The 55357-nt window shown below is 40.9% G+C and carries 55 protein-coding genes, 1 other RNA gene, 1 pseudogene and 1 other annotated feature; of the genes and pseudogenes, 29 read left to right on the forward strand and 28 right to left on the reverse strand.

The genetic code is table 11. The annotated features are described in order from the left end of the window. A partial coding sequence (locus tag EV693_RS09555) for a hypothetical protein (RefSeq protein WP_207906497.1) occupies positions 1–188 on the forward strand: 188 nt, incomplete at its 5' end. Between the two features lie 65 nt (positions 189–253). On the opposite strand, the gene murF is transcribed toward EV693_RS09555, so the two are convergent. The 6 genes from murF to EV693_RS07595 form a co-directional block, all read right to left on the reverse strand. Further along, entirely contained in the window at positions 254–1663 is a 1410-nt protein-coding gene (gene murF, locus EV693_RS07570) for a UDP-N-acetylmuramoyl-tripeptide--D-alanyl-D-alanine ligase (protein WP_132501762.1), read from the reverse strand. A gap of 65 nt (positions 1664–1728) precedes the next feature. Then, positions 1729–3225, reverse strand: a complete 1497-nt coding sequence (gene murE / locus EV693_RS07575) for a UDP-N-acetylmuramoyl-L-alanyl-D-glutamate--2,6-diaminopimelate ligase (protein ID WP_132501763.1) — start codon at positions 3223–3225, stop codon at positions 1729–1731. 77 nt (positions 3226–3302) lie between these two features. Then, entirely contained in the window at positions 3303–5357 is a 2055-nt protein-coding gene (locus EV693_RS07580) for a penicillin-binding transpeptidase domain-containing protein (RefSeq protein ID WP_132501764.1), read from the reverse strand. 3 nt (positions 5358–5360) lie between these two features. Continuing rightward, positions 5361–5669 carry a cell division protein FtsL gene (ftsL, locus tag EV693_RS07585; protein ID WP_132501765.1) on the reverse strand — a complete coding sequence of 103 codons (309 nt, stop codon included), beginning with the start codon at positions 5667–5669 and terminating at the stop codon, positions 5361–5363. Further along, the gene (gene rsmH / locus EV693_RS07590; protein ID WP_132501766.1) at positions 5669–6607 is read right to left on the reverse strand and encodes a 16S rRNA (cytosine(1402)-N(4))-methyltransferase RsmH; all 939 of its coding nucleotides are present in this window, start codon (positions 6605–6607) and stop codon (positions 5669–5671) included. The genes ftsL and rsmH overlap by 1 nt, the downstream gene beginning before the upstream one ends. Before the next feature lie 175 nt (positions 6608–6782). Beyond that, positions 6783–7361: a UPF0149 family protein gene (locus EV693_RS07595; RefSeq protein WP_132501767.1), complete on the reverse strand. Its 579-nt coding sequence runs from the start codon at positions 7359–7361 to the stop codon at positions 6783–6785. 89 nt (positions 7362–7450) lie between these two features. Between EV693_RS07595 and EV693_RS07600 the strand changes: the two are divergent. The 11 genes and pseudogenes from EV693_RS07600 to lpxB all read left to right on the forward strand — a co-directional run. Then, a pseudogene (locus tag EV693_RS07600) lies at positions 7451–7768 on the forward strand (cell division protein ZapA); the annotation flags it as partial. A gap of 142 nt (positions 7769–7910) precedes the next feature. Next, positions 7911–8090, forward strand: a non-coding RNA gene (gene ssrS, locus EV693_RS07605) — 6S RNA. Position 8091: 1 nt separating this feature from the next. Continuing rightward, positions 8092–8679 (forward strand): 5-formyltetrahydrofolate cyclo-ligase, encoded by a 588-nt coding sequence (locus EV693_RS07610; protein WP_132501769.1) that lies wholly within the window; start codon positions 8092–8094, stop codon positions 8677–8679. Positions 8680–8698: 19 nt separating this feature from the next. Then, the gene (locus tag EV693_RS07615; RefSeq protein WP_132501770.1) at positions 8699–9139 is read left to right on the forward strand and encodes a methyltransferase family protein; all 441 of its coding nucleotides are present in this window, start codon (positions 8699–8701) and stop codon (positions 9137–9139) included. 116 nt (positions 9140–9255) lie between these two features. Next, positions 9256–9621 (forward strand): purine nucleoside phosphoramidase, encoded by a 366-nt coding sequence (gene hinT, locus EV693_RS07620; RefSeq protein ID WP_132501771.1) that lies wholly within the window; start codon positions 9256–9258, stop codon positions 9619–9621. 26 nt (positions 9622–9647) lie between these two features. Next, a complete protein-coding gene (locus tag EV693_RS07625) occupies positions 9648–10037 on the forward strand; it encodes a DUF1425 domain-containing protein (RefSeq protein ID WP_165904886.1) in 390 nt (129 codons plus the stop codon). Beyond that, positions 10021–10806 carry a choline/ethanolamine kinase family protein gene (locus EV693_RS07630; protein WP_132501773.1) on the forward strand — a complete coding sequence of 262 codons (786 nt, stop codon included), beginning with the start codon at positions 10021–10023 and terminating at the stop codon, positions 10804–10806. The genes EV693_RS07625 and EV693_RS07630 overlap by 17 nt, the downstream gene beginning before the upstream one ends. 339 nt (positions 10807–11145) lie before the next feature. Further along, on the forward strand, positions 11146–12339 hold the full coding sequence (gene tyrS / locus EV693_RS07635) for a tyrosine--tRNA ligase (protein ID WP_132501774.1): 1194 nt from the start codon (positions 11146–11148) through the stop codon (positions 12337–12339). 57 nt (positions 12340–12396) lie between these two features. Next, positions 12397–13044 carry a ubiquinone biosynthesis accessory factor UbiJ gene (locus EV693_RS07640; RefSeq protein WP_132501814.1) on the forward strand — a complete coding sequence of 216 codons (648 nt, stop codon included), beginning with the start codon at positions 12397–12399 and terminating at the stop codon, positions 13042–13044. After that, positions 13041–14687: a ubiquinone biosynthesis regulatory protein kinase UbiB gene (gene ubiB, locus EV693_RS07645; protein ID WP_132501775.1), complete on the forward strand. Its 1647-nt coding sequence runs from the start codon at positions 13041–13043 to the stop codon at positions 14685–14687. The genes EV693_RS07640 and ubiB overlap by 4 nt, the downstream gene beginning before the upstream one ends. Positions 14688–14755: 68 nt before the next feature. Then, a complete protein-coding gene (gene lpxB / locus EV693_RS07650; protein ID WP_132501776.1) occupies positions 14756–15913 on the forward strand; it encodes a lipid-A-disaccharide synthase in 1158 nt (385 codons plus the stop codon). 29 nt (positions 15914–15942) lie between these two features. On the opposite strand, the gene carB is transcribed toward lpxB, so the two are convergent. The 3 genes from carB to EV693_RS07665 form a co-directional block, all read right to left on the reverse strand. After that, positions 15943–19149, reverse strand: coding sequence for a carbamoyl-phosphate synthase large subunit (gene carB / locus EV693_RS07655; protein WP_132501777.1), 3207 nt, complete (start codon positions 19147–19149; stop codon positions 15943–15945). 200 nt (positions 19150–19349) lie between these two features. Continuing rightward, on the reverse strand, positions 19350–20477 hold the full coding sequence (carA, locus tag EV693_RS07660; protein ID WP_132501778.1) for a glutamine-hydrolyzing carbamoyl-phosphate synthase small subunit: 1128 nt from the start codon (positions 20475–20477) through the stop codon (positions 19350–19352). A gap of 139 nt (positions 20478–20616) precedes the next feature. Continuing rightward, positions 20617–21633 carry a glycerophosphodiester phosphodiesterase family protein gene (locus tag EV693_RS07665; protein ID WP_132501779.1) on the reverse strand — a complete coding sequence of 339 codons (1017 nt, stop codon included), beginning with the start codon at positions 21631–21633 and terminating at the stop codon, positions 20617–20619. Between the two features lie 307 nt (positions 21634–21940). Here EV693_RS07665 and yidC point away from each other — a divergent pair, with 307 nt between their 5' ends. From yidC to EV693_RS07695, 6 genes are all read left to right on the forward strand, one after another. Further along, complete coding sequence (gene yidC, locus EV693_RS07670; RefSeq protein WP_132501780.1) at positions 21941–23578, forward strand: membrane protein insertase YidC; 1638 nt, start codon at positions 21941–21943, stop codon at positions 23576–23578. Between the two features lie 96 nt (positions 23579–23674). Beyond that, positions 23675–23938, forward strand: coding sequence for a GlsB/YeaQ/YmgE family stress response membrane protein (locus EV693_RS07675; RefSeq protein ID WP_132501781.1), 264 nt, complete (start codon positions 23675–23677; stop codon positions 23936–23938). Between the two features lie 110 nt (positions 23939–24048). Beyond that, on the forward strand, positions 24049–24510 hold the full coding sequence (locus EV693_RS07680) for a YchJ family protein (RefSeq protein WP_132501782.1): 462 nt from the start codon (positions 24049–24051) through the stop codon (positions 24508–24510). Positions 24511–24600: 90 nt separating this feature from the next. Further along, on the forward strand, positions 24601–25383 hold the full coding sequence (locus EV693_RS07685; RefSeq protein ID WP_132501783.1) for an amino acid ABC transporter substrate-binding protein: 783 nt from the start codon (positions 24601–24603) through the stop codon (positions 25381–25383). Between the two features lie 121 nt (positions 25384–25504). Then, positions 25505–26221, forward strand: a complete 717-nt coding sequence (locus EV693_RS07690) for an amino acid ABC transporter permease (RefSeq protein WP_132501784.1) — start codon at positions 25505–25507, stop codon at positions 26219–26221. Between the two features lie 10 nt (positions 26222–26231). Beyond that, complete coding sequence (locus EV693_RS07695; protein ID WP_132501785.1) at positions 26232–26984, forward strand: amino acid ABC transporter ATP-binding protein; 753 nt, start codon at positions 26232–26234, stop codon at positions 26982–26984. A gap of 132 nt (positions 26985–27116) precedes the next feature. Here EV693_RS07695 and ilvM read toward each other — a convergent pair whose 3' ends face one another. Both ilvM and ilvG read right to left on the reverse strand, forming a co-directional pair. Then, the gene (ilvM, locus tag EV693_RS07700) at positions 27117–27335 is read right to left on the reverse strand and encodes an acetolactate synthase 2 small subunit (protein WP_132501786.1); all 219 of its coding nucleotides are present in this window, start codon (positions 27333–27335) and stop codon (positions 27117–27119) included. A 12-nt stretch (positions 27336–27347) separates the two neighbouring features. Then, entirely contained in the window at positions 27348–29006 is a 1659-nt protein-coding gene (ilvG, locus tag EV693_RS07705) for an acetolactate synthase 2 catalytic subunit (protein ID WP_132501787.1), read from the reverse strand. A 318-nt stretch (positions 29007–29324) separates the two neighbouring features. Between ilvG and EV693_RS07710 the strand changes: the two genes are divergently transcribed. The 4 genes from EV693_RS07710 to fabG all read left to right on the forward strand — a co-directional run bounded on the left by EV693_RS07710 (position 29325) and on the right by fabG (position 32510). Continuing rightward, positions 29325–29786, forward strand: coding sequence for an FxsA family protein (locus EV693_RS07710; protein ID WP_132501788.1), 462 nt, complete (start codon positions 29325–29327; stop codon positions 29784–29786). Positions 29787–29901: 115 nt separating this feature from the next. Continuing rightward, positions 29902–30630: an epoxyqueuosine reductase QueH gene (locus EV693_RS07715; protein ID WP_132501789.1), complete on the forward strand. Its 729-nt coding sequence runs from the start codon at positions 29902–29904 to the stop codon at positions 30628–30630. A gap of 119 nt (positions 30631–30749) precedes the next feature. Then, a complete protein-coding gene (fabD, locus tag EV693_RS07720) occupies positions 30750–31688 on the forward strand; it encodes an ACP S-malonyltransferase (RefSeq protein WP_132501790.1) in 939 nt (312 codons plus the stop codon). Between the two features lie 96 nt (positions 31689–31784). Beyond that, positions 31785–32510 (forward strand): 3-oxoacyl-ACP reductase FabG, encoded by a 726-nt coding sequence (gene fabG / locus EV693_RS07725; RefSeq protein WP_132501791.1) that lies wholly within the window; start codon positions 31785–31787, stop codon positions 32508–32510. A gap of 264 nt (positions 32511–32774) precedes the next feature. Here fabG and EV693_RS07730 read toward each other — a convergent pair whose 3' ends face one another. Then, positions 32775–33665, reverse strand: coding sequence for an N-acetylmannosamine kinase (locus EV693_RS07730; protein WP_132501792.1), 891 nt, complete (start codon positions 33663–33665; stop codon positions 32775–32777). A 1-nt stretch (position 33666) separates the two neighbouring features. Further along, positions 33667–34374, reverse strand: a complete 708-nt coding sequence (locus EV693_RS07735; protein WP_132501793.1) for an N-acetylmannosamine-6-phosphate 2-epimerase — start codon at positions 34372–34374, stop codon at positions 33667–33669. 251 nt (positions 34375–34625) lie between these two features. On the opposite strand from EV693_RS07735, the gene EV693_RS07740 reads away from it, so the two are divergent. The 3 genes from EV693_RS07740 (at position 34626) to deoD (ending at position 37566) form a co-directional block, all read left to right on the forward strand. After that, a complete protein-coding gene (locus tag EV693_RS07740; RefSeq protein WP_132501794.1) occupies positions 34626–35894 on the forward strand; it encodes a NupC/NupG family nucleoside CNT transporter in 1269 nt (422 codons plus the stop codon). A gap of 147 nt (positions 35895–36041) precedes the next feature. Further along, on the forward strand, positions 36042–36815 hold the full coding sequence (gene deoC / locus EV693_RS07745) for a deoxyribose-phosphate aldolase (protein WP_132501795.1): 774 nt from the start codon (positions 36042–36044) through the stop codon (positions 36813–36815). A gap of 34 nt (positions 36816–36849) precedes the next feature. Next, the gene (gene deoD, locus EV693_RS07750) at positions 36850–37566 is read left to right on the forward strand and encodes a purine-nucleoside phosphorylase (RefSeq protein WP_132501796.1); all 717 of its coding nucleotides are present in this window, start codon (positions 36850–36852) and stop codon (positions 37564–37566) included. Positions 37567–37749: 183 nt separating this feature from the next. On the opposite strand, the gene hemL is transcribed toward deoD, so the two are convergent. Beyond that, positions 37750–39033 carry a glutamate-1-semialdehyde 2,1-aminomutase gene (gene hemL, locus EV693_RS07755; protein WP_132501797.1) on the reverse strand — a complete coding sequence of 428 codons (1284 nt, stop codon included), beginning with the start codon at positions 39031–39033 and terminating at the stop codon, positions 37750–37752. A 145-nt stretch (positions 39034–39178) separates the two neighbouring features. On the opposite strand from hemL, the gene wecA reads away from it, so the two are divergent. The 3 genes from wecA to wecC are packed head-to-tail and all read left to right on the forward strand — an operon-like array spanning position 39179 to position 42657. Further along, on the forward strand, positions 39179–40252 hold the full coding sequence (wecA, locus tag EV693_RS07760) for a UDP-N-acetylglucosamine--undecaprenyl-phosphate N-acetylglucosaminephosphotransferase (RefSeq protein ID WP_132501798.1): 1074 nt from the start codon (positions 39179–39181) through the stop codon (positions 40250–40252). Further along, on the forward strand, positions 40236–41417 hold the full coding sequence (gene wecB, locus EV693_RS07765) for a non-hydrolyzing UDP-N-acetylglucosamine 2-epimerase (RefSeq protein WP_132501799.1): 1182 nt from the start codon (positions 40236–40238) through the stop codon (positions 41415–41417). Before wecA ends, wecB begins: the two co-directional genes overlap by 17 nt. Continuing rightward, positions 41404–42657: a UDP-N-acetyl-D-mannosamine dehydrogenase gene (wecC, locus tag EV693_RS07770; protein WP_132501800.1), complete on the forward strand. Its 1254-nt coding sequence runs from the start codon at positions 41404–41406 to the stop codon at positions 42655–42657. Before wecB ends, wecC begins: the two co-directional genes overlap by 14 nt. 46 nt (positions 42658–42703) lie before the next feature. Here wecC and serA read toward each other — a convergent pair whose 3' ends face one another. Continuing rightward, entirely contained in the window at positions 42704–43936 is a 1233-nt protein-coding gene (gene serA / locus EV693_RS07775; RefSeq protein ID WP_132501801.1) for a phosphoglycerate dehydrogenase, read from the reverse strand. Between the two features lie 23 nt (positions 43937–43959). After that, entirely contained in the window at positions 43960–44619 is a 660-nt protein-coding gene (gene rpiA / locus EV693_RS07780) for a ribose-5-phosphate isomerase RpiA (protein ID WP_132501802.1), read from the reverse strand. A 284-nt stretch (positions 44620–44903) separates the two neighbouring features. On the opposite strand from rpiA, the gene EV693_RS07785 reads away from it, so the two are divergent. Next, positions 44904–45341 carry a DNA polymerase III subunit chi gene (locus EV693_RS07785; RefSeq protein WP_132501803.1) on the forward strand — a complete coding sequence of 146 codons (438 nt, stop codon included), beginning with the start codon at positions 44904–44906 and terminating at the stop codon, positions 45339–45341. 44 nt (positions 45342–45385) lie between these two features. On the opposite strand, the gene hisIE is transcribed toward EV693_RS07785, so the two are convergent. The 12 genes from hisIE to EV693_RS07845 all read right to left on the reverse strand — a co-directional run. Beyond that, positions 45386–46036, reverse strand: a complete 651-nt coding sequence (gene hisIE / locus EV693_RS07790) for a bifunctional phosphoribosyl-AMP cyclohydrolase/phosphoribosyl-ATP diphosphatase HisIE (RefSeq protein WP_132501804.1) — start codon at positions 46034–46036, stop codon at positions 45386–45388. A gap of 127 nt (positions 46037–46163) precedes the next feature. Next, the gene (gene hisF, locus EV693_RS07795) at positions 46164–46937 is read right to left on the reverse strand and encodes an imidazole glycerol phosphate synthase subunit HisF (RefSeq protein ID WP_132501805.1); all 774 of its coding nucleotides are present in this window, start codon (positions 46935–46937) and stop codon (positions 46164–46166) included. Further along, positions 46919–47668: a 1-(5-phosphoribosyl)-5-[(5-phosphoribosylamino)methylideneamino]imidazole-4-carboxamide isomerase gene (gene hisA, locus EV693_RS07800; RefSeq protein ID WP_132501806.1), complete on the reverse strand. Its 750-nt coding sequence runs from the start codon at positions 47666–47668 to the stop codon at positions 46919–46921. Before hisA ends, hisF begins: the two co-directional genes overlap by 19 nt. Positions 47669–47731: 63 nt before the next feature. Further along, positions 47732–48109 (reverse strand): endonuclease domain-containing protein, encoded by a 378-nt coding sequence (locus EV693_RS07805; protein WP_132501807.1) that lies wholly within the window; start codon positions 48107–48109, stop codon positions 47732–47734. A 69-nt stretch (positions 48110–48178) separates the two neighbouring features. Further along, positions 48179–48772 carry an imidazole glycerol phosphate synthase subunit HisH gene (gene hisH, locus EV693_RS07810; protein ID WP_132501808.1) on the reverse strand — a complete coding sequence of 198 codons (594 nt, stop codon included), beginning with the start codon at positions 48770–48772 and terminating at the stop codon, positions 48179–48181. Positions 48773–48781: 9 nt separating this feature from the next. Then, a complete protein-coding gene (locus EV693_RS07815) occupies positions 48782–49318 on the reverse strand; it encodes a hypothetical protein (RefSeq protein ID WP_115591077.1) in 537 nt (178 codons plus the stop codon). Between the two features lie 159 nt (positions 49319–49477). After that, a complete protein-coding gene (gene hisB, locus EV693_RS07820) occupies positions 49478–50563 on the reverse strand; it encodes a bifunctional histidinol-phosphatase/imidazoleglycerol-phosphate dehydratase HisB (protein ID WP_132501809.1) in 1086 nt (361 codons plus the stop codon). Between the two features lie 132 nt (positions 50564–50695). Continuing rightward, positions 50696–51136: an IS200/IS605 family transposase gene (gene tnpA / locus EV693_RS07825; protein WP_132501810.1), complete on the reverse strand. Its 441-nt coding sequence runs from the start codon at positions 51134–51136 to the stop codon at positions 50696–50698. A gap of 123 nt (positions 51137–51259) precedes the next feature. After that, entirely contained in the window at positions 51260–52312 is a 1053-nt protein-coding gene (hisC, locus tag EV693_RS07830; protein ID WP_132501811.1) for a histidinol-phosphate transaminase, read from the reverse strand. 125 nt (positions 52313–52437) lie between these two features. Then, positions 52438–53724, reverse strand: coding sequence for a histidinol dehydrogenase (gene hisD / locus EV693_RS07835; protein ID WP_132501812.1), 1287 nt, complete (start codon positions 53722–53724; stop codon positions 52438–52440). A 164-nt stretch (positions 53725–53888) separates the two neighbouring features. Then, on the reverse strand, positions 53889–54788 hold the full coding sequence (gene hisG / locus EV693_RS07840; RefSeq protein ID WP_132501813.1) for an ATP phosphoribosyltransferase: 900 nt from the start codon (positions 54786–54788) through the stop codon (positions 53889–53891). Between the two features lie 32 nt (positions 54789–54820). Then, positions 54821–54964: a sequence feature (His leader region), on the reverse strand. 222 nt (positions 54965–55186) lie between these two features. After that, a partial coding sequence (locus EV693_RS07845) for a YadA C-terminal domain-containing protein (protein ID WP_207906487.1) occupies positions 55187–55357 on the reverse strand: 171 nt, incomplete at its 5' end.

The raw sequence follows: 55357 nt of genomic DNA on the forward strand, positions 1-55357 counted from the left end.
ATGGATTTATTGGTAAATTTTCCACTGAAATTGACCGCTTTTTTATTGTTTTTCTTCCCCTCCCTCAGTTCTACGGACAGCGCTCTTTGTGGGCGGAAGGCGCGAAAGGGAATAAAAGCGAAGAAAGGATTTCCCTCCCCCCACCGCTTACGGAGGGAGGGGAAATAATGGGGGCTAGGGAGTTATGACAAATAAGGCAGAAGTTGTGCTAGGATTATTATTTGCTGGCAAATGCGTGAAATCCGCTCGACAATTACACTGATTGGCTATTATGCCTAAATTTAGGTGATTGGTAGATCATATCAAGTAATGTTTCCATTTTTTGATTACGAGAGCCTTTTATGAGTAGAACGAGCGGTTCGTTTTGCTGGATTTTTTGCAATATAATTGGTAGTAAGAAATCGTACATTGCGGTTTTGTCAGTGAAATGATGATCTGAATTTTGACTAATTACTGCACTCTCTTTGCCAAAACTCACTACTAAATCTAAGTCCGCTTGAGCGACAAAATCTGCCACTTCTTGATGGCAAGCAGGGCTATCTTTACCTAATTCTGCCATATCACCCACCGCAAAAATACGGAAAGCAGGGTAATTTTGTAGCACGCTGACTGCGGATTTCATCGAATCCACGTTAGCATTATAAGTATCGTCAATTAGCAAGCAATGCTGGTTGATTGGTATTGGGAGTAAGCGTCCTTTTACTTTTGAGTGTTGCTCCAAGCCTTGTTTGACGGCATTTAAATCTGCTCCCACTGCCATTGCCAATGCGGTTGCAGCTAATGCGTTGCTAACATTGTGTGTGCCTAAATAGGGCAAATTGATCTCAATTTCGCCCTGTGGCGTATGTAGCAAGAAAGTCGAGCCATTGAGATTTAATACCACATTTTCTGCCCAATAATCAGCATAAGAATCGGTATCTGATCCTACATAAGAAAAGGATTGCAATTCGTGATTGCCAATTTCTGCCTGCCATTGTGGGTGGTAGTGGGTGAGGTTTACAATCGCCTTGCCATCAGCTTTTAAGCCACGATAAATCTCACCTTTTGCTTGTACAACACCTGCTAGCGATCCAAAACCTTCTAGGTGGGCGGCGGCAACATTATTTACCAAGCACGCATCAGGCTGAGCAATCGCTGTGGTATAGGCGATTTCACCAATGTGATTTGCACCTAATTCCACCACGGCAAATTTGTGTTTTGGCGTGAGGCGAAGTAAGGTCATCGGTACACCTAACTCATTGTTTAAGTTACCCAATGTGTAGAGAACTTCGTCCTTGCAAGCGGTCATTTTTTGCAAAATTTTTGCAGTCATTTCTTTGACGGTGGTTTTGCCAGAGGATCCTGTTATTGCCACGGTTTTCGGATTTAATTGTGCCTTTAGCCATTTTGCTAAATCGCCCAACGCCAAACGAGTGTCTGCCACCACGATTTGTGGCACAGCGACACTCCTCTCACGTTCAACCACCACCGCTACACAACCTTGTGCAATCGCATTTTCGAGGTAATCGTGAGCATCAAACTTCTCGCCCTTTAACGCAAAAAACAGACCATTTTCCGCCGCTTGACGGGTGTCAGTGCTGATATTTTCTACTGAAATTTCCCCTGAACCGACTAACCGTCCGCCTAGAATTTCAGCAATTTTTTGAAGTGTGAGTTTTATCATCTTGTTTCCCCATTTGCCAAAGCTATTATTTACCCTCTAGGTCTGAACCGAGTAAAACAGAATACCTATGAAGTTAAAAACTTTCTTGCCCATTCTTGATCTGAATATGAAATTTTTTTAGTACCGATGATTTGGTAATCTTCGTGTCCTTTCCCTGCGATCAGTACGACATCTTTGGGTTCAGCTTGAGCGATAGCGGTTTCGATAGCGTATTGACGAATGTGCATTTTTTGTATGGTGTTAGGTTTTTTGAATCCCATTAGCATATCGGCAAAAATGAGGTCAGGATCTTCTGTTCTTGGGTTGTCGTCTGTGATGATGACTTTGTCTGCATATTGTTCGGCAATTTGTGCCATCAGCGGGCGCTTACCTGTATCACGATCGCCACCGCAGCCAAACACACACCATAATTTGCCTTCGCAATGCAGGCGTGCGGCTTGTAAGGCTTTTTCAAGTGCATCTGGTGTGTGAGCGTAGTCTATGATGACCATCGGCTTATTTTCACCTGTTAGGCATTCCATTCGTCCACAAACGCCTGTGAGCAGCGGTGCAGTTTTAACTAATTTTTGTAAATCGACACCAAGAGCCAATAAGCCCGCTAATGCGGTAAGTAAGTTGCTGACGTTGAATGCTCCAATTAGGCAGCTGTTTAGTGTACCGTTGCCCCAGCTTGAGCAAAATTCAATGGTTGCACCTTTTAGGGTGAATGTAACCGCTTGAGCCTTAATAAATAAGTGGTTGCTCTCAAACGTTGGATCGCAACTGACTGCAATCGCTTGTGGTAATTTTGTCAGCCATTCACGCCCAATTTCATCATCAGCGTTGATAACTTGCTTTTTCGTTGCTAGTTCGCTAAATAGACGGAATTTTGCAGCGGCGTATTCTTCCATTGTGTGATGATAATCAAGATGATCTCGGCTTAAATTGCTGAAAATAGCCACGTCAAATTGCAAAGCTTCCGTACGGTATTGTGCTAAACCGTGTGAGGACACTTCCATTGCACAAAAATCCGCACCGAGTTCAACAAAATTTGCTAGATTTTGCTGAATTTCGACCGCTGATCCTGTGGTGTTAATGGCTTCTTTGACATTGCCATACAAGCCATTACCAATTGTCCCCATTACAGCTGCTTTGCCGCCTAGTAGGTTATGCCATTGAGCAAGAAGTTGGGCAGTGGTAGTTTTGCCATTTGTGCCAGTAACGCCAGCTAAGATTAATTTCTCACTTGGGTGGGCGTAAAATAAGCCTGCAATTTGGGATAAATGTTTATCTAAGTTGGGGACGCTGATGACTTTGCAAGTAGTACGATCTAAGTTAAATTTCGCAAATTGACTAGGTAATTCAGGAGCTTGTTGCTCTGCATCGGCTTCTGCAAGCACCAGTGTCGCACCGTTTTCGATAGCTTGTTCAATAAATTGGCGAGCATCAATTTGATGTCCTTTGAGTGCGATAAAAAGATCACCTTGTTTGACTGTGCGACTGTCTAGGGTTATCCCTTGCAAGGTGGAAAGTGTATCTGTCCAAACAGAGAGTTCTGGCAAAAAAGAAAGTAGGCGTTGCATTATATTTCCTTACTAAAAAGAGTGATTTGGCACTAGCTATGTAGTACTAAATGGTAAAATTATCTGCTCGTTGCTGACTAGTGAGTTGAATTCAGATTAAGCTCACGCACTGCATTTTCTGTGCCAGTGAGGTTGTCTGGTTTAACATTACGAGCCTTAAGAACGTTACCCATTATGCTTGAAAAAAGTGGGGCAGAAACTGCTCCGCCATAGTACGCACCTGCTTTAGGTTCGTTAATTAATACCACGAGAGCAAAGCGAGGACTACTTGCAGGAGCAAGACCTGCGGTGTAGGCGAGGTATTTCTCAACATATTTACCCTGTTCAATTTTTCGAGCAGTACCTGTTTTGATGGCGACACGGTAGCCATCGACCGCTGCTCTTGCACCGCCTTCCCCTTTGTGAGCAACCGTTTCCATCATCGCCACGACTTCTCGGGTGATTTTTTCAGGTAGTACACGTTCACCAATGATTGGGGGATCGACTTTGGTGATAGAAAGAGGACGATAAATACCAAAGCTGCCTAAAGTCGCATAAGCTCGAGCTAGCTGGAGCGGCGTAACATTAAGACCATAACCATAGGCAACTGTCGCTCGTTCAATATCTGCCCAACGTCTGCGATCGCCATTTGAGCCTCGTTGTTCGCCAAGTCCTAGCCCTGTATCCTTACCAAATCCGACTTTACTATAAGTGTCAATTAGAGTACTTGGTGGCATTCTAAGTGCAAGGCGACTTACCCCGATATTACTCGATTTTTGCAAAATCCCTGTTAAAGTCAGGCTCTCACGAGGAGCAACGTCTCTAATAGTGTGTCCATTGACAATAAAGGGGCGAGTGTTAATGATTTCATCGTGGTAAGTCACTTTATTTTGTAATGCTGTGAGTACCACGAGCGGTTTGACGGTTGAACCTGGTTCAAAAGTATCGGTAATTGCTCGGTTGCGAGCAAGCTCGGATTTAAATTCGCTGCGATTATTCGGATTAAACGAAGGGGCATTCGCCATTGCGAGAATCTCGCCTGTTTGCACATCGACTAATACGGCGGTTCCTGATTCGGCTTTATTTTCAATTACCGCTTTTTTGATTTCACGGTAAACCATAGATTGCAACTCTTCATCAATACTTAATACAACATCTTGTGGGTCGTACTGTTTTTCATTGCGAATCGTTTCAATGATATTGCCTCGTGCATCTTTACGAATAATTTTTTTGCCATTTTTTCCGATTAACAACGCATCGAAGCTTCGTTCTAGCCCTTCCATACCTTGTTTGTTATCCACGTCAGTAAATCCAATGAGCTGGGAAATTTCTTCTGCTAAAGGATAAAAACGGCGAGATTGCACCTTGAGTATCAATCCATCAATTTTAAGCGCTTTTGCAAAGTCGGCAATCGTTTCAGATTCGTGGCGTGAGATATATAAAAAGCGTTGTTCTGAAGCGGTATAAAGTTTTTCCATTAAGGTGCTGTATTTCATTTCTAGGCTTTTTGCTAGTTCTTGCATTTTTTCACGCTCAAGTTTTGCAAGAGCCATTTCACTTTGAACAAAGTCAGAGTTTGGGTTATTACGCACTTTCACGAGTAAATCGGCATAATTTAAGCCTGTCATTTCTGAAAGTAGAGTCCAGTAACCGTCATTTTCGTGATTAAAAATAACTTTAGGATTGTATTTCTTTTGCTTATTTTTCGGCTTTGCTTTGATGAAATGATTGACGTTGGCTTCAATTTTACTGGCAGAAAAGCCCATTTCCATTGCTAATTTTCGCCACTGCGTTTTATTACGGCGTAATTTGGTATCAAAATATTCTTTAGGATCAATGGTGATGGAATACATTGGTACGCTAATAGAAAGCACTCGATTATGGCGATCTAAAATTCTTCCTCGTGTAAAAGGTAATTCTTTAGTTCGAACTGAGCGATCGTTGGCTTCTTTAATTAACCGCTCTGAATCTGTTATTTGCAGTGAAAAACCTTTGTAGAGTAAAGCAATTGCCATTAACGCAATGACAATATAACTAATCAAAAATCGATTAGGTAAGAAACTAGGTTCATTTTTTGTTTTATTCGTTGTATAAGGTACAGAAGAAAGCGTTTTTTTTTCTTTCTTCGTATTAAATTTAACCGCTTTTTTCATTCATTACTCAACTAAAATAACTTCTTGTGTTTTTTGAATAGGTTGTAGACCAAATTTTTCTGCCACTGCTTCAACACGAGATTTTTGACTTAACGAATTTTCCTCTAGTTGTAGGTGAATATATTGGTTTTCCAACTTTTGATTTTTTTGTATTAATTTATTTTGTTCTGCAGTTACCAGCCGTGTTTGGTGAGTGATCCAAATCGTTGCTATAGCACTGGCAACAATCGCAACTAATAACATTATGGCTACTTTGTTATATGAGGTTAAATCATCAAGAATAATTTGATGTAAAGGATAGCGTTTTGACATTAGCGTTTCTCCGCAATTCGTAGCACGGCACTGCGAGAGCGAGCATTTAGCTCAATTTCCGCCTCACTCGGCATTATCGCCTTGCCAATTGCAAGAAGAGGAATATGTTTATTTAATTCACTTTCCAAAATTGGTAAGCCTTTTGGTACAACTTGCCCTTTACTATGCTTGCGAATAAATTGTTTCACCATACGATCTTCAAGGGAGTGGAAACTGATAATGGATAGTCGCCCTTGCGGTGCAAGTACATTTAAGGTTGATTTAAGAGCGGTGTCTAATTCGTCCAGCTCACTATTAATAAAAATTCGGATAGCTTGGAAAGTACGAGTTGCAGGGTGTTTATGTTTATCCTTAAACGGCACTGCATTGGCAACAATCTCAGCTAGCTGTAGCGTGCGAGAAATTTTTTCTTGTGCAGATTTATTGTAAGAAACGACCGCTTGTGCAATGCGTTTGGCAAAACGTTCCTCGCCAAATGCTTTGAGTACCCATGCTAAATCTTCGACTGGAACCTGTGCTAACCATTGTGCAGCAGATAGCCCTTTGGTGGTATCCATTCGCATATCAAGGGGTCCGTCTCGCATAAAGCTAAACCCCCGATCGGCTTCGTCAAGCTGTGGTGAAGATACGCCTAAATCAAGTAAAATGCCGTCTATTTTGCCAACAATATTTAGATCTTCACAAATATCTGGAAGAGCAGAAAATGCTGAATGTACGATTTGAAAGCGAGGATCGTTGATCGTGCTAGCTTCTACAATAGCACGAGGATCTCGGTCGATGGCGATAAGCCGTCCCTCATTACCCAATTTAGACAAGATCAGCCTAGAGTGTCCGCCACGCCCAAATGTGCCATCAATATAGGTTCCATTTGGCTTGATTGATAGCCCTTCTACCGCTTCGTGTAACAAAACAGTAATATGTTTGGAGGTACTCGACATTACTTAATCCTTTAATCCTTGCTTTATTCTGCTCACGTTAAACTGACAAATTCTATAGATTTCAATACTTGGGAGCAAGCGGTTTATATTGTGCTAATAATTGCAAATCAAGGTAACGAAATATGTTTTCTTATTTTTTGTTATTTTTCACTTATGCCAATAATGTAAATTAAGTTTAATGCAATTGCGTTTTGCTTGCGTTGTTATTGCTATTATCAGCTGAAGATGCGGCATAAGAGGCAAAATGGCTGTGCAAAAATAAGCAAACTACTCGTAGATATTCTACGATTTCTTCGGCTGCTTCTAGTAATTCAGCGTTATTGTCATCAGGGGCATACCCCAATTTAGCAATTTCAGCCAAATCGTCTATTGCTTCACCGACTTCGTCGGTTTCTTGATCTAATCGAGGCTGTGCCAATCCTAAGCCTAACAGAAAATGTCCTGCCCATTCTGCAATGCTGTCTGCCAATGCAAAGCCATCATCTTCATTTTGGGGTAGCCAAAGGGAAAAAAGCGTGTTGGCTTGTTCAAAATTGTGTTGTAGCTGTGGATAAAATTCGCTTAACTGCTGGAGGGGTTGTTGAGAAAAAGCGTGTCCATCATTCGTAAATTGATATGTTAACGTTTTCCATGATTCATCTTGCACACCACCTGCTAATAAGCCACTTAAAAAACCGTGAAATTCTGCAGCAGTGTAATCGATTTGTAATGTGGAAATAAGGTGTGAAAATTGATTAGATTGAGAAATTGTCATAGTGTTTATTTATGCTTTAGTTTATTTGTGATTTGATTAAAGGGTGGCATAATAGCAAAAATTTTGCATTCCGTGAGGATTTCCCAACAATGTCGAAGAATAATATTGAATTACAAATTTTTGGGCAAGTGCTTCGTTTATATTGTCCTCTAGAACAACAAGAGGCGTTACTCGCTTCTGCACAGCGGCTTGAAGAGCGTGTTGCCATCTTAAAAGAACAGTCTGGTATTATCCAATTAGAGAAAGTGTTGGCTATTGTGGCACTGAATTTAAATTATGAATTAGAGCAAGAACAACGTAAAAATCTTGATAATAAAAATGTGCTAGTAGCCTGTTTACAGCAGCTTGATACCTCCCTTAGTCAGTTTCAATCAACTGATGCTCTTGTTGTGGGCTTAGATACAGTGGAGGACTTAAAACTTGAAGCAAACTTAGAAAAAAGCGAGCATTCAAATACAGTCATTGTTCAAGAAAATGGCAAATAAAGAAATTTTTTGCTATTTAATACGACTAACACTAGGAAAAACAACTAAATTCCGTTAGTATTCCTATCGCCTGAGGTGTGCGTTGTTTGTTACGTCCCTGAGCCGATATTTAAAACTCCTTGAGTTGAATTGCTCATTGTTGGTGAGCAGGCTCGCTTGCGAGAAGCCTAAAAACGATGTTATTCGACTCCCTTGAACCAACTGGTTCAAGGACCACAACAGATAGCGGCACTTCGGGTCTTGTTATGTATTCACATTCCATTACACATTCGATCACTGAACAACGCCAACGTATTCGCAAAGAAATGCGAACCTTGCGTAAGAGGCTTTCTCCGCAGCAGCAAGCTTTTGCCGCACAATCAATTATTAACCCTGCACTGGATCTCCTTTGTGATTATCAAGCCGATCGAATTGGTTTTTACTTGCCATTTGAAGGCGAAATCTCCCCTCTTGAATTAATGCAACAGATCGCCTTATTAGGCAAAAAATGCTATGTGCCAGTACTGCACCCATTTTCTGCTAATCAGTTGCTCTTTTTGGAATATCATTCAGACTGTTTGCACACCAATCGTTTCGGTATTTTGCAACCAAGATTAGACCTTCGCAAGGTGTTGCCTGTCTCCGAATTAGAAATGCTATTTGTACCGCTGGTTGCGTGCGATAAAAATGCCAATCGAATTGGAATGGGAGGTGGTTTTTATGATAGAACATTAAGTCAATCTCCGCATTTAGTGAGCGTGGGCTTAGCCCATCGTTTTCAGCAGCTAGATAAGCTGCCGATCCAGCCGTGGGATACGCCGCTTAATCATCTGATATTAGGCGACTGTGAATGATATTGAGCGAGAACGAACCATGTCTTTGAAATTGCCACCCCCAGTGTTATTTATGATTGGTATTGGACTAATCACTTTTTTACCTCGCTACAATGAACCTGTGTGTGGGTGGCGTTTTGTTGCAGCGTTATTCGCAATCATCAGTTTCATCATTGCTGGAATGAGCGTTTATGCTTTTTTGCAAAAAAAGACCACAATCAGCCCGCTTGATCTAGATAAAACGCAAGTGCTTGTTGTACATAGTGTGTATAAAGTAAGCCGTAATCCTATGTATCTTAGCCTTGTAGGATTACTTATCGCTTGGGGAATGTGGACGGCGAGCCTCTCGTTTGTCATTGTTGTTTGGGGATTTATTCGCTATTTGACTTATTTTCAAATCTTGCCTGAAGAGCGTATGCTTGAACAAAAATTCGGACAAGTTTACCTCTCTTACCAGCAGCAAGTTCGCCGTTGGCTATGATCCCAAGTCTGTATTTTTGGCTTTGATTTCTCACTCAATAGATTGAAATTTGATTGCAAACTTTACAAAAAACTTGCACAATCCCACCGCTTGTAAACGCATTAAGAGGATAAAATATGACAACGCCTACCAACTATGAAGAGACAATTTTTAGCAAAATTATTCGTAAAGAAATCCCAGCCAAAATTGTTTATCAAGATGAATTAGTTACTGCCTTTCGTGATATTGCTCCACAAGCAAAAACGCATGTTTTAATTATCCCTAATAAATTTATCCCAACACTCAACCATGTTACTGATGAGGACGAAGCAGTTCTAGGACGTTTAATGACAGTTGCAGCCAAGATTGCCAAAGAGGAAGGAATTGCTGAAGAGGGATATCGATTAATTATGAATTGTAATCAGCACGCAGGACAGGAAGTTTTCCATATCCATATGCACCTTTTAGGTGGTGAACCGTTAGGTAAAATGCTAGCAAAATAGCAAAAATATAAATAATGAGAAAAAGTATGTTAAAACTTCGTGTTTTTCTATGTGCATTATGCGTGTGTTTGGTGGGGTGTTCAGGTTCGCCAAATAGCTATTTGCCTACCCAAACTCAGCCAATTTTAAACATTGAGACCTCTATTGCAACATCGGTCGCTACTCAAACGCAAGAAGAGCAACTGGTTTTTACGAACCTGAAGCCTGAAATCACCACGTTGGCGTACAAAATATTTTGGTATGACCAATATGGTGTTACACAAACTATTTATACACCCACAATCTATTTACAAGCGGCTGATCAGCTAAATGAGTGGCGAACATTATCGCTGCAGCCAAATGAAAGACGAGAGATTTCATTGACTAAGCCTACTGCAGAAAGTACGCACTATCGAGTGTATGTGCGTGCAAATTAATAACGGACTTGCTGAAAATGGCTTAAATTGGTTGATTAAACAGCGACAAAGTCCAATTGTTCAAATCTCGCCGTTGGCAGGTCTTACCGCTTGCAGTCAATTGATTGAGTTGGCAAACGGAGAGCGTTATATTTGGCGAAAACAGAGCGATAGAGCAAGCAATTACGGGATAAATTACCAAGCCGAAGCGATGTTGCTTCAAGAGCTTGCACCGCTCGGTTTTACGCCCAAAGTGGTTTATTCTGATGCCCAAGGCTCACTGCTAAACTGGATTGAGGGAGCTGTGCCAAGTGCGTTTTCAAATGAATTGCTAGAAAAACTTGCCCGATATCTTGCTCGGTTACATCATTTTGATTGGCAAGCGGTCAAAAATTCACAAAATTTTGCGATATTAAATTTAGCAGAACGCTGTACTTTTTTATGGGAAAAATTGCCTGATACTAAGCAAAAACAACTTTCCTCTTTACGTCCTTTTCGTCAAATCACTCCGTTGGCACAAGCCGTTTGCCACCACGATTTACATCTTGGCAATCTGCTTTTGCAAGACAACTCCCTGTTTATCATTGATTGGGAATATGCCGCACTTTCGGATCCTGCCCTTGATATTGCATTGTTTTTCGAGTCAAGCCAGCTAACCTCACAACAAAAAATGCATTTTTTTACACACTATTTTGCAAAAAATTCCGTCAATCTGACCGCTTATGCTGCTAAAATAAAAGAATACCAACCTGAAATAAAAAAGTTGAACCAGCTTTGGTTTGCGTTATAGCTTTTTGTCGAATGAAATGAAGAGAAACAGAATTAATGATGAGAACCATTTCTATTTGTAAAATAATGTAAAGGCGATTGCTTTTATTTTTGATAATCACTATCATCTAGAAAATTTAAAAATAATAGGTAATCACTCCAACTCTTACGCTAGATTTCCCCACAAAATCTAGCGATTTTTTTATCATTTGCTTCTTTATCAACCATTCCTCTCACTTTGATTTTTTTCTTGATTTATCTATGCATTATCTACGATTTTTTGTGATGCTTCTCTATGATTTTTAGCTTATCTCGTTATAATATCTGCCATTTTAGCGTTATAAAACAGAAAGGATAATCTATGACATTGCCGATTGACACACTTTTAGCTGAACTAAAACGTGGTGTAGAAGATGTATATTCAGAAGTCGATCTGATTGAAAAATTGAAAGAAAATCGTCCATTGCGTATCAAACTTGGGGCGGATCCCACTGCACCTGATATTCATTTAGGTCATACCGTGGTACTGAATAAATTACGTCAATTCCAAAATTTTGGACACGAAGTGATTTTTTTAATTGGTGATTTTACGGCAACAGTTGGTGATCCTTCAGGAAAAAATGCTACTCGTCCGCCACTTTCTCGTGAGGACGTGCTACGCAATGCGGAAACCTACAAAGAACAGATTTTCAAAATTCTTGATCCTCAAAAAACGAAAATTGTGTTTAACTCCGACTGGTTAGGCGAGTTAGGAACAGTTGGAATGATTCGTCTTGCCTCTAATTATACAGTGGCTCGAATGCTAGAACGTGATGATTTTAAAAAACGTTTTGCTAATAACCAACCGATTGCTATTCACGAATTTATTTATCCGCTATTACAAGGCTACGATTCGGTACACTTAAAAGCCGATGTTGAACTTGGCGGTACTGACCAGACGTTTAATTTATTGATTGGGCGAGAGCTGCAAAAATCAGCAGGGCAAAAACCGCAAGTCGCAATGACACTTCCTTTGCTTGTCGGGCTAGATGGTGAGAAAAAAATGTCAAAATCGTTGGGTAACTATATTGGTGTTACTGAAGAGCCTAATGAGATGTTTGGCAAGATTATGTCGATTTCTGACGAATTAATGTGGGATTGGTATAACTTGCTTTCTTTCCGTCCATTAGAGGAAATTGCTCAGTTAAAAGCGGAGGTTCTAGCAGGAAAGAACCCTCGAGATATTAAAATTTTACTTGCTAAAGAAATTATCGCACGCTTTCATAATGACAGTGCAGCCCAAGCGGCAGAGCAAGCCTTTATTAATCGCTTTCAAAAAGGTGCATTACCAGATGAAATGCCTGAATTAAGTTTTGAAGGGGATAGACCATTGGCTAATTTATTAAAAGAGGCAGAGCTTGTTAGCTCTACATCAGAAGCCATTCGCTCTATTCAACAAGGTGGTGTTAAAATAGATGGCGAGAAGGTGGAGGACACTAAATTGGTGATTACCGCTGGCACGCGTGCTGTGTTCCAAGTCGGCAAACGAAAATTTGCTCGCATTTCTGTAAATTAACCCTCATTTACCTCCCTATTAAGGTAGGGAGGTATGATAGCTGATAACTTAGGGCGAATAATGACGGCACTTCTCAGACAATTTATGCTGCCTCAGTTGGCAATTGGCACAATCGAAACAGTCTTTAATCTATTATTACAGCGTTCAGGTCAGACATTACCCATTTTGCGTAAATTAGCGGATAAAACCCTCAAAGTGGAACTTATCTCGCCGAATATTACACTGTTTATTTTGTTTAGCGAAACGAGAACTGAGTGGCTTAATCAATACAGTGGTACGCCTGATTGTACAATAACCTTAGCCTCGCAAATACTTCCTAAACTACGCGATAGACAGCATTTAGCAACCCTGATTAATCAGCAATCAGTTATCTTACAAGGTGATTTGCAACTGTTACAGCAATTTAGCCGCTTGCTTGATGAGCTTGAGACTGACCCTGCTGAATTACTGTCGCCGATTATAGGTGATGTCTTAGCACAAGCTTCTACAAACGTTGTTAAAATGCTGTTTAATCGATGTCAGCAACAATTTTCTCAACAGAGCCATTATCTTGCTGAAAACTTAACGACTGAATTTTCTGTTGTGGTACATCGTTTACAAATTGCTGACTTTTGCGATCAAGTTAGCGAACTTGCACAACAAGCGGTTAAATTAGAGCAAAAAATTGCAAAGTTGGATACACAAAGATCTTCAAGGACGCTATGATTTTCAAAAATTCTCGCAGGCTTTACCGCATTATTCATACCTTTTTACGTTATGGGATTGATGAAGCCATTCCAAATATCGCTGCTACTCGCCAATTACGTTTTGCTCGCAAACTATTATTTGGGGTAAAAAATGATTTCTCAAATCAGCCGTTGAGCGTTCGCCTACGTTTAGCTTTGCAAGAATTAGGCCCCGTTTGGATCAAACTCGGTCAAATGCTCTCTACTCGGCGTGATTTATTTCCCCCTGAATTTGCTGATCAACTCGCTCTGCTACAAGACGCTGTTGAACCTTTTGAGGGGAAACTGGCTCGAGAAATTATTGAGAAAAGTTTAGGCAGCAGTATTGAGACGTGGTTTGATGATTTTGATGAAACCGCATTGGCTTCTGCTTCAATCGCTCAAGTGCATACTGCAAAATTCAACCAAGCTCAAGCGTTTGCAGGTCAAGAAGTGGTGTTAAAAGTCCTTCGTCCTAATATCGAAGAGGCGATCTTTGCTGACATTTCACTGATGTATCGCCTAGCTCACTGGATTCCAAAATTGAATGTACAAGGCAAACGACTAAGAGCAGTAGAAGTCGTGAGAGAATATGAAAAGACGCTGTTAAGTGAGCTAGATTTGCGTAAAGAAATGCGTAATGCAATGCGTTTACGAGCCAATTTTGAACAGAGTGAAATGCTTTATGTTCCTCAAATGCATACCCATTTTTGCCATAAAAATGTGATTGTGATGGAACGAATTTACGGTATTCCTGTGGCAAATATTGCTGAATTGAATGCGAATGGCATTGATATGAAGTTATTAGCAGAGCGTGGCGTACAAGTTTTTTTCACTCAAGTCTTTCGAGATAGCTTTTTCCATGCAGATATGCACCCAGGCAACATTTTTGTCAATCCTAACCACCCAGAAAATCCACAATATATTGGCATTGATTGCGGTATTGTTGGGACATTAAATCAAAATGATAAACGCTATTTGGCTGAGAGTTTCGTTGCCTTTTTTAATCGAGATTATCGCAAAGTAGCATTAATGCACGTCGAATCAGGCTGGACACCTGCTGATACGGATATTGATGCTTTTGAACAAGCATTTCGTGAAGTTTGTGAACCCATTTTTGCAAAACCACTCTCTGAAATTTCCTTTGGAAATGTGCTGCTAAATCTGTTTAATGTCGCTCGTGAATTTAATATGGAAGTCCAACCTCAGCTTGTTTTACTCCAGAAAACGCTGCTTTACATTGAAGGATTAGGTAGACAAATTTACCCACAGCTTGATTTATGGCAAACAGCAAAACCTTTCTTACAAAATTGGCTAGACGAACAAATGGGCGTAAAAGCAATGTGGCGTGATATCAAGGAAAATCTGCCTCAATTTAGACAACATTTTGCCCAGCTACCTAATACGCTTTTTCAAGCATTAGAGCAACAAAAACAGATTAACCTACGCTTAGCAGAAATCAATCAAACGTTGAATTCAAAACAGCCTTCATTAACACGATACAAACTCGCTTTACTTGCAATTATTTTAATGGGTACATTTTGGCAATTTCCAATTATGCCATTATGGTTAAGTGTCCCCATTTTATTTTTGAGCATAACATCACTCAGTATTATGTTACTCATTTCGATAATTAGGCGATAACTATCCCAATGGAAACCGAACAAGCGGTCTTTTTTACCACTATTTTTGCAAATTTTTAAGGAAAATTTATGCGTTCTCCCACCATTGCAATTGTTGCAGGCGAAGTGTCTGGCGATATTTTAGGAGCAGGTTTAATTAATGCATTAAAAAATCACTATCCCTACGCACGTTTTATTGGCGTAGCAGGCGAAAAAATGCAACAAGCAGGTTGTGAAACGTTATTTAATATGGAAGAGCTTTCTGTGATGGGGCTGGTGGAAGTCATAAAACATCTCCCTCGATTATTAAAACGCCGTCAGGAAGTTGTTCAGACAATGTTAGCGATTAAGCCTGATATTTTTATTGGGATTGATGCACCTGATTTTAATTTAGGGATCGAAGCAAAACTGAAAGCAAAAGGAATTAAAACCATTCATTATGTCAGCCCATCTGTTTGGGCGTGGCGACAAAATCGCATACATAAAATCGCTGAAGCAACAGATTTGATGCTTGCCTTTTTGCCCTTTGAGAAAGCCTTTTATGATCGTTTTAATGTGCCTTGCCGATTTATCGGGCACACGATGGCTGATGCAATCCCATTATACCCCGATCGCCAAAAAGCCTGCCAACAATTACAGCTTAATGAAAACCAACGTTATGTTGCAATACTTGTGGGTAGCCGAGCCAGTGAACTCAATTTTCTGACAGAACCTTTTTTGCAAGCAGCTGAATTACTTAAAACAACCTATCCAGATATCCAGTTTTTAGTCCCATTAGTCAGCAAAACACGCCTTGCCCAATTTGAAGCATTAAAAGCAAAAGTTGCTCCAGATTTGGAGGTTATTCCTTTAATTGGACAAGCTCGCAATGCAATGATTATCGCACAAGCAACATTACTGGCATCAGGCACAGCTGCATTAGAAGCGATGTTGTGCAAATCGCCAATGGTGGTGGGATATAAAATGAAGCCTGCGACCTATTGGTTGGCAAAAAGAATCGTAAAAACAGATTATATTTCATTGCCAAATTTACTCGCAAACGCACCGCTTGTCCCAGAGCTAATCCAAGATCAGTGCAGTCCAAAAAATTTAGCACAACATTTATCAGTTTATTTATCAACTGCCACAGACGAAAAAGCAGCAACAACATTGTTAAAACAACGTTTTATTGAATTACATCAACATATTCAATGTAACGCAGATGAACAAGCAGCACAGGCAGTCGTGGATTTGTTGGAAGGGGAGTAGCTTTTAAGGCTTTTCCCCTTGAGACTTCATTAACATTGACCAGTATGCAATGTTTGTAGAGCATAGACTTCAAAGTTGCCGATGTTTGTTACGCCTTGTGAGATTGCTTCTGCTGCAGCAATGGTGGTTTGAAGCGGCACTCTTTGCTGTAGTGCGGTGCGGCGGATAGAGTAGCTATCTTCAATCACTTTGGGATCACCGCTGACTGTGTTAATCACGATGGCAATTTCATTATTTTTTAACGCATCAACAATATGTGGGCGACCTTCACGCACTTTATTGACCGTTTGTACCACAATGCCATTCTCACGCAAGAACTTCGCTGTGCCAAAGGTTGCACATAATCCATATCCCTGTTCTTGGAAACGTTGTGCGATAGCGATGAGTGCTTGTTTATCACGATCTAGCACAGACATAAACACTTTGCCGACTTTTGGTAAGCGTTCGCCTGCACCGAGCTGAGCCTTGAAAAATGCCTCTGCAAAGGTTTTGCCAACACCCATCACCTCTCCTGTAGAACGCATTTCAGGTCCTAAAATAGTATCTACCCCAGGGAATTTAATAAATGGAAAGACAGACTCTTTCACAAAGTAGTGTGTTGGGGTAATGGTATTTAATGCCTGTTGCTGTTGCAGAGAAATGCCAGCCATAACCCTTGCCGCAATTTTTGCCCAAGGTTGTCCTGTTGCTTTACTCACAAATGGCACGGTGCGGCTAGCACGAGGATTCACTTCCAAAACATATACCACGTTATTTTGCACAGCAAACTGAACATTCATTAGCCCTTTAACCGCTAATGCAAATGCCATCGCTTCAGTCTGTTTGCAAATTTCTTGTTGAATCTGACCGCTTAATGAATAAGGCGGAATTGAGCAGGCAGAATCGCCACTGTGAATGCCAGCTTGTTCAACGTGTTGCATAATCCCACTAATCACTACATTTTCACCATCGCATACGCAATCCACATCGACTTCAATCGCATTATTGAGGAAGTGATCAAGTAAAATTGGACTATCGTTGGATACCGAGACGGCTTCTCGCATATATTTACTTAGCTCATCATCGTTATAGACAATCTGCATTGCCCGTCCACCCAATACATAAGATGGACGCACAACTAGCGGATAGCCTACTTCATTGGCTAAAGATATGGCTTCAGTGGCATTGCGTGCGGTACGGTTAGCAGGCTGTTTCAAACCAAGATGATGCAAAATCTGCTGGAATCGTTCACGATCTTCTGCCATATCAATACTGTCTGCACTGGTACCAATAATATTCACGCCGTTTTCGTGTAAGGCATTGGCGAGTTTTAATGGCGTTTGTCCGCCATAATGGACGATCACGCCCCACGGTTGTTCAATATGCACAATCTCTAGCACATCTTCGAGCGTTAAAGGCTCAAAATAGAGGCGATCAGAGGTATCAAAGTCTGTGGAAACGGTTTCAGGATTACAGTTCACCATAATGGTTTCAAAACCGCTTTCACGCAATGCAAGGGCGGCGTGTACACAACAGTAATCAAATTCAATGCCTTGCCCAATGCGGTTTGGACCTCCACCTAAAATCATGACTTTTTTACGCTCTGAAGGCATTGCTTCGCATTCTTCCTCATAAGTAGAATAAAGATAAGCAGTATCAGAGGCAAATTCTGCCGCACAAGTATCTACTCGTTTGTACACAGGACGTATATTGAGGCGATGGCGATAATCACGCACGGCTTTCTCGCTAGCTTGAGTCAGTTGTGAGATTCGCTTATCAGAAAAGCCTTTGCGTTTTAAGCGATACATCTCTTTGTGATCCAAATCATTCAACGATTTTTGTTCTAATGCTAACTCTTCTTTCACTAAATCTTGAATTTGGACTAAAAACCACGGATCGATTTTAGAGTAATGATGCACTTCTTCAAGACTAAAGCCCGCTCCAAAAGCATCAGCAACATAAAGAATGCGGTTTGGACCTGGGTTGGCTAACTCACTGCGGATTTTTTCAGGCTCTTCTGAGAGTAAATTAAAGCCGCAAATGCCTGTTTCTAATCCACGCAACGCTTTTTGTAGCGATTCTTGGAACGTTCTCCCCATTGCCATGACTTCACCGACTGATTTCATTTGAGTGGTTAAACGATCATCTGCGTTCGCAAATTTTTCAAAGGCAAAGCGAGGAATTTTAGTAACCACATAATCAAGAGTAGGCTCAAAAGAAGCAGGAATTAAACCGCCAGTAATATCATTGCGTAGCTCATTTAAGGTATAGCCTATAGCCAGTTTTGCGGCGACTTTCGCAATAGGGAACCCTGTCGCTTTTGAGGCAAGGGCAGAAGAACGACTCACTCGTGGATTCATTTCAATTACGATCATTTCACCATTTTCAGGATTAATCGCAAATTGTACATTTGCCCCACCTGTGTCCACACCAATTTCACGCAACACGGCAAGTGAAGCATTACGCATTATTTGATACTCTTTATCGGTCAAGGTCTGTGCAGGGGCAACGGTGATGGAGTCGCCTGTATGTACTCCCATCGGATCGAAGTTTTCAATTGAGCAGATGATGATACAGTTATCAGCTTTGTCTCGTACTACTTCCATCTCATACTCTTTCCAGCCAAGAACAGATTGTTCAATTAACAATTCGTGGGTTGGCGATGCCTCAAAACCACGCTCACAGATTGCCAAAAATTCATCACCGTTATACGCAATACCGCCCCCAGAACCGCCCATCGTAAATGAGGGGCGAATTAACGTTGGAAAGCCAACTTTTTCTTGTGCAACAAGAGCTTCTTCCATCGTATGTGCAACAAAAGATTTCGGCGTAAATAACCCTATTTTTTCCATCGCTTGTTTAAAGCGTCCACGATCTTCAGCCTTGTCGATGGCATCTTCTGTTGCACCGATAAGCTCAACATTGTATTTTTTCAACACCCCATTTTTGGCAAGATCCAATGCACAATTCAACGCAGTTTGCCCCCCCATCGTAGGCAAAATAGCGTGAGGGCGTTCTTTTTCAATAATTTTTTCGACCGTTTGCCATTCAATTGGCTCAATATAGGTCACGTCCGCCATATTGGGATCAGTCATAATTGTCGCTGGATTAGAATTCACTAATACGACTTTATAGCCTTCTTCACGCAGTGCTTTGCACGCCTGAGCTCCAGAGTAGTCAAATTCACACGCCTGCCCAATGACAATCGGACCTGCCCCAATAATTAAAATTGTGTTTATATCTGTACGTTTTGGCATTTTCAAATTCTCTTGGTTTTCAATCTCCCCCTGCCCCTCTTTACAAGACGGGAGCATTCTTTATCCAATTAAGCGATGAGTCTTTATTTCAGCTTAATCAGTTCCCCTCTTTAGTAAAGAGGGGCAAGGGGAGATTTGTCAAAATATAAAGCGGTCAGTTTTATTAAAGTTTTTGCAAATTTTCTTACAAATCCCACCGCTTACTGTGCTTTAGCTTTTTTCAATTCATCAATAAATTTATCGAATAAATATGCCACATCATTCGGACCAGGACTTGCCTCTGGGTGTCCTTGAAATGAGAATGCGGATTGATCAGTCAGTGCAATCCCTTGCACGGAATTATCAAATAGAGAGCGGTGAGTAATGACTACGTTATCGGGTAGACTTGTTTCATCAACTTCAAATCCGTGGTTTTGGCTGGTAATCAATACTTTTTGCGTTGTTAAATCTTGAACAGGGTGGTTTGCTCCGTGATGACCAAATGCCATTTTGCGTGTTTTTCCACCGACTGCTAAACCTAGAAGCTGGTGTCCCAAACAAATACCAAAAATGGGTTTTTTAGTTGCAAGTAAGGTGCGGATTGATTTGATAGCATACTCACAAGGCTCTGGATCGCCAGGGCCATTGGAGAGGAATATGCCATCTGGATTGAGGGCAAGCACCGCCTCAGCGGAGGTTTTTGCTGGCACAACTGTAATACGACAGCCTCGTTCTGCCAACATACGTAAAATGTTGCGTTTTACACCATAATCGTAAGCGACAACGTGAAATTGGGGAGCTTGCTGTGAGACATAGCCTTGACCAAGTTGCCATTCACCTTCTGTCCATTGATAAAGCTCGCCACAGGTGACTTCTTTGGCTAAATCTTGTCCAGCCATTGAACCGAAACTTTTCGCCAATGCCAATGCTTCGGTTTCGTCTTTTCCAACATAAATACAGCCTGCTTGCGTCCCCTTATTGCGTAACAAGCGAGTTAAACGGCGTGTATCGATCTCTGCGATGGCAACAATATTATGTTGAATTAAGTAATCAGTAAGGGAGGTGTGAGAGCGAAAATTGCTATGAAGAAGAGGAAGATCACGAATAATTAAACCTGCGGCATAAACGGTGTTGGCTTCCGTATCTTCCAAATTTGTACCTGTGTTACCGATATGAGGATAGGTTAGGGTAACGATTTGCTTTGTATATGAAGGATCGGTGAGAATTTCTTGGTAGCCCGTCATCGCGGTATTAAATACTACCTCACCAATTGAATAGCCTTTGGCTCCAATAGACCGTCCGTGAAATACGGAACCGTCCGCCAAGATAAGCATTGCATGTTCAGACATTATTTACTCCTAAATAATTTGTGGGTTGGTACTTACAAGTCGCCATTAACCTTTGCTAGAAGTAGGCGACTAAGTTTAACGGAGCAAACGATTGCCTTCAAGATAAACTTGACAATTATCGCTTAATTATAGCGATTTTTTATTTTGAGTAGGCTTTACGGTAGCCATTTTTATTCAGCCAATTTAATAGAAATTCAGGTTCATCGGTTTGAAATATCGTGACCCCTTTTTTGATCCAAAAGCCGTAGACTTCGTTAGGTAAGCCTGCATAATACGCCATTTCATCGCCACGTCCGCCTGATCGCAATCCTGGATTTTTGGACTCATACAGGGTATTGAGCCAATAATGTACGTTGTACTTGTTTGCCAATTCCAGACTTTGCTGGCTAAATAATATGCCACCATCTTGTGTTAATTTGCCATCTGGCTTATGGGCGTTGCGTAACTGCACTAACTTTGGACGATAGTCAGCAAGGATTGCTTGGTACAACTTAAAATCCACCTTGTTATCATAAATATTTGGCATGAGGTTTACGCCATAGTTAGCCAAGTTTGTGTTAATTTTTTTTGCACTTTCACGTTGCTCAGGGGTATTTTGATTGACAGAAGCTAAAATCTGCTTTTCTACTCCATATTTTTTAGCCAACTCAAACATAGCAGGAAAATGCTGGTAGCCAATTTTGTTATCTAAATTAAGGAGAATTTTGCCTTTGATTTCATCGTATAAAGTACTAAGAGACATGACGTGTTCATCTGTGATGGTGGTTTCGCCATTGTGATGAATGGTTAGCTTGCATGATTGCAGTTCTTGCCAAGTTTTGTCTTCAACTAACCCCTGACAAGTGGTCGTGCGGTCAAGGGTTTTATCGTGCAATACCACAAAAACGCCATCTTTTGATTGGCGAATATCCTGCTCAACCACTTCTACTCCCAACTCAATCGCTTTGCGGATAGAGGCTACCGAGTTTTCAGCATAAATCGCTTGTCCTTCTTTATTCCATAAGCCACGATGAGCCACGACCATAATATGATCTCGATGGGCATTTGCGTGATTGAGACGTTCTAAAATGGCATCAACGTGTGTTGGGCTGTTAGCTTGAGCGAGTATAGTAGTGCAATAGAGTAAGCAAGAGGTAAAAATTTTTGTGAATTTCATTTTGTTTCTCCAAATTTTGTGGTGTGTGATTAACTACTTCTGAGTATATGTAGAATATATGGCAAAAGAATGACAAGGGGACCTGAATTCAGAAGATATATTTCAGTAAGTTGTCAAGGAAGGAGCAATGATGGGATTTAAAAATCTCAAGTGCCTCGAACAATGCAGGGCTGCGATTTGCTTTGCTGAAATCTTTGCAAATCTGAGTTTCTAAATCATTTAACGGTTGGATAGTTTCATAACCTATATTAGAATGGGCAACTTTATGTATGTGGGGTTTCCCTTTTATTTTGATGAGAACTAAAAAATGAATTCAAACCGTAGTTTATTGATTATGGGTTTGCTGCTTGTATCATTCTTGATTTTTACACAGTGGCAACAGGATTTTGATCCAAAATTGCAGGCTCAAAAACAAGCTCAGCAGATGCAGCAGCAGGCTGCTACTCAAAGCAATGATGTACCGAACTCTTCAACGGTAGCTCCAACTACTTCTGAACAGCAAACACAAGGCAAAACCATTGTCGTAGAAAGCGATGTGTTACGTTTAACTATCAACACGCTTGGTGGTGATGTGGTGGATTCTGATTTGTTGCAGCACAAGGCAACATTAAATTCAAATACACCTTTTGCATTACTGCAACAAAATGGTAATTTCCAATACATCGCTCAAAGCGGTTTGGTTGGAAAAGATGGGATTGATACCAATCTAGGACGAGCACAATATCAAGTATCAGACAATCAATTTACCTTGGCTGAAGGACAAGACGAATTAGTTGTACCGCTTGTGTTAGAAAAAGAGGGTGTAACCTACATTAAAACCTTTAGGCTCAAGCGAGGTAGCTATGATGTAGCGGTCAATTTCACTATTAAAAATGCAACAGCGAATACTTTGGAAGTGCAGCCTTACGGACAGCTTAAGCACAGTTTAATCGAAAGCTCAGGGAATTTTGCGATGCCAACCTATACGGGCGGTGCTTATTCATCATTAGAAACTAATTATAAAAAATACAGTTTCGGAGAAATGGAAAAAGCTAATCTCTCCATTGATACTCAAGCAGGTTGGGCGGCTATTTTACAGCATTATTTTGTCTCTGCTTGGATTCCCAATCAAGATGTACAAAACCATCTCTACTCTCGTACGCAAAATGGTGTAGGCACAATTGGTTATCGTGGGCCAATCACGCAAGTTGCACCAAACAGTGAAGTTACACTCACCAGCAATTTATGGACTGGACCAAAAGATCAAGATGCGATGGCAAAAACTGCGAATAACTTTGATCTCACTGTTGATTACGGCTGGGCGTGGTTTATTGCAAAACCGCTCTTTGCTTTACTAAACTTTATCCAGTCTTTGGTGAGTAACTGGGGGATTGCAATTGTTGGGGTAACGCTTGTGGTCAAAACGATTCTGTATCCGCTTACCAAAGCACAATATACCTCAATGGCAAAAATGCGTATGTTGCAGCCTCGTATCCAAGAAATGCGTGAACGTTTTGGCGATGATCGCCAGAGAATGAGTCAGGAAATGATGAAACTCTACCGAGAAGAGAAAGTCAATCCAATGGGTGGCTGTTTACCTATCTTGTTGCAAATGCCAATCTTCATTGCCTTGTACTGGACATTTATGGAAGCGGTAGAGCTTCGCCATGCTCCGTTTTTTGGTTGGATTGAAGATCTATCAGCACAAGATCCATACTATATTCTGCCATTATTAATGGGTGCATCGATGTTTCTGTTACAAAAAATGTCGCCAACGCCAGTCGCAGATCCAATGCAACAAAAAGTAATGACATTTATGCCTGTTTTATTTACGGTGTTCTTCCTTTGGTTTCCATCAGGGCTGGTGTTATACTGGTTAACCTCTAACTTAATCACATTGGTACAACAATGGTGGATATACCGTAAGTTAGAACAAAAAGGATTGCATACTCGAGTGAGAAAATAACCGCTATGCAAAAATTCTGAAGGGAAAGCCCCTTCAGATAATCTTTCAGTAATAATGCTGATTGTTTATACAATTTATCTATTTAAGGAGTAAATTATGGGTTGGATTGCTGCGATCTTTGTTGGTGCAATTATTGGCTGGATAGCCGAAAAAGTAATGAAAAGCGATATGGGATTACTGATGAATATCATCATCGGTATTATCGGTTCTTCATTAGGTCGTTGGGTATTTGGTGATGTGTTGGGTATCGGATCTGCTTACCAAGCAGGATCATTTAACCTCTCAGGTTTACTATTTGGCGTACTTGGTGCAAGTTTACTTATTTTCATCTTACGTTTTTTTAAAATAATGAAAAAATAGTCAACAGTTTTAAATACCAAGGTCTAAGATGCTCTCTTAGACCTTTTCATTTTATCAACATTTAACAATCCGCTCCCACTTGCGGTGATTTTTAATAGAAATTTTACACAATGTCATCTTTATGTCCCTGCCAATCTCAAAAGCAGTACGCAGATTGCTGCCAGCCGTATCACCTTGGAGAAGCAATACCGCAAACCGCAGAAAAACTGATGCGATCACGCTACAGTGCTTATACGTTGGTAAATATTCCCTATATCATCGCTACCACTTTGCCAGCTCAACAACTCTATCTTAACTTAAGGGAAATGCAACACTGGGCAGAAAACACCCAATGGGACGGATTAGAGATCATTGAACACCGACCTCACGTCAGCAAATGCCATAGCATTGTCGAATTTAATGCCTTTTTCGTTAATAATGGGGAACGACAAATTCACCACGAAATTTCACTGTTTGTTTATCTCAAAAACCGCTGGTATTTTGTCGATCCAAACACCCCAAAGCTCTCTAACAAACAGCCTTGTTTCTGTGGTTCTAAGCAAAAATTTAAACATTGTTGTGGGATATTGTAACTTTTTATTTTGAGGTATTCGTTTTAGTTATTTGCTAACCCTTATATTTGCATTTAGATTTATGAAAAGTGCATTTATAAGGAGTTTATTATGTTTAAGAAATTATCTGCTGTGATTTTATCTATATTCACTATCATTAATCCAGCAACTGGATTCGCTCAAAAAAGTTTGCTTGAAAGAATTGACAATAAAGGTGTTATAACAGTGGGTACAGAAGGGACCTATGCACCCTTTACCTATCACGATTCAACGGGAAAATTAACAGGTTATGATGTTGAGGTAACTCGTGCTGTTGCAAAAAAATTAGGGGTAACAGTTGAATTTAAAGAAACGCAGTGGGACGCAATGCTTGCAGGCTTAAAAGCAGACCGTTTCGATTTAGTTGCAAATCAAGTTGCACTAACCAGCCCAGAACGCCGTGCAACATTTGATAAAACAACGGAATATAGTTGGTCAGGTGCTGTGTTGGTAGCAAAACAGGGCGACTTTCGAGTGAAATCGCCAGAAGAAGTGAAGGGATTAAAGGCAACGCAATCGCTGACCTCCAACTACGGTGAACTTGCTCGTCAAAATGGGGCGAAGATTGTTGCTGTTGATGGATTGGCACAGGGATTATTATTGATACAACAAAAGCGTGCTGATGTTACATTTAACGATAAACTGGCGGTATTGGACTATTTTAAAAAGAACCCAAATTCAGGATTGGTGATTGTCTGGGAGAGTGGTGAAAAAGTAGGGGCAGGTCTTATTGCTAATAAAGGTAATGGCACAGCACTGAAAAAGATCAACCAAGCTATCATTGAATTACAGCAAGATGGCACACTGAAAAAATTAAGTGAGCAATTTTTTGGTACCGATATTAGTGTCAAATAGTAATTGTTTAATTAAGGTCTCATATTGCAAAATTTATGCAATATGAGACCGCTTTTTTTAGATAGTCTGTTCAGCTAAAGTACGATCTCATCAATCTAATTATTTTAATAAGAGAAATAACGTGTTAAATAATTTGTTAGCCTCTTTACCATTTATGACGGAAGCACGAGCGGAATTAGTTATTAATGGTTTTTTACCTATGTTAGAAGCCGCAATTTTGGTTTCTATTCCGCTCGCTATTGCCTCTTTTTTTATTGGAATGATCATTGCAACTGCCGTTGCACTCCTGCGGATTAGTTCAAGTAAACACTGGCTTTACCGTATTATCCTACTATTTGCCAAAACTTATATTTCAATTATTCGTGGTACACCATTATTGGTACAAATTTGTATAGTCTTTTACGGCTTACCTGCAATCGGCATTTTTATTGATCCCATTCCTGCAGCCATTATTGGTTTTTCCCTCAATATTGGTGCTTATGGCTCTGAGACTATTCGAGCAGCCATTCTGTCTGTTCCGAAAGGGCAATGGGAGGCAGGCTATACAATTGGAATGACCTATATGCAAACCTTCCGCCGTATTATTGCACCTCAAGCTTTAAAAGTCGCAATCCCGCCACTCAGTAATACTTTTATCGGTTTATTTAAGGACACATCGCTCGCTTCAGTTGTTACGGTAACGGAAATGTTTAGAGTGTCTCAACAAATTGCCAATATGTCATACGATTTCTTACCTATTTACATTGAAGCTGCCTTGATTTACTGGTGCTACTGCTGGGTACTATTTTTTATTCAAGCTCGTTTAGAGAAGCATTTTGACCGCTATGTTGCAAAATAGAGAGAAAATAATGATTAAGATTCGTAATATGCATAAAACTTTTGGGCAGCACCCTGTGTTACAAGGTATAGATTTAAATATTCAAAAGGGGCAAGTTGTTGTTATTTTAGGACCTTCAGGTTCAGGTAAAACGACGTTGCTACGTTGCCTTAATGCTCTAGAATTGCCTGAACGAGGGAGCATTGAATTTGTAGGAGAGAAGCCATTTATCATCAATTTTTCAGAAAAAATCAATACGAAGTCTTTACTTGAATTACGCCGTAAATCAGGTATGGTTTTTCAAAATTATAATTTATTTCCCCATAAAACAGCATTGGAGAATGTGATCGAAGGACCAATTTTTGTACAAAAGCAACCGCAGGAACAAGCCAAACGTAATGCAGAAATTTTACTCAAAAAAGTAGGACTTAATGACAAAATGCACCATTACCCTTTCCAATTATCTGGAGGGCAACAGCAGAGGGTCGGCATAGCAAGAGCATTAGCTATTCAACCTCAACTTATGTTATTCGATGAACCCACTTCAGCACTTGATCCAGAATGGGTACAGGAAGTACTGAATACAATGAAAACTCTTGCGAATGAAGGTTGGACGATGATCGTGGTGACGCACGAGATCAAATTTGCACTTGATGTGGCAGATATTGTTGTGATGATGGATAACGGCACAATTGTCGAGCAAGGTTCTCCAAAAGAACTCTTTTCAACTCCACAACACGAACGAACAAAGCGATTTCTTCATCAAATCCGCTTAGAGGAATGATCTACAACGATCACTAAATTCAGAACTTGAACCCTATGCCAAACTAAAGATAATAAAAAACACAGGTGGAATTTTATACTTAGTAGCATACAGGGTTCTAATATGCTGTTTACTATTTACTATCATTTACGCTTAGTGAAGAGTGAGAACATCAGGCAATTTAGCAATCTGATTTTTGAGCAAGGATATCGCTCGTTCACTCTTTACCGTTATTTTAAGTGTGAGAGTTTTTTGCTCGCTTTCTAGTTGCAGTGAGAGAAGTTCAAAACCACGATGACGAATTACTCTTAGTAATCGTTCAGTTGTCTCAGGGCGTTTATTGGCTTTAATGACTAATTGATAAGATTGCATATTTGATTTTCCTTAACTCTCAATATCTTGCTCTAGCATATCTGCGTTGCACGCACCAGGTGGGACGAGTGGCCAAACATTTTCGTTTTCGTGGATACAAACGTGTAGTAAATAAGCATTTTGGGCATTTAGCAAGCGGTCAATTGCCCCTGACACTTCGCTCGCTTTTTCAATTCGTTCACCTTGAATGTCAAATGCACTTGCCAGCGTAACAAAATCAGGGTTGTCGTCTAAAATAGTTTGGCTATGACGCCCTTTAAAAAAAAGAGATTGCCACTGGCGAACCATGCCTAATCGCTGGTTATCAATTAGGACAATCTTAACAGGTAAGTTACCACGTTTGATCGTACCCAATTCTTGCACATTCATCATAAATGAGCCGTCGCCACTAATTAAGATAACAGGATCTTGTGGGCGAGCCTTTGCAACACCAACTGCGGCAGGCAAGCCAAATCCCATTGTGCCTAATCCTGCAGAGGTTAAGTAATTTTCGGGTTCAAAATGTTGCATATGCTGTGCTGACCACATTTGGTGTTGTCCTACATCAGTGGTAATTACAGCATTTTGAGGTTTGCGTTGTGAAAGCGTATTGAGCATTGCCCAAGGATCGATCTCGCCTTCACCTTGATTTTCATTGTATTGGAAATCAAATTTTGCTTTAAGTTGGCGAACTTCATTTTGCCAGTCTTCGATATTCAGCGGTGTAGAGAGGAAGTCAATAGCGTCAATGAGGCTTCCTTTTAAACTGACATCGGCTTTGCGTAATTTATTAATTTCTGCAATATCAATATCAATATGAATCACCTTGGCGTTTGGAGCAAAGGTTTCGAGTAGTCCCGTTACACGATCGTCAAAACGTGCTCCAACGGCAATCAATAAGTCACATTGTTGTACGGCATAATTAGCTGCTTTTGTGCCGTGCATTCCAATCATTCCCATATAGCACGGATTATTTGGGGGAATCACGCCCAGACCTTTAAGTGTTGAGACTGTCGGAATATTTGCAATGTTTAACCAATTTCTCACCGCTTGTACAGCATTACCCATTCCAACCCCTCCACCAACATATAAAACAGGGCGTTTTGCCGCAAGAAGAAGCGATTTAGCTTGTGCTAAGGCAGCCAAATCTTGTTTTGGATCTGGAATTTTATCACAGACAATGGCTTTGCCGTCAGTGGGTGCAAATTGCACATCTTTAGGAAGGTCAATCAAAACAGGACCTGGGCGACCACTTTGTGCGATTTGGAATGCTTTGGCGATAATTTCAGGTAATTCATTCACATTTTGAACAATAAAGCTATGTTTCGTGCAACCTAATGATAACCCAAGGACATCGATTTCTTGAAAGGCATCTGTGCCTATTAATGGCGAGGCGACTTGCCCTGTGATTGCAACGACAGGGATAGAATCCAACAGTGCATCAGCTAATCCTGTTACTAAATTGGTTGCACCTGGTCCTGAGGTAGCAATACAAACTCCAACTTTACCTGTTGAACGAGCATAACCAATGGCGGCCATTGCTGCGCCTTGTTCGTGTCGACAGAGTAAGTGATCCAATCCTGAATCATAGATAGCATCATACACAGGCATAATTGCCCCACCAGGGTAACCAAAAAGGGTTGTAACGCCGTGTGCTTTCAAGCATTCAACCGTTAAATTTGCACCGTTCATTAAATTGTGTCCTTTCTTTTTATTTCTTGGATTGTTCTATATTGAGACTGTTTTTGAAATTTTGCTAAGAGCCTCTATTGTAAATTTATCCTAAAAATTAACCGCTTTTAGTTCTCTTTTATCTTACATTATCGCCAGCTTTTGATATTAACTGAGCGGAAAGGTTGCTATAGATAACACAGATTCTACTATTTTTAAACCTATCTCTATAACAATTTATTGGGAAAATTAACAAAAAATAAAGAAAAAGCAGACAAGGCGTTGAAAACCCTTATTTGTGCCTCTATTTATTAATTTAATCAATTAAAAGGAGCAACTATGCCTGTTATTATTTTTTTCTTTAGCTTATTTATTTATATCTGTGTAGAGATTGCTCTGCTGGTCAGTGTGGGATCAGCAATTGGCATTTTTCCTCTTATTTTACTGATGATCTTTATCTCGTTAGCCGGTTTATGGCTACTGAAATTGCGAGGTTTTTTAATGATTATGGATATTCGCAGTCAGCTTGCTCAAGGAAAAATTCCTGCACAAGCGGTGATTTCTTCCTTCTTTTTTGCAGTCGCTGGCGTGTTGTTACTTATCCCTGGTTTTTTGAGTGATATATTAGCGTTATTGATGACCTTGCCAATTAGTCGTCAGTGGGTACAGGGCATTTTGTTAAAATGGTTACTTAAACGATTTAAATTTCAACGATTTAGCAAAGCAAACCCCACCCAATCTCATACCACATTTGAAGCAGAATTTGAGCGAAAGCAAGATGAAGAAAAATGGATTAAATGACAGAAGGTTGCATTTGAGCATAGCTCTTAGCGAATAGATGATTTAAACTATTGTGCTAAAATTGCGATAAGCAAAATTGGCTACTGAACACAAATGTAAATAAAGACCCAATATTATGACAGACGATATTCGATTACCACGATCTTTAACAGCAAAACGTACACGCAAGGGAAAAGATCCTAATGCTCCTTTTGTGCGTGAAAAATTAACCTTACCTCACGGACACAATAAGTTGTTGTTACATTCTTGTTGTGCTCCCTGCTCAGGGGAAGTGATGGAGGCTATCCACGCTTCTGGTATTGAATTTACCATTTATTTTTATAACCCTAATATCCACCCAATGAAAGAGTACCTTATTCGCAAAGAGGAAAATATTCGTTTTGCCGAAAAATGGGGGATTCCATTTATTGATTTTGATGACGACTATGAAAATGATCGCCGAGAATGGTTTCAAAAAGCCAAAGGAATGGAATGGGAGCCTGAACGAGGTATACGTTGTACAATGTGCTTTGATATGCGATTTGAAAAAGCTGCAGAATATGCACATAACAACGGCTTTCCTGTATTTACTAGCTGCTTGGGCATTTCTCGCTGGAAAGATATGAATCAAATTAATGATTGCGGACATCGTGCAGCGGCTAAATTTGATGATGTGGTATATTGGGATTACAACTGGCGTAAAGGTGGCGGATCACAACGAATGATCGAAATCAGTAAGCGTGAACGTTTTTACCAACAAGAATACTGTGGCTGTGTTTATTCTTTGCGTGATAGCAATAAATGGCGTCTAGAAACAGGTCGCCAGCGGATTGAAATTGGCAAGTTGTATTATTCACCAGATTAGTATTGTTAGTAATGGACAGCACACAGTATGTTTCATAACAAACTCAAATAATGTGATTGTAGGGACACACAGTGTGTTTCAGATAGCAAATTTAAAAAATAAATAAAAGAGGAAAAAATATGTCAGATTTTGCAATGGTATTTCCAGGACAAGGTTCACAAGCGGTCGGAATGTTAGCAGATCTTGCAACTGCATTCCCTGTTGTGGAAGAAACATTTAAACAAGCATCAGATGTATTAGGCTATGATCTTTGGGATCTTGTTCAAAATGGTACCGCAAAGGAGTTAGGGCAAACGCAGCGTACTCAACCTGCTCTGTTAGCTGCATCTGTGGCAATTTACCGTGTATGGCAACAAAAATATCCAGAGTTAAAGCCCGCTATGATGGCAGGACACAGTTTGGGTGAATATTGTGCATTAGTCTGTGCTGGCGTGTTGGATTTTCAAGATGCGATTAAGCTGGTCGAGTTGCGTGGTAATGCAATGCAACAGGCAGTGCCTGCTGGAAGTGGGGCAATGTATGCGATTATCGGTCTAGATAATGAGGCGATTATGAATGCTTGTGAACAAGCTCAAGCGGATGTGGGGGAAATTGTATCAGCGGTGAATTTTAACAGTGCAGGACAAGTTGTGATTGCAGGAACAAAGACAGCGGCAGAAAAAGCAGCCGAATTATGTAAAGCAGCAGGAGCAAAACGTGTATTGCCGCTGGCAGTGAGTGTGCCTTCGCATTGTGCTTTAATGAAGCCTGCGGCAGAAAAATTAGCTCAAGCCTTGCAAAATATTACGCTCAATCCACCGCTTGTACCTGTTATTAATAACGTTGATGTTGCCATTGAAAAAGATGCACAAGCTATTCGTGATGCATTAGTACGCCAGCTTTACAACCCTGTACGTTGGACAGAAACAGTAGAAAAGATCGCACAAAGCGGCGTAACAACCCTTTACGAAATGGGACCGAATAAAGTGCTGACTGGCTTAACTAGCCGTATTGTAAAAGATTTAACTGCCAAGGCAGTAAATGATGTTGCTTCATTGGAAGCTGTTGTACAGAAATAATATTCATTGGGGATATGTAAGTGTCCTTAAATTTCCCATATATTGAAAACAGCACTAAATTTGGTGTTCATATAACTAAGTAGGAGAAAATTGAAAATGCAAGGTAAAATCGCATTGGTTACAGGGGCAACTCGTGGTATTGGTAAAGCTATCGCTGAAGAGTTGGTTTCAAGAGGGGCTATCGTTATCGGTACAGCAACATCAGAGAAAGGAGCAGAAAGCATTTCTGCTTACTTAGGCGAAAAAGGAAAAGGTTTGGTGTTAAATGTCGCAGAAGCGGAATCTATTGAAGCGGTACTTGCTCAAATTAAAGCCGAATTTGGTGATATTGATATTTTAGTCAATAACGCAGGGATTACTCGTGATGGATTATTGATGCGTATGAAAGATGCAGATTGGTTTGATATTATCCAAACTAATCTCACGTCAATTTTTCGCCTATCAAAAGCTGTTCTTCGCCCAATGATGAAAAAAGGCGGACGCATTGTCAATATTGGTTCAGTAGTTGGTTCAACAGGTAACCCTGGGCAAACTAACTATTGTGCGGCTAAATCAGGTTTAGTCGGTTTTTCTAAAGCATTAGCAAAAGAGGTGGCATCTCGTGGCATTACAGTCAATGTAGTTGCTCCTGGTTTCATTGCAACAGATATGACAGATGAACTGACTGCTGAACAAAAACAAACGATTTTAGGGCAAATTCCAGCAGGGGATTTAGGTTCTGCTCAAGATATTGCAAAAGCGGTCGCTTTCCTTGCAAGTAGTGATGCAAAATATATTACTGGTGAAACTCTCCACGTTAATGGTGGTTTATACATGAGTTAATCGCCTAGCGGTCTGAAATCCCTCAAACGTTGCAAAATGTTTGAGGGATTTTTTACTTACAGATTTCGGTGGGTAGGTTAAGAATCGCAATTGTTTTATCTCTGCTGTGCGAGTATTTATTGATGAACTCAGCTTATGCCAACCTTGTCAAGACACTTTATATCGTTCCTTCAATTAAACTATTGAGGGAACTATTACTATCAGACTAAAGTATTGTATGTTAGTCGAACTATCAAATAATATGCCTTTAGTCCCTTCTGTTAATTATAGCTGATCAATATGCTCTGCCCACCACGCTGCACCGATTAATCCAGCATCTTGAGCATAATGTGCTTTCACTATTGAAGGACGATAAATTTCAGGTAGTTGAGCAAGGAAATGATTAACAGTGTCCAAATACCCTTCAGCCAATCCGACACTGCCTCCAATTGCAATTTGCTGAATATCTAAGCTAATTTTCAAATCAGCAATCAAATTTGCAATTGCTTTTGCAGATTTTTCAACCAATTGAACCGCTTGCTCATCGCTTTGACGGAAACGGTTGAAGACCTCTGGTGGTTCACAAGGAGAATCCCATTTTGCAGCTTCTCTTGCAATTGCTCGTCCAGCGGCTACCGCTTCTACACAGCCTACACGTCCACAACCACACAACTCACCATTAGGATCTGCAAGGCTATGTCCAATATGTCCTGCGACACCACCTTTACCTGTAAATAATTTGCGATTTAGAATAATTCCGCCTCCAACGCCTGTCGATACAGTAATAAACGCAAAATTTTCAATCTCATCAGGTTGAAGCAAATATTCCGCACAAGCTGCAGCCTGTGCATCATTGAGTAAGGTAATAGGTTTATCGGTATGTTTGGCAATACTTTGTTCTAGAGGAAAGAAAGCTAAATTACCTAGGTTCTTCGGATTTAATGCGGTTAGAATGCCTTCTTGAATAATGCCCGTTGAGGCAACGGAGACCTTCTCAAACGTTCCGTTGAAATGCTGCAAAATTTCAGCTAAAGCATTATCTAATGCCTCAGCACTTGGATTTTGTGGCGTATGAATTTGCATTCGTTGTACCACAGTTGCCTTTTTGCCATTCAAAGAGACGAGAGCTGCGGCAATTTTTGTACCACCAATATCTATTGCTAAACAAGCGGTCATTTTATGCTCCTTTTTTGCAATCCGTTTTACAATCTGCAATCGCATCTACAAACCAGCTAACGATATGTTCCAATCGAGTGAGTGCTGATCCCACTGTAACTGCGTAAGCACCATTCTCTATCGCAAGAGCTGCAAGCTCTGGACTGTTATAACGCCCTTCTGCCATCACTCGACAACCATTTGCAACTAAATCACGCACCAATTGTACATCTGGCCCTTTCGGTGTTTCACCGCCTGTATAGCCAGACATTGTGCTACCAATCAAGTCTACGCCAAGTGATTGGCAATATAAGCCTTCAGCTAAATTAGAACAATCTGCCATTGACATTGCTCCTAGCTCTTGAATGCGTTTTACGCAGGCTTCAATTGTAGTTGGACGCACTCTATCGGTACCATCAAAGGCAATAATATCAGCACCTGCATTGAATAAATCATCAATATCTTGTAAAAATGGTGTAATCCGTACAGGGCTATCGTCTAAGTCGTATTTCACAATGCCAACAATGGGAACATCAACAGCTTTGCGTGCGGCTTTGAGATTTTCAATACCTTCAATCCGTAGTCCAACAGCACCACCAGCAACGGAAGCCGCTGCCATAGCAGCAACAATTTCAGGGGAGTCCATCGGACCGTTATCAACAGGCTGGCAAGAGGCAATTAAGCCTTGTTTGATTTGTGAAAGAATACTTTCTTTAGATAATCTTGACATAAAAGCTCCATAACATTGTAACAAATGGAAGAATAACTCCAAGAGAATAATACGCTATGGCTTTCAATGCAATACATAGAGTGAAAAAGTGAGAGATAGATCAAATTTTTATATGTAGATAGGCGTATTTATTACAAAACTACAAAAAATTGAAGATTTTTACAAAAAAAATCGGTATAGTATCATCCATTTTTAAAAAAGGCGATTTTATCAAAAATCGGTATTATTTTTTCTTTTCGAGGTATTCAAAAGTGGACGTATTAATTAGTCTATTAGGTATCGTTGTACTCCTATTTATTGCATTCTTATTATCCAATAATAAAAGAGCAATTAACTATCGCACGGTTTTTGGGGCGTTAGCTATTCAATTTGGTATCGGTGCATTAATCCTTTATGTGCCAGCAGGTCGTGAAGCATTGTTGGCTGCGGCTGAAGGAGTGAGTAAAGTCATTAGCTATAGTAATGACGGTATGAGCTTTATATTTGGCGGATTAGTCAGCGACAAAATGTTTGAAGTCTTTGGTGGTGGCGGTTTCATTTTTGCATTACGTGTTCTCCCTCCAATTATCTTTTTCTCTGCGTTAATTTCTGTACTTTACTATCTTGGTATTATGCAAATTGTCATCAAATTGCTAGGTGGTGCATTACAAAAATTATTAGGCACATCAAAGTCAGAATCCATGTCTGCAGCAGCCAATATTTTTGTTGGTCAAACAGAAGCTCCTCTTTTAATCAAACCTTATATCAAATCAATGACAAATTCCGAATTATTTGCTGTGATGTGTGGTGGTTTGGCGTCTGTCGCTGGTGCGGTAATGATCGGGTATGCAGGTATGGGCGTGCCACTTCCGTATTTAATCGCCGCTTCATTTATGGCTGCGCCAGGTGGTCTATTATTTGCTAAAATTCTTCACCCTCAAACAGAGACTTTTAAAGATGAGTTAAGTGATGATGACATTGAAGATAAACCATCTAACGTGATTGAAGCTGCTGCTGTAGGAACATTCTCTGGTATGCAACTTGCAATGAATGTAGGGGCGATGTTGCTTTCTTTCGTTGCTTTAATTGCAATGCTTAACGGATTTATCGGGTGGGTAGCAAGTTTATTTGGTCAAGATGGCGTAACACTTCAATCTATCTTTGGTTATATCTTCCAGCCGCTTGCGTGGGTGATTGGTGTACCGTGGGGTGATGAAGCTCGTATTGCGGGTTCATTAATCGGTCAAAAACTCATCGTGAATGAATTTGTGGCGTATGCTGATTTTGCTAATTACTTAAAACCTGAAGCAGCCGTTGTATTAAGTCCAAAAACAATTGCAATTATTACGTTTGCACTTTGTGGATTTGCAAATCTAAGTTCAATTGCTATTTTAATTGGTGGCTTAGGCGGTATGGCACCATCTCGCCGTGGCGATGTCGCTCGTATGGGATTGAAAGCAGTTACCGCAGGTACGCTTTCTAACCTAATGAGTGCAGCAATTGCAGGATTATTTGTCGGTTTTGGTGGAGCAGTCCTCTAGCATTATTGAGATAAGATTAAAAGCACCACAGGAAACTGTGGTGTTTTCGTTTTTTCTTCAATCTTACAGACCGCTTGCTACATAATATAAATAAAGTGGCTAAGAGGCAAAAAACGGAGAAAAATAACTATTTAAAGGGAGGAAATTATGCAAAATATTGCCCAACAAGCTTTATCTCTAATGGATCTAACTACATTAGAAGATAATGATACAGACCAAAAAATTATTGACCTTTGCATGCAAGCAAATACAGCGTTTGGCACACCAGCAGCAATTTGTCTATATCCACGCTTTGTACCAATAGCACGCAAAACGCTGCAAGCACACAACCTCACGCATATCAAACTTGCCACAGTAACCAATTTTCCACACGGAAATGATGATCTTGGCATCGCCCTTGCTGAAACCAAAGCAGCTATTGCATATGGAGCAGATGAAATTGATCTTGTATTTCCTTATCGAGCATTAATCGCTGGTCATAGTGAAATCGGTTTTGAATTAGTAAAACAATGCAAAGCTCTTTGCCAATCTCACAATATAATGCTCAAAGTGATTATTGAAACAGGCGAGCTAAAAAGCGATAATTTCATTCGCCAAGCGAGTGAAATTGCAATTCGTGCAGGGGCAGATTTTATTAAAACTTCAACAGGTAAAGTGCCTGTCAATGCGACATTAAATGCGGCACGCATTATGTTAGAAACAATTCGTGATTTAAAGGTTGCACAACAGGTTGGATTTAAAGCGGCAGGTGGTGTAAAAACGACTGAAGAAGCGGCACAATATCTGCAATTAGCTCAAGAAATCTTGGGCGAGGACTGGATAGATAGTTCACATTTTCGCTTTGGAGCATCAAGTTTATTGAAAAATTTACTTGCTACATTAAATAATCAAAGAGTCGATGTAACCGTTCAAGGTTATTAATTTTTTATTCACATTTCATCAAGAGGAACACAAAATGACTCCACATATTAACGCTCCAGCAGGCGCATTTGCTGACGTTGTATTAATGCCTGGTGATCCACTGCGTGCAAAATATATTGCAGAAACATTTTTAGAAAATGCTGAGCAAGTAACTGATGTTCGCAATATGTTTGGTTATACTGGTACATACAAAGGTCGTCGTATCTCTGTAATGGGGCATGGTATGGGGATTCCTTCTTGCTCTATCTATGCAAAAGAGTTGATCACCGAATATGGGGTAAAAAAAATTATTCGTGTTGGCTCGTGTGGTGCAGTGCGTTCTGACATAAAATTGCGTGATGTAATTATTGGTATTGGTGCTTGTACAGATTCAAAGGTCAATCGCATTCGCTTTAAAGATAACGATTTTGCAGCTATTGCTGATTTTGATATGACTCTTGCGGCTGTTCAAGCAGCAAAGCAAAAAAATGTTGCTGTGCGAGTTGGTAATCTTTACTCTGCAGACTTATTCTACACACCAGATGTTGAAATGTTTGACATTATGGAAAAATATGGCATTTTAGGCGTTGAAATGGAAGCTGCTGGCATTTACGGCGTTGCTGCGGAATTTGGAGCAAAAGCTCTTACCATCTGTACAGTCTCTGACCATATTCGTACTCATGAAAAAATAACCTCAGAAGAACGCCAGCTAACATTCAATGATATGATTGAAATTGCCTTGGAATCGGTGTTAATTGGTGATAATGCTTAATTTAATTGGCTTTTCTCTATCCTCTTTCTCTCATTAAAGGAGAGGAAGAGTTATAAGTTTTTTAAATTTTATGATTAAAGAAAATTTAAATTCTAAATAGCAACATATGGGCGAATTGTATTCGCCCTATTTGATTTTTTCCCCTTTCGTTTGAATAGAGGAAACGAGAAATTTACTCTTAACCTATTTCATTTCGGCAAAGGCGTGATCAGCAGCTTTTAGGGTAAGAGTAATATCTTCTTCATTGTGAGCTAAAGACATAAAGCCTGCTTCAAATGCTGATGGAGCGAGGTAAATTCCTTGCTTGAGCATTTTATGGAAAAATGTGTTAAATTTTTCTGCATCACATTTCGCTACGTCTTGATAATTCTCTACTTTTTCTTGTTCTGTAAAGAAAATACCAAACATTCCACCAACATATTGTACACATAGTGGGATATTGTGTTTATCTGCTAATGATTTAAATCCTTGAGCTAATATCTGTGTTTGATTTGCTAGTTTTTCTTGGTTGCCAGATTTTGAAAGTTCTGTTAAGCACGCCAAACCTGCCGCCATTGCAATCGGATTTCCTGAGAGTGTACCTGCTTGGTAAACTGGACCTGTTGGGGCAATGTATTCCATAATTTCTTTTTTTCCACCAAATGCACCAACAGGCATTCCTCCACCAATAATTTTGCCAAGAGTGGTTAAATCTGGGGTTACACCATAATACGTCTGTGCTCCACCAAGTGCCACTCGAAAGCCTGTCATCACTTCATCAATAATAAAAACAGTGCCGTATTGAGTGCAAAGTTCTCTTAACCCTTGTAAAAAACCTTCTTTAGGTGGTATACAATTCATATTACCTGCAACAGGCTCAATAATTAAACAGGCAATTTGGTCAGGGTATTGTTCAAATGCAGCTTTAACTGAATTAATGTCATTGTAAACGCAAGTCAGTGTGTGCTTAGCGAAGTCTTCGGGAACACCAGGAGAGCTTGGCTGACCAAGTGTCAATGCTCCTGAGCCTGCTTTGACAAGTAAACTGTCAGAATGTCCGTGATAACAACCTTCAAATTTAATGATTTTATCTCGTTTTGTATAGCCTCGAGCAAGGCGAATCGCTGACATTGTTGCTTCTGTGCCAGAACTCACCATTCGCACAAGCTCAATGGAGGGAACGAGTTTGCATACAAGCTCTGCAAGCTCAATTTCTTTTGCCGTGGGTGCACCGAAACTTAATCCATTTGGAATACTTTTTAGCACGGCATCAATGATTGTTGGGTGATTGTGTCCTAATACCATAGGTCCCCACGAACCAACATAATCAATGTAACGTTTTCCTTCGGAATCGAAAATGTATGCACCTTGTGCTTTCTCAATAAAAATAGGTGTGCCACCAACACCTTTAAAGGCTCGTACTGGGGAATTAACTCCGCCAGGGATAACTTTTTGGGCTTTTTCAAACAAAGCGTGGGAGGTTGTCATAATGATTCTTTTCCTTAAATGCTAAATAAAATTGATCTTATTATCCCACTCTATTGGATTACTTGTCTATTCACGATTTTTGTATTGAGAGTTTTAATGTTTGTGGTATCCTGCTGTTCGTTTTTTATCTTGATTTCGCAGAACGATGTACTTAACTTTTTTATTGGTGTTTACAGTCTCATTTTTGACGTTAATTCTTATGCGTCCTTTGGCACAGTCGGTAGGATTAGTGGATAAACCCAATTTCCGCAAGCGTCATCAAGGCGTAATTCCGCTCATCGGTGGTATTGCTCTTTTTTTGGGGAATTTAACATTTTACACCCTGCAATGGGAGAAAATGCATCTACCTGACCTTTACCTCACTGCGGTTACCATATTGTTGGTCATAGGCGTATTAGACGACCGTTTTGATTTAAGCCCTTTTCTGCGAGTGGGTATTCAAGCTTGTCTTGCAGCAGCAATGATTTACAGTGGTCTATCAATTGAAACTTTAGGGCAGTTAATTGCACCTTTTAGTCTTGAGATTGGGACGCTAGGTGTTGTGCTGACAGTGTTGATTACTATTGGAATTATTAACGCATTTAATATGATTGATGGTATTGATGGGCTTTTGGCGAGTTTATCTAGTGTGAGTTTTGCAGGGATTGGTATTTTAATGTGGTTAGATGGACAACATACACTAGCCTATTGGTGTTTTAGTCTTATCTTGGTGCTGTTGCCTTACGCATTGTTTAATTTAAGTCTATTTGGTTCGAAATGGAAAGTCTTTATGGGGGATTCAGGTAGCACATTTATTGGTTTCACAATGATTTGGATTTTACTGCTTAGCACGCAGGGACAGGGATATTCAATTAGTCCTATCACTGGCTTATGGCTGATTGCCATTCCATTAATTGATATGGTTGCCATCATTTTTCGCCGCTTAAAAAAAGGCAAAAGCCCGTTCCGTCCTGATAGATTGCATATCCACCATTTAATGATGCGAGCAGGGCTTAGCTCTCGACAAGCTCTTTTGGTGATTACTGTGGGGGCAATGCTATGTGCAATGTTTGGTATATTGAGTGAAATTTATTACTGGAACCAATGGGTGATGTCATTGGCTTTTGTTGCATTATTTTTTCTTTATTCTTATTCAATTATGAATGCGTGGCGAATCACTCGCTGGGTACGTCGTTATAAGCGTAGAGTAAGTAAGAAACACAATGAAGAAAAGCAATAACGTCAAAAATGGGATTAATGATGGCAAAAAACGTCTGCTTTTTATCTTTGGTACTCGTCCAGAAGCGATTAAGATTGCACCGTTAGTACAACACTTTTTGCATTCCCACACATTTGAAACCAAAATTTGTGTAACAGCACAACATCGCCAAATGCTCGATCAAGTTCTAGAGGTATTCGATATTCAGCCTGATTTCGATCTAAATTTAATGCAATCTGCACAAACTTTAGGCGAAATGACCGCTCGAATGCTACTTTCTCTTGAAAATGTATTAGCTGACTATTTACCGAATTTAGTTATCGTACATGGTGATACAGCGACCGCTTTTGCTGCCTCTCTTGCTTGCTATTACCAAAAAATTCCTGTTGCACATATTGAAGCAGGGTTGCGTACTGATCAGCGTGATAATCCTTTTCCTGAGGAAGCAAACCGCCGTTTGATTGGACTTCTAGCAGATTACCATTTTGCACCGACAGCACAAGCTCAGCAGAATTTGTTAGGAGAGGGGATTGCTGCAGAAAAAATCTGGGTAACTGGGAATACAGTGATTGATGCATTATTTCAAGTCGTGCAAAAAATAACGGAAAACTCACCGCTTGCAACGCAACTCAATCAGCAGTTTTCATTTTTGGACGCAAATAAAAAGCTCCTTTTAGTTACTAGTCATCGTCGTGAAAATATGGGGCAAGGTATTGAGCAGATTTGTCAAGCATTAAAAAGGGTTGCAACGAGCTATCCACAAGTACAAATTGTCTATCCTGTTCATCTGAATCCGCAAATTGTGGAACCTGTGCAAGCGTGGTTGTCAAATGTGAATAACATTTTTTTAATTGAACCTCAAGCCTATCTCCCTTTCGTTTATTTGATGAAACGAGCTTATTTAATCTTGACCGATTCTGGTGGCATTCAAGAAGAAGCCCCTGCACTTGGCACCCCCGTGCTGTTAATGCGAGAAACGAGCGAACGCCCAGAGACACTTGACGCTGGTGTCGTGAGATTAGTTGGGACGGATACTCGGACAATTACTCAAGCGGTTGGCGAGCTATTAGAAAATCAGCAAAGCTATCAAAGTATGTGCCAGACTACCGCTCTTTATGGCGACGGACGGGCGAGTGAGCGTATTTTCCACACTATTTCAGAGATATTAAACTATGAAAACCGTTGATCGCATTGCCGTCATTGGCTTAGGTTACATTGGTTTACCGACTGCGATTGCTTTTGCACAGGCTGGGAAGCAGGTGTTAGGGGTAGATTGTAATCTTGATGTACTTGCAACCTTAAAGCAAGGAAAGGCTCATATTGCAGAACCTCATTTAGAAAAAGCACTACAACAGGTTATGAATGAACAGCGGTTGTCTGTTTCTGCTACACTGGATAATGCTGATGTGTTTATCATTGCTGTGCCTACGCCATTACAGTCTAACTTTCAACCTGACTTAAGCTATGTTCATACAGCAGCTCTACAGATAGCACCGTACTTGCAGCAAGGTAATGTGGTCGTTCTTGAATCAACCTCGCCAGTTGGCACGACAGAACAGTTGGCTTATTGGCTAAGTGAAGTTCGTACGGATCTGCGTTTTCCTGATGACGTTGCGGTTGCCTACTGCCCTGAACGTGTACTCCCCAGCAATATTATGCAAGAAATTATTCATAATGATCGGATTATTGGTGGGCTAAGCCCAAATTGCACTGAGCAAGCGGTTAATTTATATAAAATTTTTGTAAAAGGCGAATGTTTAACAACAAATGCACGAACCGCCGAGCTGTGTAAGCTGACGGAAAATAGTTTCCGTGATGTTAATCTTGCGTTTGCAAATGAACTTTCAATGATTTGTCATCAGTTAAACATTGACGTTTGGGAATTAATTAGATTGGCAAACAGACACCCACGAGTACAAATCTTACAACCAAGTGCTGGGGTTGGTGGACATTGCATTGCCGTAGATCCTTATTTTATTGTTTCTCAATTGCCAGAGTATGCTCGTTTAATTCGTACCGCAAGAGAGGTTAATCGTAATAAGCCACAATGGGTGATAGAACAAGTAAAGCTAGCTGTTGCTGAGTGTGCTACAGAGTTAAATTGCTCACCTTCTCAATTAAAAATTGCCTGTTTTGGTTTGACATTTAAAGCGGATATTGATGATCTGCGTGAAAGTCCAGCACTACAGATTACGCAACAACTTGCAAACTGGCATAGCGGACAGCTATTCGCCATTGAACCAAATATTTCTCATCGACCTATCGTATTGCCTGATAATGTCGCATTTGTTACTCCGAACGAAGCACTGGAGAATGCGGATATTTTAGTGCTATTAGTTAATCACAAGCAATTCCAGCAAATTAATGTTCAACATATACAACAAAAGTGGATCATTGATACTCAAGGGAGTTGGCAAAAGAAATAAGCAAGAGATTATCTTGCTTATTTTGCGTTTAATACCACTCCCTTGTCTAATACAGCACTCTCGCTTTTATCGTGCCATCAATCTCTTTTAGACGCTTGAGTGCTTCATCGGTATTCTCTAATTCCACATCGATAACGACATAACCAATGGTAGGATCAGTTTGTAAGAACTGTGCGGCGATATTGACATTCTGCTCGACAAAAACTTGGTTGATTTTATTTAATATCCCTGTGCGGTTCTCGTGAATATGGAGTAAACGTTTTGCTCCTTTATGCTCTGGTAACGAGACTTCAGGAAAGTTTACTGCAGACAATGTTGAACCATTGTCTGAATATTTTACAAATTTATGGGCGACTTCAGAGCCAATATTGGCTTGAGCCTCTGAGGTTGAACCGCCGATGTGTGGTGTAAGAATAACGTTGTCAAATTGACATAATGGCGAGTTGAATGGTTCGTTGATAGAAGCGGGTTCTTCTGGGAATACATCTAAGGCGGCACCTCGTAAATGACCTGATGACAATACTTCTACAAGGGAATCTAAATCAATGACTGTACCACGAGCCGCATTAATCACGACAGCACCTTTTTTCACTTTTGATAAATTAGTCGCATTGAGAATGTTTTTAGTTGAAGCGTTTTCGGGGATATGTAATGAAATGGCATCACTCATAGCCAATAATTCATCAAGACTTGCAACTTGTTGGGCATTGCCTAATGGTAGTTTATTTTCTATATCATAAAAATAGACACGCATACCAATTGCTTCTGCCAGTACGCTTAACTGTGAGCCAATATGTCCATAACCAATAATGCCAAGATTTTTTCCACGCACTTCATTTGAACCGACTGCGGATTTATTCCATACACCACGATGGACCTGTGCATTTGCTGTTGGCACTTGACGCATTAAGAGCAAAATTTCTCCCAATACTAATTCTGCAACGGAGCGTGTATTCGAAAATGGGGCATTAAAGACAGGGATACCACGGCGTTTTGCAGCCTCAAGATCCACTTGATTTGTTCCGATACAGAAACAGCCGATAGCAATGAGTTTAGAAGCGTGTTGTAATACTTCTTCGGTCAGGAAGGTGCGAGAACGAATACCGACAAAATGTGCATCTTTTATCGCCTCTAGCAGAGCTTCGCCTTCTAACGCTTTTTTATGAAATTCGATGTTTGTATAGCCTGCTGCTTTTAATACATCAATTGCATTTTGGTGTACGCCTTCAAGCAGTAGAAATTTAATTTTAGATTTATCAAGAGAAACTTTCACGCTCATATTTGGACCTTATATAAAAAATATTATTCAATAATCTTTGCACCATTTGGCGTACCAACGATAGTAACATTGGCATAACGTTGTGCAAAAATGCCATTTGTAACCACACCCGCAATATTATTTATCGTTTGCTCCATCTTTAGCGGCTCTAGAATTTTAAAGTTGTAAACATCTAAAATCACATTGCCATTATCGGTGATCACATTTTCACGATATTCAGGGTTTCCACCTAATGAGACTAGCTGGCGAGCAACATAAGAACGAGCCATCGGAATGACTTCTACTGGTAAGGCAAAGGTAGACCCCAATACTTCAACTTGTTTGCGTTCATCTACGATGCAAATGAATTTTTTTGCTAACGAACTCACAATTTTTTCTCGAGTTAAGGCAGCACCTCCACCTTTAATCATATAGCCTTGTGGCGTGATTTCATCTGCTCCATCAATATAAACATCAAGACTAGAGACTTCATTGGCACTAAATACCTCAATGCCTTGTTCTCTGAGTAATGCTTCAGAGTGCTTAGAAGCAGCCACAGCACCTTTTATTTGATCAGCGATTTTACCTAAAGCCTCAATAAAACAATTAACCGTTGAACCACTTCCCACGCCCACAATTGTATCTGGTTTTACATACTGTAACGCCGCTTTAGCAGCTACTTTTTTCATTTCAAGTTGATCCATTTTATTCCCTTTTACGCAAACGTTTACGTTGTTCGTTTATCCGATTAAACAGGGATAGATTGATACCATAAAGCGATATAAATATCAAAAATTTTCTGAAGAATTCATTAGAAATGAAGGGTAAATTGTAAAATTGATTAAGCTGAGTGAAATATAAGGCAAATATTGCTTGTGGAAACGTTCTAATCGGCAGACTTTTATGGTTGTCGCTAGTGCTATCACTTATTTTTATTTTGGCGAAATTCCGCTAGAATGCCGTACATTATTAAGTGATGGAACATAGTATGAAACAAGTGCAATTTTATTTAATAAATGAAGTTGAGCAAGGCACGATTGCCAGTGAAGAATTTCTAGCTTGTGAGTTAGCTGCAAAAGCGTGGCGTGTTGGAAAGCGAGTACTCATTAGTTGCGAAAGCGAAGAGCAGGCTCTCAATATTGATGAAGCTCTATGGGCTAGGCAAGCCGATGATTTTGTGCCACACAACCTCTCTGGCGAAGTAACGACTTATGCAACACCAATTGAGATTACTTGGGCAGGTAAACGTAACGCTCAACACCGAGATCTGCTAATTTCGTTACAAAAAAATGTACCTGATTTCATCAACAGCTTCAACCAAATAATTGATTTCGTTCCTGTAGATGAAACCTTAAAAATACAAGCTCGAGAGCGTTACAGACATTATCGTCAGCTTGGTTGGCACTTAGAGACAATACAGACATAGAATATGTAGTTTATCAAAAAATAGACCAAGGATTAGTTAAAACATCAATAAACCTTATCTTCGCCTTCAGGGTGCAGTCCGATACCCTGATGACGCTCTTTTAATTTATTAATCACGTCGCTCCATTCAAGATTCATTGAATGTAATAATACGGTCAAGTGATAGGCTAAATCCGCCGCTTCACTGACGACTTCTTCTTTATCTTGCGACACTGCCGCCAATGCGGTTTCAACGCCTTCTTCCCCCACTTTTTGAGCAATTTTCTTTACTCCCTTAGCATAGAGTTTTGCGGTATAAGAGCTTTCAGAATCGGCATATTTTCGCTCGGCAAGTACTTGTTCTAATTTCGCAAACCACCTCCAATCACCTTCAGATTGACTTTCAAATTGGTGGAAACAACTTTCCTCGCCCGTATGGCAAGTTGATCCAATTGGATTGGCTAAAATCAATAACGTATCGTTATCGCAATCCAAGCTCATATCCACTACATTTAAAAAATGCCCCGATGTTTCCCCTTTCGTCCACAAGCGTTGCTTAGTACGAGAATAGAATGTAACGATTTTCTCTGTCAGAGTTTTATTTAACGCCTCTTCATTCATATAGCCCAACATTAGTACTTCACTAGTTTGGAAGTGTTGGATAATGACGGGGAGGAGGTTATCGACTTTTTGCCAGTTTATATTTTGAATTTGCATAGTTTTCCTTACCCTATACGGGCCGTATAAGGCTACATAATCTGAGCCACTTTGTAGCTCTTTTTCTTTCAGATATACAGCCGCAGAGAGGCTAGGATTATTGAACCTAGCACGGCTCATGCTAGTATTAACGACGTATCTTGACACCCTCTGCATCAAGATACTCCTTCAACTTTCCAATCTCAATAATCCGTTTATGAAACACGCTCGCTGCCAAAGCACCGTCCACGTTCGCATCAACAAACGCATCTCGGAAATGCACTATTTCGCCTGCACCGCCTGAGGCGATTAACGGTACGTTGCACACATCACGCACTAATTTGAGTTGAGTTAAATCGTAGCCTTTGCGTACGCCGTCTTGGTTCATCATATTTAGCACGATTTCGCCTGCCCCACGTTTTTGCACTTCTTGCACCCAGTCGAGCAGTTGCCAGTTGGTTTGGCGAGTCCGTTTTTCATCGCCTGTGTACTGGTTCACCCAGTATTTGCCTGTATCCGTCTCGAACCAACTGTCAATGCCAACCACTACCGCTTGCACGCCAAAGCGATCTGCCAATGCGGTAATCAAATTCGGATCGGCAAGTGCGGGGGAATTGATCGAGATTTTATCCGCCCCGAAAGCGAACAATTTTTCTGCGTCCTCAATCGTCTTGATTCCGCCCGCTACGCAAAACGGAATATCGATCACTTGTGCCACACGTTCCACCCAGCTTTTATCCACCGTGCGACCGTCCGATGAGGCGGTGATGTCATAAAACACCAGCTCGTCCGCTCCCTCTTGTGCATAACGTTGTGCAAGCGGGACAATATCACCGATAATTTCGTGATTACGAAACTGCACGCCTTTGACCACCAGCCCATCACGCACATCTAAACAAGGGATTATCCGTTTTGCCAACATTCAATTGCCTCCGCCACATTAAATTTACCTTCTAACAACGCACGCCCCACGATCACGCCAGCCACGCCTGTGCCTTTGAGGGCTTCGATATCGGTGAGCGAACCTATACCGCCCGATGATTGAAATTGGATTTCAGGGTATTTTGCACAGATTTCACGGTAAAGAGAGACGTTTGAGCCAGCTAATGTGCCGTCTTTTGAAATATCCGTGCATAAAACATGCTGTAATCCGACCGTTTGATACTCTTCGATTAGTGCTTCGAGCGATACGCCACTCGCTTCCTGCCAACCGCTAATCGCAATAATTTTTTGACCGCTTGCGTTAATGTTTACGTCTAACGCCAGCACGAATTTTTCCGCGCCATATTTCTCAAACCAACCTTTGACCATAGCCCGATCTTTCACCGCCGTTGAGCCAATCACAACACGATTTGCCCCTACAGCCAGCAGATCCGCCACATCTTGCTCGCTACGAATCCCGCCACCGACCTGAATTTTGCATCGTGTCGCTTCGATAATGTTGCTGATAAGTGTGGTCTGTCTTTTTGCCGGATCTTTCGCTCCTGTTAAATCGACCAAATGTAACTGCTCCGCTCCCTGTGCAAGATAGCGGGCAAATTGCTCAATCGGATTATCGGAATAGGTGGTCTGTTTAGCATAATCACCCTGATGTAACCGCACCACATTGCCGTCAATCAAGTCAAGGGCGGGGATAATAATGGATTTTTTCATTGTGTTTGTTTCCTGTTTTATACTTCCCCTCGCCCACTTGTGGGAGAGGGTGGAGAAAATCCGTTAAGGATTTTCGGAGGGAGAGGGTGAGTTTTGGTGTATAAGATCAAAAATGACATCTAACACCATATCTATATTTCTCAATACCTCATCATTCCAAAAACGAATAACGGTAAAATTTTGTTCTTCCAAATATGCCGTACGAATACGGTCATATTCCATTTGTTCTGCGTGCTGAGAACCATCTAGCTCAATAATCAATTTAGGATTTAAAGAGAGAAAATCTGCAATATAATTTCCCACGATCTTTTGGCGATAAAATTTTACACCACAGAAACGTTTTGCACGTAAGTGATACCACAACGACCATTCTGCTTCCGTCATATTTGAACGCAAGCTTTTAGCATTCTTTCTTAACGTTTGGCTTTCATTTTTTCGCATATTTGCCCTCTCCCTCCGAAAATCCTACGGATTTTCTCCACCCTCTCCCGCAAGTGGGCGAGGGAAAAATTAGATATTTTCTACGAAATTCTTCAGCAACTGTGCACCATTTTTGCCTGAACGCTCGGGGTGGAATTGCACGCCATAGAAGTTTTTGCTCGCAATCGCAGCTGAAAAAGGCACGCCGTAATCAGCGGTGGCAATGGTGTTTTCATTCGGCAACACTGCATAGCTATGCACAAAATAGAAATGGCTGTTTTGCTCAATGCCGTGAAATAATGGGTGGTCGGCTTGATATTGAACCTTGTTCCAGCCCATATGTGGCAACGGCAAACCAGTGTTTGGGATTAGCTCGGTTTCGCCACTCATAAGCCCAAGCGTTCCCACATAGCCTTCCGCAGAAAATTCAGTCATTAACTGCATACCCAAACAAATACCGAGCATTGGTTGCGTAGCATTGCGGATCGTGTCAATCAAATCACGATCTTGCAAAATCTTCATCGCAGCCGCAGCCGTCCCCACACCGGGCAACAGCAATTTATCGGCCGATTTGATTTTATCTAAATCACGACTAATCTCCGCCTGTAAGCCTAAGCGGTTGAATGCAAATTTTACAGATGACAGGTTTGCACAGCCTGTGTTGATGATAGTTAGGTTGGTCATATAATAATCTTATTTAAACTTCTCTAGTGCTTTTCTGGCCGCTGGATCTCTGGCTACTTTCAATAATTCTAATTGTAATTCAGTTTGAATAGATGGATCTGCTGGTAATTTGGATAAAATCATCTTCTCTAACAAAATAGTTAATGGCTCACCAATAGCTTTTCTAAAGTTAAAACCTAACAATTGCAAAATTGTCAGAGTCTCTTTTGAAACCAATGGAGATAAAATTCTTACCATTTCATCAACATTACCACCTGTAGCACTAGCTAATTCTTGTAATTTAGGAATTAATTGCTTGGTAATATAATCAATTTCTGTATCTGTAATTTTTTGAGCCATTAACTCTTGTTGAAAAGCTTGAGAAATTTGTAATAACTCATTTTTATCTGAAATTAATTCCTGAATAATTTCTTCTAATTCATTTATTGTTTCTTTATCATCTTTTTTAGCTTTACTTGCTTTAATTTTCGTAAAAATAGCGGATGCTGTATTTTTAACTAACGCTTCAGATAGTTTAACGCCTAAATCAATCAACTGTTGATCCATATAAATGTCCTCTCTCCAAAAAATTTCACCGCACTTTTGTCTAGCACTTTCATGCTAGGCTAAGCATTATGTTATCGCTCTGCGACAAACTAGCTGGGTTGCAGAGCAACCGCACTATGCGTAACCCTACACACTAGTGTAGGGTATTTTATAGCCAAATCACAACACTCCCTTCGAACTCGGTAATTCATTCCCTTCTACTTTTACACACTGTCTTAAGGTTCTGCCGAACACTTTGAATAGGCTTTCGATTTTGTGGTGGTCGTTGTCGCCTTTTGTTTTCAGATGTAGCGTTGCCATTAGGGTGTAGGCGAGCGATTGGAAGAAATGCTCGGTCATTTCGGTGCTGAAATCGCCCACTTTTTCACGCTTGAATTTCGCCTTGAACTTGAAGTATGGGCGACCCGATAAATCCATTGTGCATTGTGCTTTACATTCGTCCATTGGTAGCACAAAGCCGAAGCGTTGAATGCCACGTTTGTCGCCTAACGCCTGTTTTAATGCTGTGCCGAGTGCGAGGGCGGTGTCTTCCACGGTGTGGTGTTCGTCAATCCACAAATCGCCTTTGCATTGCACGTTCATTCTAAAACCGCCGTGCGTAGCGATTTGGTCAAGCATATGGTCGAAAAAGCCCACGCCTGTGCTAATTTGGTTCACGCCCGTTTCGTCTAGCCAAACTTGCACTTTGATATCGGTTTCTTTGGTGGTGCGAACCACTTCGGCATAGCGTGGTGGGCGTTCCCAAGCGGTCGTTTTTGGCAATAATTTTTCCACAATCAGATCCCAGTCCAATTTTTCTGGGTGATATTGCAACGCCGGAATGCCGAGATTTTCCGCCAGTTGCACATCGGTGGCACGGTCGCCGATCACAAAACTGTGGTCAGGATCGAACAAATTTTTGTCGATATATTTTTTCAGCAATTTGATCTTCGGTTTACGGCAATCGCAGTTATCTTCTGGCTTGTGGGGACAAATCAAAATCGCATCAAATTCAATACCTTGCGAGCGGAAAATATCCAACATCGCATTGTGCGGTTTGTCGAAATCTTCTTGTGGAAACGACTCTGTGCCTAAGCCGTCTTGGTTGCTGACCATCACAAAACGGTAGTGATCTTTTAATTTTAGCAACGCAGAAATCACATTGCGTTCCAGTTTAAGTTTTTCCAAACTGTCAATTTGAAAATCCGTTTTCGGCTCGTCAATCAAAGTGCCGTCACGGTCGATAAAAAGGGTTGGTTGTGTCATATTTGCTCCTGTGGCAGCCCACATACGAGCCGTATGGGGCTACTTAATCTGAGCCACTCTGTGGCTCTATATTATCTAATTATCAGCCACAGCGTGGCTGGGTTTATGGAACCTAACACGGCTCGTGCTAGGTTACAAATCTTGTTCGAGATATTCATTTACATTTCCAAGCAGCTCTTTCATCTCATCAACAAAACTCCACGTTTTATGATGTTCTTTCTGCCCTTTGATGTAATTGATGATTTTCCCAATTTCGTGTTCGCTATAACTCAACGCACAATAACCTTTCGACCAAGCGTAAAAATCAGGAAAAAGATCACTATGGCGTTCAAGCCATTTATGGCTCGCATTTTTAAGTTGTTTTACAAAATCTGCTACCGCCATACTTGGGTGAATTTCCACCAATAAATGTAAATGATCAGGCATTCCATTTATGCGATGCAAAGTGCATTTTTGTTGCTGACAAAATGCCCAAATATATTGGTACAACTCTTTCTCATTTTCTTCGTTAATTGCAGGAACGCTTTGTAGCGTACGAAAAACGATATGATAAAAAAGTTTGGTATAGCTCATATTTTATCGTCCTACCCCATACGAGCCGTATGGGGCTACTTAATCTGAGCCACGCTGTGGCCCTATATTAGCTAATTAACAGCCACAGAGTGGCTGGGATTGTGGAACCTAGCACGGCTCGTGCTAGGCATTTCTAATTGCTTCCACCGTTCTCTCCAACTCCGATCTTGTACCAATTGAAATCCGAATACAATTCTGCAATCCCAATGCCTTGTGCTGATCACGCAAGATAATGCCTTTTTCCCAAAGAGCTTTAAATACTTTTTGTCCGTTTTGGAATTTGGCAAGAACATAGTTGGCTTCGGTATCGAAAATTTTTACCATGCACGGAATAGATTTTAGCTGTTCGATTAGCCACGCTCGGTTCTCTAGTGCATCTGTCACACGTTGTTTCATCTCCATCAAGCCCTGTTCGGTTAAGGATTGTGCTGCGATGTCGGAAACGGGTACAGGGAGCGGATAAGGGGCGATGACTTTTTGTAGTACGCCTATTAGCTCTTGATTTGCAAGGGTAAAACCACAACGCAATCCCGCCAAAGCAAAGGCTTTGGAAAGCGTGCGGATAATCGCCAAGTGTGGGAAACTGGCAAGCTCGCTTACCATTGTTGCCTCGGGACAAAATTCAATGTAGGCTTCGTCCACTACCACAATCGCACGCCCCTCGGTGATTTGTAAAAGTTTGAGTAAATCCGACCGCTTGATTAGCGTGCCAGTTGGGTTGTTTGGGCTACACACAAATACCACTTTCACGCCGTCAAGATTACGTTCGATTTCAGGCAAATTAAGCTGAAAATCAGTGGTTAAAGGCACGGTTTTCAGGGCGATACCGCACGTTTCTGCCGACACGCTGTACATTCCGTAAGTCGGTGGGCAGTAAAGTACACTGTCCGTAGACTCGCAGAAAGCACGGATAATCAGCTCAATGCTTTCATCGCCACCACGAGTCACAATCACATTTTCAGGTTTTACACCTGCATATTGTGCGTAGCGATTCACTACATCAGTAGGTTGAGCTTCAGGGTAGCGGTTAAAAGTGCGGTTGAGTAAATCAAAATTTGGCGAAGTTGGAGATTCATTCGCATTCAGCCACACATCGCCATTGCCCCCCAAACGGCGTGCCGATTGGTAAGGGGTCAGGGCTTGCACATTTTTTCGAGAGAGTTTTGAGATTTGCATATATTTTCCTTCCTCCCCCATACGAGCCGTATGGGGTTACTTACTCCGAGCCACTCTGTGGCTCTTTATCTTCTAATTTTCAGCCCCATGCGGGGCTGGGATCATCGATCCTAGGACGGCTCGTCCTAGGAAATTTTAGCCAATCGAATCGAAACTGCCTGTTTATGTGCCTCTAGCTGTTCGGCTTGTGCCATCACTTCCACCGTTTTTGCTAAATCTTTAAAACCTTGTGGCGTGAGTTCCTGCACGGTCATTCGTTTACTGAAATCCGCCAAGCCTAGGCTTGAGGTGGTGCGGGTGTAGCCATATGTCGGTAGAACGTGATTGGTGCCACTGGCATAATCCCCCATACTTTCAGGCGAATATGCTCCCAAGAAAATTGAGCCTGCATTGTCGAGTTTATCAAGCAATGCTCTGGCGTCTTCCACTTGTACCACCAAGTGTTCAGGAGCGTATTCGTTGCTAATTTCGATCGCTTGTTCGAGGCTTTCAGCGATGAAAATGCGGCTATGCTCCAGAGCTTTACAAGCGGTCTCTTTTCTCGGTAATGTTGCAAGCTGACGTTCAATTGCCTTCTCCACCGTTTTTGCCAAGGTTTCGCTGTATGTCACTAAAATCACTTGGCTATCGGCACCGTGTTCCGCTTGAGAAAGCAAATCGCTCGCTACAAAATCAGGATCAGCAAACTCATCAGCAATCACTAATACCTCCGAAGGTCCAGCCTGCATATCAATTGCCGCCCCATTGACTGCTTGCGATACTTGGCGTTTTGCTTCGGTTACAAAGCTGTTGCCAGGTCCAAAAATTTTATCTACTTTCGCCACTGTTTCTGTGCCATAAGCCATTGCCACAATCGCTTGAGCACCGCCTATTGAGTAAATGGTTTCCACGCCACAGAGTTCGGCGGCATAAAGAATGGCGTCTGCAATCGGCGGTGGTGAGCAAAGCACGATTTTTTTACAGCCCGCAATTTTGGCAGGAATGGCAAGCATTAGCACGGTGGAAAATAGTGGGGCGGATCCCCCTGGAATGTACAAGCCAACTCGGTTAATTGGTCGTGTAACCACTTGACAACGCACACCTGCTTGAGTTTCTAAATCAACCGCTTGCGGAATTTGGGCTTGGTGGAATTTCTCGATGTTGGTTTTGGCGTTTTGGATTGCCTGTTTTAGTGCATCTGATAAACGAGCACTTGCAGCTTGGATCTGCATTTTAGAAACGGTAAGACTGTCTAATTTCACCTTGTCGAATTTCTCCGAAAGCTCAAATAACGCTTTATCGCCATTGGTAAGTACATTTTCTCGAATGAAATCGACCGCTTGTTGAATGTTTTGTGAAGCATTGATTGCAGGACGAGTCAGGGCGGCTTGGCGTTGTTGTTGTGTTAAGTTTTTCCAAATTAGGGTTTGCATATTTTTTCCTTATATTTTCCCCTCGCCCGTTTACGGGAGAGGGACGATTGGAGCTTCGTTCAGAAGCGGAAATCAGGGAGAGGGCGATTCCCCCTCTCTCTGCTAAAAATTGCCTTACACAATTTTTAGCGGTCTCTCTCCCGCAAGCGGGCGAGAGCAAATGCTCAAGCCAACATCTTCTCAATCGGTAGCACTAGCACAGAGCTTGCTCCCATTTCTTTGAGCTGTTCCATCGTTTCCCAGAATAAGTTTTCTTGACTGACAACGTGCATTGCGACACGAGCAGAATCATTGGCAAGTGGAAGAATTGTCGGATTTTCTACACCAGGTAGTAGTGCAGTAATTTCAGCTAATTTATCTTTAGGGGCGTGTAGCATAATGTATTTGCTTTCTGAAGCCTGCTGTATGCCCTGAATGCGGGTTAATAAACGCTCGACTAGCGCTTGTTTTTCTACTGAGAGAGGTTCGGCACGCTGAATCAGACAGGCTTTTGATTGATAAATAATATCGACTTCTTTTAACCCATTTGCTTCTAATGTTGCACCAGAAGAAACAAGATCGCAAATGGCAGAGGCTAGACCAGCACTAGGAGCAACTTCCACAGACCCATTAAGAAAACAGTTTTTGAATGGTACGCCATTTTTGCTCATATAACGTTTAAGTAAGTTGGGATAAGAGGTGGCAATGCGAGTGTTAGCAAGACTTTGCACGCCATCGTATTGTACATCTCGTGGCACGGCAAGAGAAAGTCGACAGCCACCAAAATCAAGGCGTTTGAGTTTTTGATATTGTACCTGCTCACCTGCATATTGGCGACCAAGTTCTTCTTCCTCTAGTACATTTTCGCCCACGAATCCGAGATCGACCACGCCATCAAAGATAAGGTTAGGAATATCATCATCACGCACTCGCAAAATCTCAATCGGCATATTTTCTGCATAGGCAATTAAGCGTTGTTCATTCCACGTAATTTTTACCCCACATTTTTTGAGTAACTCGCTGCAATCTTGACTTAAACGCCCTTTTTTTTGTAACGCTATCCGTAAACGGCTGGTTGTATTCATATTGCTATTTCCTTAATGATAAAACTAAAATATAAAAAAACCTCTCGAAGGTTTCCTTCCGAGAGGTTATGTATTTTCTGCTATATAGGATTGCACTTTATACGTACTCGGAAGATTTACTATCTTCCGACCACACTCAAATGCCCGAAAGATATCAGGTTAAGTGATGGTGATGATGAGTACGGATAGTGTTATTCATAATGTACTTTCTCAAATATAAGCTAATTGATCTCGCTGTAAGGTACATCTAATTTCTGAATATTGCAAGCTATTTTTAATTTCTTTGTGTGTGAACGACAAAATTTATTTCTAATAAAATGCCTTTAACGTGTAATAAGTTAAAGGCATTCGTGTTTAAATAGTGTGTTTAAATTCAATACACTTTTATCAAGAGCTTCCTACCACTGATATCCGACGCCAGCACCAGCACCTATTTTGCCGTTAGTGTTGGCATTGCCTTGTAATTTTAAGAACACCTTGCCACTGTGTGAGACGGTGGAATAACCAACAGCGATAGCGCCTTCGTCCGCATAATGTCCGACAGAGGCGGCGAGCATAGATTTGCCGGC

This window comes from Nicoletella semolina (assembly GCF_004345745.1).
In the GTDB taxonomy this organism is placed as follows: domain Bacteria; phylum Pseudomonadota; class Gammaproteobacteria; order Enterobacterales; family Pasteurellaceae; genus Nicoletella; species Nicoletella semolina.

Coding starts and splice junctions, on each gene's coding strand:
- murF (WP_132501762.1), bottom strand. CDS start 1,663: ATGATAAAACTCACACTTCAAAAAATTGCTGAAATTCTAGGCGGACGG.
- murE (WP_132501763.1), bottom strand. CDS start 3,225: ATGCAACGCCTACTTTCTTTTTTGCCAGAACTCTCTGTTTGGACAGAT.
- EV693_RS07580 (WP_132501764.1), bottom strand. CDS start 5,357: ATGAAAAAAGCGGTTAAATTTAATACGAAGAAAGAAAAAAAAACGCTT.
- ftsL (WP_132501765.1), bottom strand. CDS start 5,669: ATGTCAAAACGCTATCCTTTACATCAAATTATTCTTGATGATTTAACC.
- rsmH (WP_132501766.1), bottom strand. CDS start 6,607: ATGTCGAGTACCTCCAAACATATTACTGTTTTGTTACACGAAGCGGTA.
- EV693_RS07595 (WP_132501767.1), bottom strand. CDS start 7,361: ATGACAATTTCTCAATCTAATCAATTTTCACACCTTATTTCCACATTA.
- EV693_RS07610 (WP_132501769.1), top strand. CDS start 8,092: ATGTATTCACATTCCATTACACATTCGATCACTGAACAACGCCAACGT.
- EV693_RS07615 (WP_132501770.1), top strand. CDS start 8,699: ATGTCTTTGAAATTGCCACCCCCAGTGTTATTTATGATTGGTATTGGA.
- hinT (WP_132501771.1), top strand. CDS start 9,256: ATGACAACGCCTACCAACTATGAAGAGACAATTTTTAGCAAAATTATT.
- EV693_RS07625 (WP_165904886.1), top strand. CDS start 9,648: ATGTTAAAACTTCGTGTTTTTCTATGTGCATTATGCGTGTGTTTGGTG.
- EV693_RS07630 (WP_132501773.1), top strand. CDS start 10,021: ATGTGCGTGCAAATTAATAACGGACTTGCTGAAAATGGCTTAAATTGG.
- tyrS (WP_132501774.1), top strand. CDS start 11,146: ATGACATTGCCGATTGACACACTTTTAGCTGAACTAAAACGTGGTGTA.
- ubiB (WP_132501775.1), top strand. CDS start 13,041: ATGATTTTCAAAAATTCTCGCAGGCTTTACCGCATTATTCATACCTTT.
- lpxB (WP_132501776.1), top strand. CDS start 14,756: ATGCGTTCTCCCACCATTGCAATTGTTGCAGGCGAAGTGTCTGGCGAT.
- carB (WP_132501777.1), bottom strand. CDS start 19,149: ATGCCAAAACGTACAGATATAAACACAATTTTAATTATTGGGGCAGGT.
- carA (WP_132501778.1), bottom strand. CDS start 20,477: ATGTCTGAACATGCAATGCTTATCTTGGCGGACGGTTCCGTATTTCAC.
- EV693_RS07665 (WP_132501779.1), bottom strand. CDS start 21,633: ATGAAATTCACAAAAATTTTTACCTCTTGCTTACTCTATTGCACTACT.
- yidC (WP_132501780.1), top strand. CDS start 21,941: ATGAATTCAAACCGTAGTTTATTGATTATGGGTTTGCTGCTTGTATCA.
- EV693_RS07675 (WP_132501781.1), top strand. CDS start 23,675: ATGGGTTGGATTGCTGCGATCTTTGTTGGTGCAATTATTGGCTGGATA.
- EV693_RS07680 (WP_132501782.1), top strand. CDS start 24,049: ATGTCATCTTTATGTCCCTGCCAATCTCAAAAGCAGTACGCAGATTGC.
- EV693_RS07685 (WP_132501783.1), top strand. CDS start 24,601: ATGTTTAAGAAATTATCTGCTGTGATTTTATCTATATTCACTATCATT.
- EV693_RS07695 (WP_132501785.1), top strand. CDS start 26,232: ATGATTAAGATTCGTAATATGCATAAAACTTTTGGGCAGCACCCTGTG.
- ilvM (WP_132501786.1), bottom strand. CDS start 27,335: ATGCAATCTTATCAATTAGTCATTAAAGCCAATAAACGCCCTGAGACA.
- ilvG (WP_132501787.1), bottom strand. CDS start 29,006: ATGAACGGTGCAAATTTAACGGTTGAATGCTTGAAAGCACACGGCGTT.
- EV693_RS07710 (WP_132501788.1), top strand. CDS start 29,325: ATGCCTGTTATTATTTTTTTCTTTAGCTTATTTATTTATATCTGTGTA.
- EV693_RS07715 (WP_132501789.1), top strand. CDS start 29,902: ATGACAGACGATATTCGATTACCACGATCTTTAACAGCAAAACGTACA.
- fabD (WP_132501790.1), top strand. CDS start 30,750: ATGTCAGATTTTGCAATGGTATTTCCAGGACAAGGTTCACAAGCGGTC.
- fabG (WP_132501791.1), top strand. CDS start 31,785: ATGCAAGGTAAAATCGCATTGGTTACAGGGGCAACTCGTGGTATTGGT.
- EV693_RS07730 (WP_132501792.1), bottom strand. CDS start 33,665: ATGACCGCTTGTTTAGCAATAGATATTGGTGGTACAAAAATTGCCGCA.
- EV693_RS07735 (WP_132501793.1), bottom strand. CDS start 34,374: ATGTCAAGATTATCTAAAGAAAGTATTCTTTCACAAATCAAACAAGGC.
- deoC (WP_132501795.1), top strand. CDS start 36,042: ATGCAAAATATTGCCCAACAAGCTTTATCTCTAATGGATCTAACTACA.
- deoD (WP_132501796.1), top strand. CDS start 36,850: ATGACTCCACATATTAACGCTCCAGCAGGCGCATTTGCTGACGTTGTA.
- hemL (WP_132501797.1), bottom strand. CDS start 39,033: ATGACAACCTCCCACGCTTTGTTTGAAAAAGCCCAAAAAGTTATCCCT.
- wecA (WP_132501798.1), top strand. CDS start 39,179: ATGTACTTAACTTTTTTATTGGTGTTTACAGTCTCATTTTTGACGTTA.
- wecB (WP_132501799.1), top strand. CDS start 40,236: ATGAAGAAAAGCAATAACGTCAAAAATGGGATTAATGATGGCAAAAAA.
- wecC (WP_132501800.1), top strand. CDS start 41,404: ATGAAAACCGTTGATCGCATTGCCGTCATTGGCTTAGGTTACATTGGT.
- serA (WP_132501801.1), bottom strand. CDS start 43,936: ATGAGCGTGAAAGTTTCTCTTGATAAATCTAAAATTAAATTTCTACTG.
- rpiA (WP_132501802.1), bottom strand. CDS start 44,619: ATGGATCAACTTGAAATGAAAAAAGTAGCTGCTAAAGCGGCGTTACAG.
- EV693_RS07785 (WP_132501803.1), top strand. CDS start 44,904: ATGAAACAAGTGCAATTTTATTTAATAAATGAAGTTGAGCAAGGCACG.
- hisIE (WP_132501804.1), bottom strand. CDS start 46,036: ATGCAAATTCAAAATATAAACTGGCAAAAAGTCGATAACCTCCTCCCC.
- hisF (WP_132501805.1), bottom strand. CDS start 46,937: ATGTTGGCAAAACGGATAATCCCTTGTTTAGATGTGCGTGATGGGCTG.
- hisA (WP_132501806.1), bottom strand. CDS start 47,668: ATGAAAAAATCCATTATTATCCCCGCCCTTGACTTGATTGACGGCAAT.
- EV693_RS07805 (WP_132501807.1), bottom strand. CDS start 48,109: ATGCGAAAAAATGAAAGCCAAACGTTAAGAAAGAATGCTAAAAGCTTG.
- hisH (WP_132501808.1), bottom strand. CDS start 48,772: ATGACCAACCTAACTATCATCAACACAGGCTGTGCAAACCTGTCATCT.
- EV693_RS07815 (WP_115591077.1), bottom strand. CDS start 49,318: ATGGATCAACAGTTGATTGATTTAGGCGTTAAACTATCTGAAGCGTTA.
- hisB (WP_132501809.1), bottom strand. CDS start 50,563: ATGACACAACCAACCCTTTTTATCGACCGTGACGGCACTTTGATTGAC.
- tnpA (WP_132501810.1), bottom strand. CDS start 51,136: ATGAGCTATACCAAACTTTTTTATCATATCGTTTTTCGTACGCTACAA.
- hisC (WP_132501811.1), bottom strand. CDS start 52,312: ATGCAAATCTCAAAACTCTCTCGAAAAAATGTGCAAGCCCTGACCCCT.
- hisD (WP_132501812.1), bottom strand. CDS start 53,724: ATGCAAACCCTAATTTGGAAAAACTTAACACAACAACAACGCCAAGCC.
- hisG (WP_132501813.1), bottom strand. CDS start 54,788: ATGAATACAACCAGCCGTTTACGGATAGCGTTACAAAAAAAAGGGCGT.